The sequence below is a fragment of the Microbulbifer sp. SE14 genome (assembly GCF_059834885.1).
This window is the reverse complement of record NZ_JCBAJA010000002.1, coordinates 1-57,671: the sequence shown is the minus strand read 5'-3', so window position 1 is coordinate 57,671 and position 57,671 is coordinate 1. Positions and strand designations below refer to the sequence as shown.

General features: G+C 54.7%; 43 protein-coding genes, 1 tRNA gene and 1 pseudogene. 33 read left to right on the top strand and 12 right to left on the bottom strand.

The genetic code is table 11. From position 1 onward, the window contains the following. The first annotated feature begins 84 nt into the window (after positions 1-84). The 14 genes from AC6R19_RS01760 to AC6R19_RS01695 all read left to right on the top strand — a co-directional run bounded on the left by AC6R19_RS01760 (position 85) and on the right by AC6R19_RS01695 (position 18,425). Positions 85-160, top strand: a tRNA-Ala gene (locus tag AC6R19_RS01760). 466 nt (positions 161-626) lie between these two features. Then, on the top strand, positions 627-1,418 hold the full coding sequence (locus tag AC6R19_RS01755) for an ABC transporter permease (protein ID WP_500577758.1): 792 nt from the start codon (positions 627-629) through the stop codon (positions 1,416-1,418). After that, a complete protein-coding gene (locus AC6R19_RS01750) occupies positions 1,415-2,125 on the top strand; it encodes an ABC transporter ATP-binding protein (RefSeq protein ID WP_500577757.1) in 711 nt (236 codons plus the stop codon). Before AC6R19_RS01755 ends, AC6R19_RS01750 begins: the two co-directional genes overlap by 4 nt. 9 nt (positions 2,126-2,134) lie before the next feature. Beyond that, the gene (locus tag AC6R19_RS01745; RefSeq protein WP_500577756.1) at positions 2,135-3,373 is read left to right on the top strand and encodes a KpsE/RkpR family capsule polysaccharide export protein; all 1,239 of its coding nucleotides are present in this window, start codon (positions 2,135-2,137) and stop codon (positions 3,371-3,373) included. 52 nt (positions 3,374-3,425) lie between these two features. Next, positions 3,426-5,060: a polysaccharide biosynthesis/export family protein gene (locus tag AC6R19_RS01740; protein WP_500577755.1), complete on the top strand. Its 1,635-nt coding sequence runs from the start codon at positions 3,426-3,428 to the stop codon at positions 5,058-5,060. Between the two features lie 245 nt (positions 5,061-5,305). After that, the gene (gene rfbA, locus AC6R19_RS01735; RefSeq protein WP_500577754.1) at positions 5,306-6,238 is read left to right on the top strand and encodes a glucose-1-phosphate thymidylyltransferase RfbA; all 933 of its coding nucleotides are present in this window, start codon (positions 5,306-5,308) and stop codon (positions 6,236-6,238) included. 119 nt (positions 6,239-6,357) lie between these two features. Continuing rightward, positions 6,358-6,906 carry a dTDP-4-dehydrorhamnose 3,5-epimerase gene (gene rfbC / locus AC6R19_RS01730; RefSeq protein WP_500577753.1) on the top strand — a complete coding sequence of 183 codons (549 nt, stop codon included), beginning with the start codon at positions 6,358-6,360 and terminating at the stop codon, positions 6,904-6,906. 227 nt (positions 6,907-7,133) lie between these two features. Continuing rightward, complete coding sequence (gene rfbD, locus AC6R19_RS01725) at positions 7,134-8,006, top strand: dTDP-4-dehydrorhamnose reductase (protein WP_500577752.1); 873 nt, start codon at positions 7,134-7,136, stop codon at positions 8,004-8,006. Between the two features lie 150 nt (positions 8,007-8,156). Then, the gene (rfbB, locus tag AC6R19_RS01720) at positions 8,157-9,236 is read left to right on the top strand and encodes a dTDP-glucose 4,6-dehydratase (protein WP_500577751.1); all 1,080 of its coding nucleotides are present in this window, start codon (positions 8,157-8,159) and stop codon (positions 9,234-9,236) included. Continuing rightward, positions 9,217-13,035: a glycoside hydrolase family 99-like domain-containing protein gene (locus AC6R19_RS01715; protein ID WP_500577750.1), complete on the top strand. Its 3,819-nt coding sequence runs from the start codon at positions 9,217-9,219 to the stop codon at positions 13,033-13,035. The genes rfbB and AC6R19_RS01715 overlap by 20 nt, the downstream gene beginning before the upstream one ends. Positions 13,036-13,100: 65 nt before the next feature. Continuing rightward, complete coding sequence (locus tag AC6R19_RS01710; protein WP_500577749.1) at positions 13,101-13,958, top strand: sulfotransferase; 858 nt, start codon at positions 13,101-13,103, stop codon at positions 13,956-13,958. A 289-nt stretch (positions 13,959-14,247) separates the two neighbouring features. Then, positions 14,248-15,030 carry an ATP-grasp domain-containing protein gene (locus AC6R19_RS01705; protein WP_500577748.1) on the top strand — a complete coding sequence of 261 codons (783 nt, stop codon included), beginning with the start codon at positions 14,248-14,250 and terminating at the stop codon, positions 15,028-15,030. Between the two features lie 135 nt (positions 15,031-15,165). After that, positions 15,166-16,125: a sulfotransferase family 2 domain-containing protein gene (locus tag AC6R19_RS01700; RefSeq protein WP_500577747.1), complete on the top strand. Its 960-nt coding sequence runs from the start codon at positions 15,166-15,168 to the stop codon at positions 16,123-16,125. A gap of 203 nt (positions 16,126-16,328) precedes the next feature. Beyond that, positions 16,329-18,425, top strand: coding sequence for a glycosyltransferase family 2 protein (locus AC6R19_RS01695; protein WP_500577746.1), 2,097 nt, complete (start codon positions 16,329-16,331; stop codon positions 18,423-18,425). A gap of 151 nt (positions 18,426-18,576) precedes the next feature. Here AC6R19_RS01695 and AC6R19_RS01690 read toward each other — a convergent pair whose 3' ends face one another. The 7 genes from AC6R19_RS01690 to AC6R19_RS01660 form a co-directional block, all read right to left on the bottom strand. Next, the gene (locus AC6R19_RS01690) at positions 18,577-19,734 is read right to left on the bottom strand and encodes a glycosyl hydrolase family 28-related protein (protein WP_500577745.1); all 1,158 of its coding nucleotides are present in this window, start codon (positions 19,732-19,734) and stop codon (positions 18,577-18,579) included. 391 nt (positions 19,735-20,125) lie between these two features. Then, positions 20,126-21,001: a hypothetical protein gene (locus AC6R19_RS01685; RefSeq protein WP_500577744.1), complete on the bottom strand. Its 876-nt coding sequence runs from the start codon at positions 20,999-21,001 to the stop codon at positions 20,126-20,128. Further along, positions 20,982-22,265, bottom strand: coding sequence for a GNAT family N-acetyltransferase (locus AC6R19_RS01680; protein WP_500577743.1), 1,284 nt, complete (start codon positions 22,263-22,265; stop codon positions 20,982-20,984). Before AC6R19_RS01680 ends, AC6R19_RS01685 begins: the two co-directional genes overlap by 20 nt. A 1-nt stretch (position 22,266) precedes the next feature. Beyond that, on the bottom strand, positions 22,267-23,784 hold the full coding sequence (locus AC6R19_RS01675; RefSeq protein ID WP_500577742.1) for a PIG-L family deacetylase: 1,518 nt from the start codon (positions 23,782-23,784) through the stop codon (positions 22,267-22,269). Between the two features lie 376 nt (positions 23,785-24,160). Further along, positions 24,161-25,045 carry a WcbI family polysaccharide biosynthesis putative acetyltransferase gene (locus tag AC6R19_RS01670; RefSeq protein ID WP_500577741.1) on the bottom strand — a complete coding sequence of 295 codons (885 nt, stop codon included), beginning with the start codon at positions 25,043-25,045 and terminating at the stop codon, positions 24,161-24,163. Continuing rightward, on the bottom strand, positions 25,042-25,800 hold the full coding sequence (locus AC6R19_RS01665; RefSeq protein WP_500577740.1) for a hypothetical protein: 759 nt from the start codon (positions 25,798-25,800) through the stop codon (positions 25,042-25,044). The genes AC6R19_RS01670 and AC6R19_RS01665 overlap by 4 nt, the downstream gene beginning before the upstream one ends. A 45-nt stretch (positions 25,801-25,845) precedes the next feature. Beyond that, on the bottom strand, positions 25,846-28,629 hold the full coding sequence (locus AC6R19_RS01660) for a glycosyltransferase (RefSeq protein WP_500577739.1): 2,784 nt from the start codon (positions 28,627-28,629) through the stop codon (positions 25,846-25,848). 1,506 nt (positions 28,630-30,135) lie between these two features. On the opposite strand from AC6R19_RS01660, the gene AC6R19_RS01655 reads away from it, so the two are divergent. The 7 genes from AC6R19_RS01655 to AC6R19_RS01625 all read left to right on the top strand — a co-directional run bounded on the left by AC6R19_RS01655 (position 30,136) and on the right by AC6R19_RS01625 (position 39,647). After that, positions 30,136-31,014, top strand: a complete 879-nt coding sequence (locus tag AC6R19_RS01655) for a hypothetical protein (protein WP_500577738.1) — start codon at positions 30,136-30,138, stop codon at positions 31,012-31,014. 439 nt (positions 31,015-31,453) lie between these two features. Beyond that, positions 31,454-33,187, top strand: coding sequence for an SLC13 family permease (locus AC6R19_RS01650; protein ID WP_500577737.1), 1,734 nt, complete (start codon positions 31,454-31,456; stop codon positions 33,185-33,187). Positions 33,188-33,384: 197 nt separating this feature from the next. Continuing rightward, positions 33,385-33,723: a hypothetical protein gene (locus AC6R19_RS01645; RefSeq protein ID WP_500577736.1), complete on the top strand. Its 339-nt coding sequence runs from the start codon at positions 33,385-33,387 to the stop codon at positions 33,721-33,723. 305 nt (positions 33,724-34,028) lie between these two features. Beyond that, a complete protein-coding gene (locus AC6R19_RS01640) occupies positions 34,029-34,946 on the top strand; it encodes a glycosyltransferase family protein (RefSeq protein WP_500577735.1) in 918 nt (305 codons plus the stop codon). After that, a complete protein-coding gene (locus tag AC6R19_RS01635) occupies positions 34,937-36,970 on the top strand; it encodes a capsule polysaccharide biogenesis protein (protein WP_500577734.1) in 2,034 nt (677 codons plus the stop codon). The genes AC6R19_RS01640 and AC6R19_RS01635 overlap by 10 nt, the downstream gene beginning before the upstream one ends. Positions 36,971-37,112: 142 nt before the next feature. Further along, entirely contained in the window at positions 37,113-38,144 is a 1,032-nt protein-coding gene (locus tag AC6R19_RS01630) for a phytanoyl-CoA dioxygenase family protein (RefSeq protein WP_500577733.1), read from the top strand. Between the two features lie 267 nt (positions 38,145-38,411). Next, on the top strand, positions 38,412-39,647 hold the full coding sequence (locus AC6R19_RS01625) for a capsule polysaccharide biogenesis protein (protein WP_500577732.1): 1,236 nt from the start codon (positions 38,412-38,414) through the stop codon (positions 39,645-39,647). A gap of 136 nt (positions 39,648-39,783) precedes the next feature. Here AC6R19_RS01625 and AC6R19_RS01620 read toward each other — a convergent pair whose 3' ends face one another. The 5 genes from AC6R19_RS01620 to AC6R19_RS01600 form a co-directional block, all read right to left on the bottom strand. Beyond that, positions 39,784-41,172 carry an O-antigen ligase family protein gene (locus tag AC6R19_RS01620; protein ID WP_500577731.1) on the bottom strand — a complete coding sequence of 463 codons (1,389 nt, stop codon included), beginning with the start codon at positions 41,170-41,172 and terminating at the stop codon, positions 39,784-39,786. A gap of 232 nt (positions 41,173-41,404) precedes the next feature. Beyond that, positions 41,405-41,896, bottom strand: coding sequence for a hypothetical protein (locus tag AC6R19_RS01615; protein ID WP_500577730.1), 492 nt, complete (start codon positions 41,894-41,896; stop codon positions 41,405-41,407). 185 nt (positions 41,897-42,081) lie between these two features. Beyond that, positions 42,082-43,245 (bottom strand): LapD/MoxY N-terminal periplasmic domain-containing protein, encoded by a 1,164-nt coding sequence (locus AC6R19_RS01610; RefSeq protein ID WP_500577729.1) that lies wholly within the window; start codon positions 43,243-43,245, stop codon positions 42,082-42,084. Between the two features lie 220 nt (positions 43,246-43,465). Continuing rightward, on the bottom strand, positions 43,466-44,017 hold the full coding sequence (locus AC6R19_RS01605) for a transglutaminase-like cysteine peptidase (RefSeq protein WP_500577728.1): 552 nt from the start codon (positions 44,015-44,017) through the stop codon (positions 43,466-43,468). Positions 44,018-44,789: 772 nt separating this feature from the next. Further along, positions 44,790-45,011 (bottom strand): hypothetical protein, encoded by a 222-nt coding sequence (locus AC6R19_RS01600; protein WP_500577727.1) that lies wholly within the window; start codon positions 45,009-45,011, stop codon positions 44,790-44,792. A 173-nt stretch (positions 45,012-45,184) separates the two neighbouring features. On the opposite strand from AC6R19_RS01600, the gene AC6R19_RS01595 reads away from it, so the two are divergent. The 12 genes and pseudogenes from AC6R19_RS01595 (at position 45,185) to AC6R19_RS01540 (ending at position 57,501) form a co-directional block, all read left to right on the top strand. Continuing rightward, positions 45,185-46,711 carry an MBL fold metallo-hydrolase RNA specificity domain-containing protein gene (locus tag AC6R19_RS01595; protein WP_500577726.1) on the top strand — a complete coding sequence of 509 codons (1,527 nt, stop codon included), beginning with the start codon at positions 45,185-45,187 and terminating at the stop codon, positions 46,709-46,711. 92 nt (positions 46,712-46,803) lie between these two features. Next, positions 46,804-48,324 (top strand): mannose-1-phosphate guanylyltransferase/mannose-6-phosphate isomerase, encoded by a 1,521-nt coding sequence (locus AC6R19_RS01590; RefSeq protein WP_500577725.1) that lies wholly within the window; start codon positions 46,804-46,806, stop codon positions 48,322-48,324. A gap of 27 nt (positions 48,325-48,351) precedes the next feature. Continuing rightward, the gene (gene rfaH / locus AC6R19_RS01585) at positions 48,352-48,885 is read left to right on the top strand and encodes a transcription/translation regulatory transformer protein RfaH (protein ID WP_500577724.1); all 534 of its coding nucleotides are present in this window, start codon (positions 48,352-48,354) and stop codon (positions 48,883-48,885) included. A 274-nt stretch (positions 48,886-49,159) separates the two neighbouring features. Continuing rightward, positions 49,160-49,375, top strand: a pseudogene (locus tag AC6R19_RS01580) (2Fe-2S iron-sulfur cluster-binding protein); the annotation flags it as partial. Positions 49,376-49,402: 27 nt separating this feature from the next. Next, complete coding sequence (locus tag AC6R19_RS01575) at positions 49,403-50,149, top strand: NAD(P)H-flavin reductase (protein ID WP_500578021.1); 747 nt, start codon at positions 49,403-49,405, stop codon at positions 50,147-50,149. Between the two features lie 12 nt (positions 50,150-50,161). Next, entirely contained in the window at positions 50,162-50,935 is a 774-nt protein-coding gene (gene rfbF, locus AC6R19_RS01570; protein WP_500577723.1) for a glucose-1-phosphate cytidylyltransferase, read from the top strand. Positions 50,936-50,937: 2 nt separating this feature from the next. Continuing rightward, the gene (gene rfbG, locus AC6R19_RS01565; RefSeq protein WP_500577722.1) at positions 50,938-52,074 is read left to right on the top strand and encodes a CDP-glucose 4,6-dehydratase; all 1,137 of its coding nucleotides are present in this window, start codon (positions 50,938-50,940) and stop codon (positions 52,072-52,074) included. Between the two features lie 18 nt (positions 52,075-52,092). After that, positions 52,093-53,406, top strand: coding sequence for a lipopolysaccharide biosynthesis protein RfbH (gene rfbH, locus AC6R19_RS01560; protein ID WP_500577721.1), 1,314 nt, complete (start codon positions 52,093-52,095; stop codon positions 53,404-53,406). A 159-nt stretch (positions 53,407-53,565) separates the two neighbouring features. Further along, the gene (locus AC6R19_RS01555) at positions 53,566-54,465 is read left to right on the top strand and encodes an NAD-dependent epimerase/dehydratase family protein (RefSeq protein WP_500577720.1); all 900 of its coding nucleotides are present in this window, start codon (positions 53,566-53,568) and stop codon (positions 54,463-54,465) included. A 125-nt stretch (positions 54,466-54,590) separates the two neighbouring features. Next, positions 54,591-55,910 carry a polysaccharide biosynthesis protein gene (locus tag AC6R19_RS01550; protein ID WP_500577719.1) on the top strand — a complete coding sequence of 440 codons (1,320 nt, stop codon included), beginning with the start codon at positions 54,591-54,593 and terminating at the stop codon, positions 55,908-55,910. Then, on the top strand, positions 55,907-56,881 hold the full coding sequence (locus AC6R19_RS01545) for a glycosyltransferase (RefSeq protein WP_500577718.1): 975 nt from the start codon (positions 55,907-55,909) through the stop codon (positions 56,879-56,881). Before AC6R19_RS01550 ends, AC6R19_RS01545 begins: the two co-directional genes overlap by 4 nt. After that, on the top strand, positions 56,860-57,501 hold the full coding sequence (locus tag AC6R19_RS01540; RefSeq protein WP_500577717.1) for an acyltransferase: 642 nt from the start codon (positions 56,860-56,862) through the stop codon (positions 57,499-57,501). Before AC6R19_RS01545 ends, AC6R19_RS01540 begins: the two co-directional genes overlap by 22 nt. The last annotated feature ends 170 nt before the right edge of the window (positions 57,502-57,671 follow it).

Sequence of the window (57,671 nt, the reverse complement as noted above, 5' to 3'; positions counted from 1 at the left end):
TGATTAAAAAGTTGTTTTTCTTGTTGACAGCCGCCGGCGCGCTGTTAAAATGCGCCCCGCTTTCGACGGAAAGCAACCCAATTCGGGGCCTTAGCTCAGCTGGGAGAGCGCAACACTGGCAGTGTTGAGGTCAGCGGTTCGATCCCGCTAGGCTCCACCAATTTCTTAAGAGGCCGTGCCCATCTGGGCGCGGCCTTTTTTTTGCTTCCGCAAGTCCTCGCCGGCATGGTGCAGCATGCCTGGCGCGGATCTGATTTCGTTTTTTCGGATGGCGCGAATCTGGTTTAGGTTTTGCAGGTTCTGTCGAGTTTCGGGCCTGGTCCTCGTGTCGTGTAATAGTGTGTAATGACGTCGGGCATGATCAGGTTTGGGATTTTAGGTACGATTGCAGGGTTAAGGGCGTCCAATTGGCGGCACTTGAGATCTGTGATCTGTCATCAAATGATCAGGCTAAAACGTTGACGCAGTTCACAAAAATAGGCAAGATCCGCCCGCACTTTGCGCAGTAATTGCTGCGGTTTTGGGGAATTTAGGGGGCGCTTTCAGTCTAACCCAAGCCATCTGTCAATGGGCGCGGCACACCAGGGGAAACCGCGCGCAATCGATAAAGCACAAATAGATTCGACATGGGTCCGACTGTTCAACGCACAGCCTGGCAAATCCAGCGCGACGTGATTCACGCGTTGTTGGTACGCGAGATGAAAACCCGCTTCGGAAAGTGGAAGCTGGGCTATGCCTGGGTGCTGCTGGAGCCGGCCATGCATATCATGCTGCTGGCTGCTGTGTTCAGTTTCATGGGGCGCGAGTTCTACCCCGGCATCCCGACCATGCTGTTCATGCTCGCGGGCATAGCCCCCTTCCTGTTTTTCTCCCACAGCTTTAGCAAATCCCTGGCGGCGGTGGAGTCCAACCGCGGCCTGTTCAACTACCGCCAGTTGCGCCCCTTCGATGCGGTGGTGGCCCGGGTGCTGTTGGAGTTCGCCATCTACCTGTTTAGCATGGTGGTCCTGCTGGGGATCTTGGCCTGGTTCGGCGTATCGGCCGAGTTCAACGACTTCCTGCTGTTGGTGGCGGTGAACCTGCTCTACCTGTGTTTCTGCCTGGGCCTGAGCCTGGCCCTGTGCGTGGCCGGTGTGAAATACCCGGAGGCGGCCAAGTTCGGTCCGATGATCCAGCGCCCGCTGTACTTTATGTCCGGGGTCTTCTTCTCCCTGGAGCAGGTGCCCGAGCAGTACCATCCCTACCTGGCCTGGAACCCCATCCTGCATGTCGTGGAGCTGACCCGGGAGGGGCTCTTCGCCAGCTACCACGGTATGTTTGCCAATTTGCCTTATTTCGCCTTCTGCTCGCTGGCCATGCTGGGCTTCGGCCTGCTCGTCTACCGCAGCCAATGGCGCGACCTGGTGCGGAGCCAATGATCGAGCTGCGCAACCTCACCAAGTCCTTCCGTACACCCCACGGCCGCAAGGTGCTGTTCAGGGATGTGAACGCTGTTTTTCCGGAGGGGAAGAATATCGGCATTCTCGGTCGCAACGGCGCCGGCAAGTCCACCCTGTTGCGCATCATGGGCGGTATCGACTACCCGGATTACGGGCAGGTAATTACCAACGAGCGCATCTCCTGGCCCATGGGGCTGGCCAGCGGATTCCAGGGCAGTATGACGGGGCAAGAAAACTGTGCCTTTATCTGCGGTATTCACGGCATCTGGGGCGAGAGTCGCCGCCGGGTGCTCGACAGGGTGCAGGAATTCGCTGAAATCGGCGACTACTTCGACGCCCCGGTGAAGACCTATTCCTCCGGTATGCGCTCCCGCCTTGCCTTTGGCCTGAGTATTGCAGTGGACTTCGACTGCTACCTGGTGGACGAGGTGATGTCAGTGGGGGACGCGCATTTCAGGCACAAGTGTGAACAGGTTATCGCCGAGAAACGCAAGACGGCCAACTTTATTATTGTTGCCCACGCCATGCCGCAACTGAAAAAGAATTGTGATGTCGGAATTTACCTGGGGCCGGAGGGGCTGCAGATCTTCGATACCGTCGACGAAGCTATAGAGCTGTACCAGCAGGGGCTGCCGAAGCCGCAGGTGCAACAACAGAATCGAGCGGCACAGCCGCTCAACGCATAAGCAGTGGAAATGGAAACGAATAATTTGCTCGCAAAAGAGCAAAAGCCGAAGACTGACAGCGGCGCGCTGAAAAAAGCGTCCGATGCAGTTAAGGGCATGATGGCCAACTTCGCCGCCAACGAACCACACGCGGAGCCGGGTACCGTGAATACCGGCTTGCGTCGTTGGCGCGGCCTGGCGCTGTGCGTCGGCCTGCCGCTGCTGCTGGTGAGCGCCTACTATCTGTTCTGGGTATCGGATCGCTATGTCAGCCAAACCCAACTGATCGTCAAGGACAACAGCTCCAACCAGGGTATGTCGTCCACTATCGGCTTCCTGGTGCCGGGCATGGGCGCGGACAACCAGGACGCCTTCCTGGTGGTCAATTACATCCAGTCCCTGGACATGGCCCTGTACCTGGACGAAACACTGCAGCTCTCCGACTACTACAAGAGCGACCGCTACGATGTCTTCTCGCGCCTTGCGTCCGATGCCACCCAAGAGGACTACCTGGAGTACTACCGCGAGCATATCGGCGTGGCGCATGACGAGACGACCGGCATCATCACCATTGAAATGCAGGCCTTCGAGCCGGAGTTTGCGCGCAAGCTGATCGAAACGGTCACGCAGAAATCCGAGGATTTCGTCAACGCCATCAGCAACCAACTGGCGGACAAGCAGGTGGCCTTCGTGCGCAGCGAACTGGAACTGGCGCAGACCAAGCTGCGCAGTACCAAGCAGGAAATCCTCGACTTCCAGAACCGCAATAAGGTGGTCAGCCCGGAAGAACTTACCAAGGGCATCAGCGGCATCATCCAGGGGCTGGAAGCCAAGCTGGCCGAGCAGCGTGCCAAACTCACCGCCGCCAAGACCTATTTGAACCCTGGCTCGTCCCAGATCATCTCCATGCAGGCGGAAATCGACGCACTGGAAAACCAGATAGCCGCGGAAAAAGAGCGCCTTGTAGGCGTCTCAGACGCAAAGGGTGGACAGCGCCTCAATAGCCTCAGCGCCCACTTCCAGAACCTGGAGCTGGACTTGCAGTTCGCCACAGACGCCTACGCCGCATCGCTCACGGCACTGGAAACCGCGCGTATGGAGGCCTCCGGCAGGCTCAAGCACCTGATGGTAGTCAGTCAACCCTCCCTGGCGGAGGAGGCAGAGTACCCGCGTAAGCTGTATAACCTGGCCAGCCTGGCGGTGATCCTGCTGCTGATCTACGGCATCGGGAAAATGCTGGCATCCAGCATCCGCGACCACAGAATTTGACAGACGCGGCCCGGAACAAAACAAACAATTACGAATTAACAGACCGACACTGATGTCCGCAAAAAAACTAAAAACCTTCGGGGGATGGCTGGCCCTGCTGACAGTGCTTGCAGCACCGGCAACCCAGGCCCTGGAAACCCAGCTGCTGGATAAAGAAGAGCAGACGGAGATCCCGCAATCCGGCGTACCGGTATTCGGCCAGTCCCTGTTCCGGGGCGCTTTCAAGGACCAGCCCTTCAGCGGTTTCAACCCCAGCTACCGCATCACCGTGGGCGACCAGATCAACCTGCAGCTGTGGGGCGCCTACAGCTTCAGCGCCACCCTGCCGGTGGACCCCCAGGGCAATATCTTCGTGCCCGAAGTGGGCCCGGTGCACGTTGCCGGGGTGGAGAACGGGGAACTCAACAACTTCGTGCTGCGCCACGTAAAGCGCGTCTTCAAGAACAACGTCAATGCCTACGCCAACCTGGAGGCCAGCCAGCCGGTCAAGGTGTTTGTCACCGGCTACGTCAACAACCCGGGGCTGTATAACGGTTTTTCATCCGACTCCATCCTTTATTACCTGGACAGTGCCGGCGGTGTTAACCGCGACAGCGGCAGCTTTATCGATGTGAAAGTGCTCCGCGGCGATCAGCTGGTGCAGAAGGTCAACCTCTACAACTTCCTGGTAGAGGGAACCATGCCCGCGCTGCAATTGCGCAACGGCGATGCCATTGTCGTAGGCCCGCGCAACGGCTCCGTCACCGTAGAGGGCGCGGTACAACAGGAAGCCCAGATCGAGTTTATCGGCCCCTACACCCAGCTCGGGGAAATGCTGCTGGTGGCAAAGCCGGACCCCCAGGCCAACTTTGCCCGCATCACCCAGGTCATTGACGACCGGCAGCAGGCCAACTACCTGCCGCTGGAGGATGCCCTGACCACACCGCTGTATCCCGGCGCCCGTGTGGAACTGGTCCGCGACAACGACATCCAGTCCATCTCGGTAAAAGTCACCGGCGAACTGGACGGCCCAGCCACCTATGTCCTGCCCTACGGCGCCACCCTCGAAGACCTGCTGTCGCAACTGAGCTACCGCGACAACGCCGACCGGTCCGCGGTGCAGCTGTACCGCAAGAGCGTGGCGGAAAAGCAGCGCGCCGCCCTGGAGCGCTCCCTGGATGCCCTGCAGATGGAAGTCCTCACCCGCCAGCCGAATACCGAACTGGAAAAGGGCGCCCAGTCTGAAAACGCGGCCATGATCCAGAAATTTATCGCCCAGGCACGCAAGGCCCAGCCCCGCGGCCAGGTGGTGCTGGCCAACAACCCCAATGCCAGCAGCATGCTGCTGGAAGACGGTGACGAACTGGTGGTGCCGCTGAAAACCTCCACCGTCTCCGTGGTGGGCGAAGTCATCTTCCCCACCTCGCTGGTATTCAACGAGCGCCACACGCTCGAGGACTACATAGAAATGGCCGGTGGCTTCGCCAACAACGCCAACCAGGACGAACTGGTCATCCTGCACCTGGACGGCACCATCAGCCGCATAGAAGACAGCAAGTTCGATAACCGCCTGAAGGGTGTACTGCGCCCGGGCGATGAAATCATGGTGATGCCTGAAATCCAGTCCAGCGAACTGCAGGTCACCAAAGACGTAACAGAAATTCTCTACCGTATTGCAGTGGGGACTGCTGCCGTATTGTCTTTCTGAGGTAGGGATTTCCGTAGGATGGGCAAAGCGAAGCGTGCCCATCATGTAGGAGCCTGCTTGCAGGCGAACAGGGGTAAGGGCGACTGAACGGCAGCGGATGCCACTAGCCGCCCAAAAATGGGGAAGCCCGAGCGGTTCCCGCCTTTTCCGGCAAAGGCAACACACCCTGGGGAGGGTGATGCCGGAAAATGCGGAACCGTACAGGGCAGTTTAAATGCATGGAGCGTTACCAGGGGAAAATTGTTATGAAGGGATCTTCAACCAGAAAGGGTATCATTCTCGCCGGCGGCTCCGGCACACGCCTGTACCCGCTCACCAAAGGCGTCAGCAAACAGCTGATGGCGGTGTACGACAAGCCGATGATCTACTACCCGCTCACCACGCTGATGCTGGCGGGTATCCGCGACATACTGATCATCACCACGCCGGAGGAGCAGTGCCTCTACCAGCGCCTGCTGGAGGACGGTTCCCAATGGGGCATCAATATCAGCTACGCGATACAGCCGAGCCCGGATGGCCTGGCGCAGGCGTTCCTTATCGGCCGCGAGCACGTGGGCAACAATGGCAGCGCCCTGGTACTCGGCGACAACATCTTCTACGCCCAGCACTTTAGCCAGGTACTGCAGCAGGCCGACGCCCGCGAAGAGGGTGCTACCGTTTTCGGCTACCGCGTCGCCGACCCGCGCGCCTACGGCGTGGTGGAATTCGACAGGGAAGGCAAGGCAGTAAGCCTGGAGGAGAAACCGGCACAGCCCAAGTCCAATTTTGCGGTCACCGGCCTCTACTTCTACGACAACCAGGTGTGCGACCTGGCTCGGGAAATCAAGCCCAGCCCCCGCGGCGAGCTGGAAATCACCGATATCAACCGGATCTACCTGGAGCGCGGCCGGCTCAACGTGGAACTGATGGGCCGCGGCAGCGCCTGGCTGGACACGGGTACCCACGACAACCTGCTGGAAGCCGCCCACTTCGTGCAGACCATCGAGCGCCGGCAGGGCCTGAAAATCGCCTGTCCGGAAGAAGTGGCCTACCGCAAGGGCTTTATCACCGCCGAACAGCTGGAAAAGCAGGCCCACCCGCTGCTGAAGAGCGGTTACGGCGAATACCTACTGCAACTACTGTTGGAAACCGGTGAAAGCTCACCCTTCAACCAGCAACGCTTCGCCACCGCGCTCTAACCCAAAATCGCCCCTCTCCCGCTTGTGGGAGAGGGAAAAGGGGAAGGACAAACACCGCAATAGAACTGTAGGGGCGAGCCTTGTGTTCGCCCGACAAAACAAATCGAACGCACAGAAGTATGAAAGTAACAGCAACCACCATCCCCGACGTAAAAATCCTGGAACCCAAAGTCTTCGGTGACGACCGCGGTTTCTTCTTCGAGTCCTTCCGCCAGGACCTCTTCAGCAAAGAGTGCGCGGAAAGAGTCTTCGTGCAGGACAACCACAGCAAATCCACCCAGGGCATCCTGCGCGGCCTGCATTACCAGACCCAGCAAACCCAGGGAAAACTGGTACGGATAACAAAGGGCGAAGTCTTCGACGTAGCCGTGGATATCCGCAAAAGCTCCCCCACCTTCGGCCAGTGGGTAGGCGTCCTCCTGTCTGCAGAAAACAAACGCCAGCTCTGGGTCCCCGAAGGCTTCGCCCACGGCTTCTACGTCACCAGTGACGAAGCCGAGTTCGTCTACAAATGCACCGACTACTACGCCCCGGAACACGAACACTCACTGCGCTGGGACGACCCGGAACTCGCCATCGATTGGCCCCTGGTAAACGGCGAAGCTCCCAAACTCTCCGCCAAAGACGCCGAAGGACGGTTCCTGAAAGACGCCGTCACCTTCCCATAGGGTGTGCCGCGCGCACCACATGTAGGAGCCTGCCTGCAGGCGAATCACGGAGCCTCAGCTTCGTAAAAGCGGTGAAGCCGCTTTCCTCCCCTCTCCCGCTTTCGGGAGAGGGACCGGGAAGAGGGTGTAGGAGCGGTCCGGCCGGGAGCGGTCCATGGCCGCGATAGAAGCCGCCGACAACCAAAACGCGCAACCATTAGCACGACCGAATTTGACATAACAAAACCATGAAAATCCTACTAACCGGCAAAAACGGCCAACTGGCCCGGGAACTGCAAAAACGCAAACCGGCCAACATCGAACTGCTAGCCCTGGACCGCCAAGACCTGGACATCACCGACCGCACCCAGGTCATGCAAGCCATCGCCGGACAAAAGCCGGCAGCCGTCATCAACGCCGCCGCCTACACCGCCGTAGACAAAGCCGAATCGGAAAAGGAACAGGCCTACGCGGTAAACGCCACCGGCCCTGAAAACCTGGCTGCCGCCTGCAAGGAGTTCGGCATACGCCTGATCCATGTCTCCACCGACTTCGTATTCGATGGTCAGAGCTCCACCCCCTACAAGCCGCAGGATGCAGTCCGCCCCCTCGGCGTATACGGCGAAAGCAAGGCGGCAGGCGAGGCTGAAGTCCAGTCCCTGTTGCCCGAAGCAGTGATATTGCGCACCGCCTGGGTCTACAGCGCCCACGGCGCCAACTTCACGAACACCATGCTGCGCCTGATGAACGAGCGCGACCAGCTGGGCGTAGTCGCCGACCAGATAGGCACCCCGACCAGCACCCAAACCCTGGCCGAAGCCATCTACGCCCTGGTCAACAAACCCGAAGCAAGCGGCATCTACCACTGCACCGACGCCGGCACCGCCAGCTGGTACGACTTCGCCGTAGCCATCTACGAAGAGGGCAAGGATGCGGGCCTGATCCCTGCTGAGAAAAATGTGCAGATCAAACCAATAGCAACCGCCGACTACCCAACCCCGGCAGCAAGACCAGCCTACAGCGTCCTGGACAAAACCCGCCTGGTAGAAGAATTGGGAATAGAACTACCACACTGGCGCCAGGCACTGCGCCAAGCCCTACAGGAAAAAGCCGCCCTGTAGGGGCGAACCTTGTGTTCGCCCATAGGGTGTAGCAGCGGCCCATGGCCGCGATCAAAACCGGAAAAAACCACCGCAGGCCAAATGCTAACCCTGTGAACCAGAAAGACTTTGAGTCAATCAACAAATCAGAAAGAAACCGCATTAAAGAAAATGAGTAATCTACTGGTAACCGGCGGCGCCGGCTTCATAGGCGCAAACTTCGTCCACTACTGGATGAAAACCTACCCCCAAGACAAGGTCGTCGTCCTGGACGCCCTCACCTACGCCGGCAATAAAGCCAATTTGGAACCCGTAGCGCAGAACCCGAACTTCCACTTCTGCCACGGCAACATCTGCGACACCCAACTGGTGGAAACCCTGCTCAAGGAGCACCGCATAGACACCCTGGTGCACTTCGCCGCCGAGAGCCACGTGGACAGATCCATCAGCGGCCCGGATGCCTTTATAGAAACCAATATCATCGGCACCCACAGCCTGCTCAAAGCCGCCAAGAAGATCTGGCTGGATGAAGGCCTGAACAAGGAAGGTCACCGCTTCCACCACGTCTCTACCGACGAGGTCTACGGCACCCTGGGCCCCAATGATCCCGCCTTCAGCGAGACCACCCCCTACGCCCCCAACAGCCCCTATTCGGCGAGCAAGGCCGCGTCCGACCACCTTGTGCGCGCCTACCACCACACCTACGGGCTGAAGGTCACCACCAGCAACTGCTCCAACAACTACGGCCCCTACCACTTCCCGGAGAAGCTGATCCCGCTGGTGATCACCAACATCCTGCAGGACAAGCCGCTGCCGATCTACGGCGACGGCCAGCAGATCCGCGACTGGCTCTACGTGGAGGACCACGCTCGCGGCATCGACCTGGTGATCAGGAAGGGCCGCCTGGGTGAGTGCTACAACATCGGCGGTATCAACGAGTGGGCCAATATCGATATCGTCAGGCTGATCTGCGAACTGATGAACGGTGAGTTCACGGGTGATTCAACGCTGGCGGAGAGGTTCCCGAATGCCAGAAGGGTGCGGCAGGGCCTCGCCCAGGAGCTTATCACTTTTGTCACCGACCGCGCGGGACACGACCGTCGTTACGCCATTGACCCAACTAAGTCGAACGAGGATTTGGGGTATCAACCGGTAGAGAGTTTTAAAACCGGTATCCGCAAGACGGTGCGCTGGTACCTGGACAATGAGGGCTGGTGGCAATCCGTCCTCGATGGTAGCTACCAGAAGTAGCGCTGATTACTGCCAAACTAAGTTATTAATGATTTTAAATGTGCGGAAAATGAAAGATTTATTTATGCTGGGACGCAAAAGGAAAACTTCTCCGGACTCTGGAAATATCAGACTGATTCACGAGTCTGGGCTTTTCCATGAAGATTGGTATAAAGAGAGCAATCCGGATGTGGCCGCGAGTGGAGAAAATCCACTGATCCACTTCTATTACCACGGCTTCAGAGAGGGCAGGAACCCCTCTTACCTGTTCGACGTAAACTGGTATCTTGAAACTTACGCCGATGTGAAAAACGCGGGATTGAATCCGCTGATCCACTACATTCTCTACGGTGAAAATGAGGGACGTAACCCGTCATCCTATATTGATATCGAGTACCTTCGTCGACAGATCAGTCAGCCATTTGATGGCCTGGCTCTAAACTATTTCTATGCACATGTTGTCGGGGAGAAGCTGGACCCCTTGCCGGAGTTCAGCGCCGAATATTACCTGACTGCCAATCCGGACGTGGCGGAGTCCGGTTTGGATCCCTACCTTCATTTCCTGTTCCAGGGCGTTAATGAGGGGCGGAACCCTTCACGGTTCTTCGATATCGCGAAGTACAAATCGGATAACAATCTGTCGACCGCACCTTTTCAACACTACCTGACAACGGGCAAGGCGCAGGGATTGCCGATAAGCCCGGTACATGACGCCGAAACAGCACAGGGAGAAAGCCGCGATCTGTTGGCTGAAATAGTACGGTTTCGGGAGTCTGGAGAAGGCTATGAAGACTTCCAGTACAAGGGCAAGTCCAATAAGGCAACGAAAGTCAAGGCACTGGCCTATTACCTGCCGCAGTTCCATCCGTTCAAGGAAAACAGTGAATGGTGGGGCGAGGGCTTTACCGAATGGACCAATGTAACCCGGGGGCTACCCAGGTTTAAAGGGCACTACCAGCCACACCTGCCTCGGGACTTGGGATACTACGACCTGCGTTTGAAGGACACCCTCAAGGCGCAGGCCGAACTGGCACAGGCCGCCGGCCTGCACGGCTTCTGCTTTTACCACTACTGGTTCAATGGCAAGCGCCTGATGGATAGTCCCGTCAATATGCTGATGGACAGCCCGGAAATCGACCTGCCATTCTGCATTCTGTGGGCCAATGAAAACTGGACCAGAACCTGGGACGGCCTGGAGAACGACGTCCTCATCGCCCAGGACTACCGGGAGGAGGACGATGTCGCCTTTATCCGGGACCTTGGGCGGCACTTTGCCGATCCCCGTTACATTCGGGTCGACGGTCGGCCGCTGTTCTTTATCTATCGCCCGGGCATAATTCCGGATGCCATGAATAGAATCGAAAAGTGGCGGAAGCTGTGCGAAGAACTGCTCAGTGAAACGCCGCTGTTCTTTATGGCGCAGGCGTTCGGGGACAACGATCCCACAGTGTTCGGCATGGACGGCGCCGTCGAGTTTCCGCCCCACAAACTGGCCGAAGGGCTGGACTCCAAGGCGCAGCAGCAGGGCCTGCTTGACCCCGGATTTACCGGCCATTATCCGCTGTACGATGAACTGGTAGAGCGCAGCCTGCAGGTTGAGAAGCCGGATTATGACCTGATCCGCGCCGTTACTCCCAGCTGGGACAACGAGGCCAGAAAACCGGGCCGCGGTATGGGCTTTATCGACTCGACACCGGCCAAGTACGAACGCTGGCTGGCGAGCATGGTGAACTATGCCGAGGCGAACCCGATTGCCGGTGACGAGTCATTCGTTGTGATCAATGCCTGGAACGAGTGGGCCGAAGGCGCGCACCTGGAGCCGGACGTCTACTGGGGAAGTGCCTACCTGAACGCCACCTACCGGGCGGTACATGGGTTGACCCGCCAGGAGGGCAAGACAAAACTGCTGCTGGTGGGGCACGATGCCTACCGGCACGGCGCGCAACTGCTGACGCTCAGTATATTCAAGACCCTGGTTCAGGATTTTGGCATAGACGTGGAGCTTGTGCTCCTCGATGGCGGCCCCCTGGTCGGGGACTACCAGAGGGTCGGCAAAACCCATGTAGCCCACGGCGATATCGCCATATTCAGCAATATCGTCAAGGAGATAACGGGAAGAAATGCGGTCGCCCACGCAATCTGCAACACCACCGTTACCGGCCAGTGTGCAGAGGTTCTGGCCGACAAAGGACTGAAGGTGATATCCCTGGTCCACGAACTGGAAACCCTGATCAAGGAGTACGCGCTCGAGGACAGGGCAAAAGCGATCGCAGAAAAAGCTGCCTCGGTGGTATTTGCATCGTCATTCGTCAGGGACTCGTTTGAGCGCATCGTCGGCCCCATTGGTGTCAAGGCCGTGGTCAAGCCCCAGGGCATCTACCAGAAGCTGGAGCCCACTGACGACAGCCGCAAGGCCCTGCGCAAGAAGCTGAAAGTCCCGGGCAGTGCAAGGATAGTGGTCAACGCCGGATTTGCCGACCTGCGCAAGGGATTCGATCTCTTTGTCAGCGCCGCGCGTGTCGCCATAGCAAGCAATCCCGACTACCACTTTGTCTGGCTGGGCAATGTGGAGCCCGGCCTGGAAAACTGGATACTCAGGGATGTGGCCGGCAGCAAGCTGGAATCCCATCTCCACATAGTGCCTTTCACCAGCGAGATTTCCCTCTACCTGCAGGGGGCGGATGTATTTGCCATGACCTCCCGGGAAGATCCCTTCCCGTCCGTAGTGCTGGAATCCCTGGCCCTCGGCACACCGGTCGTGGGCTTCCAGGGGGGCGGCGGCTTTGTGGAGCTGCTGGACGACGAGGCCAATGGCGCCCTGGTGCCCATGGGCGATGTAAATACCATGGTCGAGGCGATCGATCGGGAAATCGCGAAGGACAGCGAAGCGCGCCGTTCAGTGCGCAGCGCTTGGGCACTGGGCACTTTCGACTGGAAGGACTATGTCTTCAGCCTTGTGGAGCTGCTGATGCCGGAGCTGCGCCGTGTTTCGGTAGTGGTCCCCAACTACAACTATGAAGACCATATAGGCCCCCGGCTGGAGACGATATTCGCCCAGCACTATCCGGTCTATGAGGTCATAGTCCTGGACGATAAGTCCAGCGACAACAGCGTATCCATGATCGAGGCGACAGCAGAGCTCCACCAGAGGAATATCGAACTGATCGTCAACGAGAATAACTCCGGTTCCGTTTTCCGCCAGTGGGACAAAGGCGCACGGCTTGCCAAAGGGGAATTGCTGTGGATTGCCGAGGCGGACGACCTGGCAGCGCCCGACTTTATCAGCGAGCTGGTGGCGGGAGACGATTTCGACTTGGCCTATTGCGATTCCATCCAGGTCGATCAGGACGGCAAGTTGCTGGCGGAGAGCTACAGTTACTACTTCAAAGAATTCGGTGAAGCAGCCTTTACCAATAGCTTCCGTATGGATGGAAGGGAGTTTCTGGCGGAGTACCTGGCGGTCAAGAATGTCATTTTGAACGTAAGCAGTGTGGTATTCAAAACTGAAAGTCTGTGCGATTCCCTGGACAGAACTGGTAATGCTCTCTATGAATACTCGGTAGCGGGTGATTGGTTCCTGTACACTGATCTGCTGGCAAGAGAAGAGGCTGCGGTTAAATATTGCGCGAAGAGCTTGAATACACATCGCAGGCATCAGGGGAGCGTTACGCATTCCCTTAAGGCAGAAAAACACTATAAAGAAATTCAAAGATTGCAGAAATTTGTTAAAAGCAAAGTCCCTGTTGAAAAAGAGGTTGACTTTCTTGCAAGTAAAAATTTGCAAGCTGTTAAAGAACATTTGGGTCTGTTGCAAAATTAAGTATATTGAAGTTGTGGGATTGCTCTAGAGATAAGCGGAGCGATACCTTAAATTGAGGAAATTTTATGTTGTCTCCAGTACTGGTTAGAGCCTTCGGTCGTACAGGAACTACTCTTCTTATGCAATTATTGAAAACCTCTGAAGAGGTTTTTGTTCCAAATGATTATCCTTTCGAGTCTCGATTTTTAACCTATTTTTCAAGACTTGCTAAACAGCCTTTAAAAGACTACAAAGGCGAGAAGGGTTTTTCATATAATGATAGTGATGTTCTGGATGCTAGCCAAAACATGATGGGTCCATTGCCGTATGAGATTGAGGGTATACTAGACAAAGAGTGTTTCCAGAAGAGAATGCTGAACGCCGTATGGAACCAGTTTAGTCAAGAGGTTCATGAGGCAAGTTCGCATCAGTATAAATTTTACGCTGAGAAAGTCGCCCTAGATATTGCGCCTTTTATCAACAAGAATCTCCCCTCAGTGAATAATATTTTTGTGACGCGTGACCCTCGGGGTGAATTGGCATCAATTATTTCTTTTAATAAGAAAAGGGGCTTCAATGGTTTTGGATGGCTGGAGAGTGACACATTGCATTCCTTTGCGCGACGGATGATTGATAGCAGAAGAAATTATCTAAACGAAGTCAGTAAATATAGGGCCGGTTATAAGAATATAGTTGTAATTAGGTTTGAAGACTTGGTTTCCGATTTGTCGGAAATTGCCACACAGTTAGGTGATTTTCTAGGGGTTCGCTTAAATAGTGAGAAAGTGATCGCAGATAGCGACAAATATAGTTTTCATATGACAAGTAATAACATTCAGGATTCTCAGGATAAATGGAAACGTGAACTCCCGAGTGATATCGTTCGAATGTTTGATGAGGAGATGGCAGATGCGCTTGAGCTGTTTGATTATAAATTGAAATAGAGTGTTTAGTGTATACCGAGACTCGATGTGTTTCAGGAGAGTTTGAGGTTGTTATGATTGCTTTGGTGTGACTTAAAACTTTTGAATTATCTAACTTTTAGTGTATGGATGATATTTTTAAAAAAATTTACTAAATTCTGTAAAAGATCACATTGGCGATGGGTGCAAATTTGGGTTGCATCGGGATGATAAAGAATTGGAAGTCAATTTTCGGAAGAGTCATTTGTGCTACTGTAAGTTAGAGTATTCAATTTAGATTTTTTGATAAATACATGATGAGTACTTAGGGATGAGAGTGCTGTTTTCTAATAGGAGTGATTGGAGGTCTTATATCGATAGCCAGCTAAATGGGACGGAATATTCTCCTGTGTTCTCAGGCTTTAGCCATTCAGCAATGGCCGGCGTTGATTTGTTATTTCCTATCAGTATAGGGGATGTTGTCGCGGCAGGGAGATTTTCAGAGATTTCGAATAAGGGATTGTTTCCACATCCGCATGTGGTTGATTTGGCAGAGAATAAGATCAAGTTCAATCGTTTTCTTTCCGAGAACGGTTTTGGACATTTTTTACCAAAGACTGGCTCTTCCGTCGGTGATTACCCCTATATTTTGAAAGGAAATAGAGGCGAATTTGGAAATTCAACTTATATCATAAGTTCCCGAAGAGAAGAAAAAAATTTCAGAGATAAATTGAATTCTGCTGATTTCTTTAAGCAAGATTATGTTCATGGAAGAGAGGAGTATGCACTTCATTTTATTTTTGATGGAGGTAAATTTGTATTCCTGAAAGAAGTTAAGTATGTATATGACTATGATTTCTTTGTGAAAGGCAAGGGTGAGCCTGCATCAGATCAGGTGTGGAGCTACGATTGCGCCTTCTCTGAAGAACTGAAATCAATTTTGGTAAAATTGAGGTATCGAGGCTTTGGCTGCTTTAACTTCAAGGTTAGCAACGGAGAATTGAGAGTTATCGAGCTGAATGCCCGGGTTGGCGGGTCCATGATGCAAAGTGTTTTCGAGGCCGTAGATTCATTTGCGAAAGCAGTAAATTCTTTATCACCGCTTAAGGGTTAGAACTTTCGTGAGCTGGAGTTTCCACTCTCTGGTGAGTGCAAAGGATTCATGCGGAATGCGGCAAGGGAGGGCTGGGTAATAAGGATCTTCTTCGGATCGATTGGACCTTAAATTTTTTTAGGATTGGATGTTGTAGTGAATCCTTTTATTTTTGTGCATATTCCCAAAACCGCCGGCACCAGCTTCCGAAGCGGGGCAGATTCCTTCTTCGGGCGGAAGTACGTATGTCGGGATTACGGTCCCAAATCTCCTGAAACCAGTGAGATTGTCAAGCAGTGGATATCCGGGGGGGGGGATAAGTGGAAATTCAAAAAAGCATTTGAGAATGAGGGGTACCAATTCCTTACCGGTCACTTCCAAGCGGCAGCCTACGCACCGCTGTTTGGTGTCGGCCGGATGATTAGTTTCGTACGTGAACCACTACAGCGACTTGTCTCCGAGTACAACCATATGGTGAGGCACTACGGATACAGGAAGCCGTTCGAAGAATTCTACCGCGCGCCGCACAATATCAACCGGCAGCAGCGTATGCTGGGCCAGCTGCCCTGGGCTGCAATAGGCTTTATCGGTTTGACGGAGAGGTATGTACAATCCCTGTCCCTGTTGAACCGTAAGTATGCGCTGGATATCCCCAATTACCGGGAAAACCGCGGCCGAAACGATCTTGAGGAGGCCTATGAAATCGAGCATGATCATGCAGACGAGTTGCGCCGCCTGAATGCTGACGATATCGGGCTATATAAAGCCATCAGCACGCAGTTTGATTGGCGGCTAAAGTTGGCCGAAGCACAACAGGACTTTGTCACTGGCACTCTTATGCATGTGGATAAGGGCCGCCTGTATGGCTGGGCGATGGCAGACCAGGCAGATGATCCGGTTGTGATTCGGGCCCGTGTGGGCGGTGAGGTGATCGACGAGACCGTTGCTAAAGATGACCGCCCAGGACTGCGCGCCATGGGTATCGCTCGCGGCGGCTTTGTGGGCTTTTCCCTTGATATATCCAAGTTGAAGGCGGGCGACACGGTCGAGTGCCTGGTCGCTTCCACCGGCCAGCCGCTGGTGGGTTCGCCGTGGAAAATACAGCCCAAAGCCTGAAACCCCGATAATAACAATCATACAAGCTGGATATTGTGGTTAACTTTTTCAAATCTCTGTTTCGCTTAGACCTCGCTTCCCGCCTCAGGCCCGCGGTTGATATCCGCTTGACGGACGAAGAGGAGGGCGGTTTTCGGTGGCGATCGCTGGGTGTAGATCCGCAGTTCTCCGTGGCCAGGCGCCGTTTGCTTCCGGGCTGGTATATGTTGGAAATGCGCCTGGCCCACGATCGCGACAGCGTAAACGCCAGTATTTATGCAAATACCGGTTCCGGTTATAGCGAGGAGGGGAAATTCTCGTTGATCGGATACTCGGACAGAACCGTCAAGCGGTTGCTGTATTTCCCGGGGGTTGTGCGCCGCCTGCGTTTCGATCCGATGGAAGAGCCGGGCCAGTTCAGCGTCGAGCGGCTGGAGCTGATGCCCCTGGCCCCCTGGTTTGCCCATGACCTGTTGGCAAAGCGCCTCGCCGCCAAGCACCCGGAATTCAGGGGCATGAATCGGCGCGAGATCCTGGTGCATTTGAAACGTGATGCCGGTGAATCGCGCGGGGGCTGGCTCCCCTTGGCCCTGGCCCGCTACGCCGAGACTTTCGTACGCAAGTGCCGCGGGAGGAATTACCGGGAGTGGATCGAGCAGGTGGAGGCGCCCCGCCTGCCCGCGCCGGAATCCGCCCGCCGGCTGTTGTCCGCCGGTGACCGTCCTCTCATTTCCATCATCGTGCCCGCATACAACAGCAGCATCGAGTACCTGTGCGCCTGTATCGACTCGGTCATCGCCCAGTCTTACCCCCATTGGCAGCTCTGTATTGCGGACGATGCCTCCACCGATCCGCGGGTAGGTGAATGCCTGCAGGAGTACCAGGCGCGGGACTCGCGTATCGAGGTGGTGTTCCGCAAGGAAAACGGCCATATCTCGGCGGCGAGTAACAGCGCCCTGGCGCTGGCGCGCGGAGACTATGTGGCTTTCCTGGATCACGATGACCTGCTGCCCCGGCACGCCCTGCAGCGGGTGTGCGAGGAGATACGGAAGTCGCCGCAGGCGCTGTTGCTCTACACCGACGAAGACAAGGTCAGCCGCGCGGGGCACCGTTTTGAGCCCTATTTCAAGCCGGGCTGGAATCCGGATCTTCTGCTTTCCAACAATTACGTCTGTCATTTTACGGTGTTGAAAGCGGACTTGGTGCGGAAAGTGGGCGGTTTGCGCCCGGGCGTGGAGGGCAGCCAGGATCACGATCTGCTGGTGCGCTGCCTGCCGTACCTGGATGCGGACAAGGTGGTGCATATCCCGGAAATCCTGTACCACTGGCGGGCGGCAGAGGGGTCAGTGGCGCTGGATGGCAGTGAGAAGAATTACACCACCCAGGCGGGGATCAAAGCCCTGAGGGACTATCTGGCATCCCGGGAACTGGACGCGCAGGTGGAGCAGGGATTCGTGCCCAACACCTATCGGGTGCGTTGGGGCCTGCCGAAAGCCCGCCCCCTGGTCAGTCTGCTGGTACCCACCCGGGACCGGTATGACGTATTGCAGCCCTGTGTAGATAAGATCCTGTCGCTCACGGATTACCCGAATTTCGAGTTGCTGATACTGGACAATCAGACGACCTGTGTGGAAACCCTGCGCTACTTTGAAAAGGTGGGTAGCGATCCCCGGGTCAGGGTGTGCCGATGGGATCACCCATTCAACTATTCGGCAATCAATAACTTCGGTGTTCGCCAGGCGCGGGGCGAAATAATAGGATTGATCAATAACGACATTGAGCCGATCAATAAGGGCTGGCTCACGGAAATGGTCAGCCAGGTATGCCGGCCGGAGATCGGCTGTGTCGGGGCCAAGCTCTACTACGCCAATGACACCGTCCAGCACGGCGGTGTGATCCTGGGAATCGGCGGTGTCGCCGGGCATGCTCACAAGTATTTACCGCGGGACGACGGGGGCTATTTCTCCCGCCTGCAACTGGTACAGAACCTGTCGGCGGTTACCGGGGCATGTCTTTTGGTCCGGAAGTCTGTATTCGAGGAAGTCGGGGGGCTCAACGAGGAGGACCTGCCGGTCGCCTTTAACGATGTGGATTTATGCCTGAAGGTGCGCGAGGCGGGCTATCGCAACCTCTGGACACCCTACGCCGAGCTCTACCATCACGAGTCCATATCCCGTGGAACGGACAATACCTTTGCCAAACGGCGCCGAATGGCTGCAGAGACCGCCTATATGCGCGAACGTTGGGGCGAGCTGCTGGATTCGGACCCGGCCTATAACCCGAATCTGACATTGGCGCATGAGGATTTCTCATTGGCGTGAGCTTCACCGCGCTTTTTCGCAAGACATCCGATACAGATCTGGAGATCGCGCCCTTCATGCTTTGACGATCGTAAAAGCATAAAGGGCGCGGGAAATTTTTCTACCACAAGGATGTCAGGCTTTTGTCTGGCATATTTTCTCCAAAAGCTGGCTAATAGAGCCAGGAAATTGTATTGGTGCCCCCGCCCTGGTTTAAACCCTTTGTAGCACAGTTTTTACAGATATTGTTAAATGCCTGTCCATAGCTTGCAGTAGACATGAACCATACGCCTGCTCCTTTATTATTTAATGAAAAAACATTCCCAGAAATAATACCCTCGTCGGAGCGAACCACAACACCATTGAAATCGTAATTCTGAGAAGTATTTATAAAGGTGTTGTTGGAAATGTTGTAGTAGTCAGAATCTACAAAAAGCTGAACGCCAAATACTGCTGCATCTGCTTTATGATGTCCGTAAAAGAGATTGTCTTTTATACTGACCTGAACAACTTTATCCAGCCAGACACAACCCTTTATACAGTTAAAATGCGAGTTTGATAAATTGAACTGCGGCTCGGCTGAATTGTTGGTAAACTTCACCCCATAATTAATGAATACCAGATTGCTGTCTGATAAAAATAAACCTTCGTGGTTACTTGCCTCAATTGCAACATCAGTATAGTAGATTGCAGCCTCTGTGATGGTTATTTCAACAGGATTTCCTGTTCCTCTCAACAGGATGCCTCTATCACTTAAGGGTGTCGCTGTACTGTTTTTTACCTGACCTGAAAAATAGAATCCATCTATATGGGTGCCGAGAGAGGAATCTATAATTAATCCGCGGTTCCAGCCACTGTTTGCCGCCCCTGTATAGCCAGACATCTCTACATCACGAATAATGACTTTTGGTCTTGTTCTTGGCTGAATATTTCCATTCTTAATGGTGTTGACACCATCATATTGATAGGCATCACCACCATCCGATGACTTTGTATACAGCGTCAATCCCTGTAGCAATGCTGTTTTGTGTCCTCCCGGGGGTGGCTTGACATATATCCCACTAACACCCGAATCCCACACCAACTTGGAGATTCCTATTCCTTCCCCTTGAACGGATACTACAGCGCCGGTTAGATCCAGCCGTGAAGACAAATTGAATTCCCCGGCAGGTACATAGACAACCCCGTCCGCACTTGCGACCGCTTGGTTAAATGCTGCCGTATCGTCCAGTCCATCATTTGCTATGGCGCCGTAATCTAAAACATTGTTTGACGCAAAGGCAAACCTGCAGGTCAACAGCAGCAGCGCAATTACGAATGTCCTTTCCATGGACCTGTCTCCTTCAACTTCTCCTGACTCTACTGTTGCATAAATTTTGACCTTTAGTTTTAGATTAGCGTAAAAATCCACGTCTTAGGGACGTGGTTATGAGTTGTCTGCTGTACCGGTGATGAATGTGGCGGTTCATGCTGCACCCAGGTTCGAGTTGTCCATATAATTCGAACGAAAGGAAATAACACAAGCCATATCTAGAAGTGGGGGCTATCCTTAGAGGCCTTTCAGGGCATACACGAGAATGGCGCCACTCTATCGCGGCTTATTGGTGTATTGATACTGGACTTGGCCGAATTGGCCTGCTGGGTTTTGCTGAAACTGGTTATATATGCTCAGAATGGAAAGAGTGGCATGTTCTTCGGTACAGGTGGGGCTAGGAATAGAGTCACATCAAGTTAAAAATTCCCTCCCAACCAAAGGGATCCTCGCATAGCTCTTCTTCCAGCTTACATATGTAATCAGAAAGTACGTCTTCAACAGAGTATCCAGAGAGAATTCTGGTTTTTAAAATAAAGCCCGCTTCCTGACGCCGTACTTTTACGAATACGAACCGATAGTCATTAGCTAAGGCGCTGCGCACGACTCCGGAAATCAACCGGTGATGGCCAAACCTTCCTTGGATATTTACCACGTTTTTCGAATTCAACTGGGCCGGGAAAATATCAATCGCAGCATAAACGGACTCTCTGGCAGTAAAAACTCTGCGCATATGGCTTCGCAGTACTTCATTGTTCCCCCCGACATAAATCCAGGCACCGCCTTTAAAACTCCTCTCATAGTCGCGATAGGCAGCTTTGGTCATTTGGGCAATAGTCTCGTCCTGAATCAACGAAACATCAGCAGCAAAAGCAGAGATCCTCCCGAAATGACAAGTCAGGAAAGCTGGCGTAGCCAGTTGAAAGAAATCGTGAGACCCAAGAAACAAGACACCGCCACCAAGGGAGAGAATGTCGGCCTTTTCCGCTTCTAAATCTGGATGTCTATCCACCCTTTTTCCAACGAAGTTACCAGAGCTTGCAAGAATCAAATCGCGTGCTGCGTAGTTTCTTTCAATTTCTTCAACCCCACCATCGGGGAAGCAAAATCCATCTAATCCCGCCATAAAATCAGCATAATTTCTGGCCTTTTGGTGCCAGGGAAAAAAGCCAGACTCCAAAACCCTATCTATAGACGCCTCAAGAGTTTCTCCATCTGCGCAACTTTTCAAACTGTTTAAGTAAGAGATCATATTCTTCTCATGCTTAGAGGAAATCTGTGTCACCGCAACTCAACCATAAATTCTCAGGTGCATCCTTGTTATCCCGCATGCGGAAAGCCACAGACGCAGAGTTATCTATAAGGTTGAAATGACAATCCAGATCGAGCAAGATCCGCATATATTCCGAAGACCAGAAAACGACATTGTGAACCGACAATCGAACACACATCGACTCCAATTCGGAAATAGCCTCCGAAAACTCCATAATCTCACCGAGATAATCCATTAATCTCAAGGACTTACCCACAAGGCGACCCACTAAAAGAAATCTACTCTCGGAGTCAGTGAAAAATAAGTATTGATACTCCGGGTGATTTATATACCTCTTCCGAATATACGCTTTATCGCGGTTGAAGTATCCAATGCCGTGCCGGCTGGCAGATTCTTCAAAAACTTCAATATACTGAGCAATAAAATCAAATCCGGCAGAGTGCACGTCAACCTGTTGAAGTGCTGTATTTTTTTCTCTCTCTGTTGTCTTGGATCGCCATTGCAGAAGCTGACTACAGGATCGATAAAGGCCCAGGCGTTTACCAAGCAACATTTTACGTCTATGGGGGAATCCGAACAAAATATCAACCCCCTGGGCATAGGCGTAACTGATAAATCTACTAGCAATATCCTTAAATAGTCCACCTGCATACTGTGTACGATAACTATTATCTATGGCAACGTCGCAAGACTGAACTGCAAGAAAACTCCTGTTCCCGTTAGTGAAGACTCTCTCCATACCCCCATAGTGCCCAACCAGCCTTCCGGACAGAAAAGCGGCTACACTATAGTTTTTTCTGTTACAAGAGTACTTCCAGCGCCAAAAATCCTTGGAAATAGGGTGCCCAAACACCCTTATGAATAGGGAAACCAGCTCGTCCTCATGTCCTTCTGCGGCAGTCAAAAAGGCTTTGCACTCTCTCCTCTCGGGCGGTCGAAGTATCAAAACTGGATCGGATATCAAGCCCTCTAGAAATGAAACCTGAATCCAATCGAGACTCCTCGCCATTTCCTGCCAAGCCTTGGCTTCCTCCATTAGGGAAATTGGGCCTTTACTAGTAGGGAAGCGTAGGGAAAGCATCCCCCTTTCTTCCAAGCACCCCTCCGCAATAGAAAACACTTCTAAAATGGAGGTGTCTTCTGATGGGATCTCCAGATCGATCAGGTCGTATTTATTGACAAAAATCGGGCTAATCCAATCATCCCAGACAACAGAGTCGGAAAAATAAAAATTACTCTGATTGCTGTCTCGAATCACACGAAGAATTTTAGCCAATCTACTTCCCCTGACGGCTCCATTCATTGTGAATGAGGTTAAGCTCTCTGCGGTGTTCGGCTTCAAGCTTTGCTTTTTGGGCTGATATCATCCTGTTCCATTCAACCGAAGACCACTTAGACATCCATTTTTCTCGGACCTTATTCATTAGATTGCCTGGATCAAAAAATTCATGCATATGAGGCGAGGCTGCGGATGATCCTGCCATATGATAGCTTGCAGTAATTCTCGGGTCCCGGTGAAAGTGAGCGAGCCTTGAAAGTTGAATCCAGAAATCCCAATCTTCAAAAAACTCCAAAGATTCATCGAATCGGCACCCCATATCAATGAACTTTCTATGAAAAGTTACCGCATGGATTGGAATATAGTTGGTATGCATTAAAAGGCCGGGGTCATAGGGGGCGTTGTACTCTCTAAGTTCCTTTCCCTCCGTGTCAAGCACGCGAACTCCTCGATAAAATACTTCAATTTCTCGATTGCGTCGCCATCTACTGATGAATGCCTGGATATGGATATCATCCAGCTCATCGTCATCATCAAGAAAGTTGATAAACTGTCCGCGTGCGTGGATTAAAGCGACATTGGCAGCGGAAGGCCTGCCTCGATTTACCGGGATGTCGATGTTCTTCAGGCGCCAGAAATACCCTTTGTACTCATCAGAGACCTCTTCCACAGAATCGCCACCGTCGTTAACAATAACTACATCCAGATTACTCCTGTATTGTTGCTTGAGAAGCGAGTTTAGTGCGCGGCGAAGCAACGGTAAGCGGTCCTTGGTTCTTATCAGGATGGAAACTATTGGAGAGTCTCCAGGTAGGCAATCGTTCAAACACATGAAAACGCGCTCTCGCATAAGGTCCAGTAAGTTGGCCCATCTATTTTGGTAATGAAAAAATGCCTCAGCACGCTGGGTGTTTCCTGGAAGAGTGTAGGTTCTGGCAATATTGATTGATTCCATCACCTCAATATAATTATTCTTTCCTATCTGAGACTCATAGTTCTTAAGAAGTGATATCTTGAGGTCGGCGACACTCGAGATGTCGACCAAAACATTGGCTTCAGACTGACGAGATATCTCGTAGTGATAAAGCTTACCTGCATAGTCTATCTTCTGCTGGGCAGACCAAACCAGGGCGGCAGTAGAGCGATGATCTGGATGGAACTCCTCTGGTGAAGGGAAGAATATCAGATCGGGATGGATCTCTATAATCAAATTGGAAATTGTAGCCAGGGTTTCCGCCGTAACGGAGACTCTGCGGTCTGGATATCCGAGAAAAATACAGCTGGCTGACAGATGCTCGGCTACCCGAGCTGATTCTGCGCGACGGACCTCTGCGTCTCCTCCCGCATCACCATTAGTCATAAAAACCAGAAACAGGTCGGCGCCTTTCTGTTTGGCCAACAGCAAAGCCCCGCCCATACCGATTACTTCATCATCTGGGTGAGGAGCGAAAACAAGCCAGCGTCCTCCAGGAAGATGTGATTGTTGGTAGGGAATAAGGCTACGTTCCTGCAGCATGCTAAGCTCCTTTCCATGGGCCGTTGGGTTATTCTTGTTCCAATCGTGATATTCTGGTTAAGCCAGAAGTTTTTTCTGATTCTTTTTCATATGCAGTATGCAAAAACCTATGCTCTATTATAGGATCCGCGGCCACTTTAATCGCGGGATATAAATAAGAGTGCCTCTAAAAGATCGTTTTTCGTCACCCCCGCGAAGGCGTGGGCCCAATAGCCATGGAGTTTCTGTACTTCCACCTTCTCGGGAATGACGATTTTTAGAGATGCCTTTCATTTGGTTTGGATATTTTCAGACAATGAAGGTTAAGTTTTCCTAACGATATATATTTGAGTCACTCGAATCAACTCTCCCCGGGTTTTGGCTTGTTCAGAGTTTCCTAAATATCCACGGATCCAGAATAATCGTAAAGACTATATTTTTCTTTAAAAGCGTCATATACCTCAAAAAATGAGGTTGATATCTGCAATGAATCGTAACTCTTTGAAGTCTTCAATAAAATGCAATTGTCTTTACCTATGTCGTAATCAACGCCTTTGTGATGCAAGTTATCGTCAGAGAGAAGATCGAAAGCTGGGTTCAGTCGTGGATGGAGCTGGTTCAGCATCTCTGGTAAGGCTAGGTTATCAGAGTTACTTTGGCGCACTTGAATAAAACCCAATATTCTTTTGGCATATTCAATTATCAAAAAAATCGAAGGATGATTGAACGTAAAAAACAGTCGTTTAAACTGACAATTATCTTGAATAAAGTCAGATATTGCTACATCCACGTTGTGCTCCCTTTCCGCCAACTCCTGTAGGGAATTCTTTGTCGACTCGCTGAACTGCCGGTTGTGCTCTTTGTCATTCAGTAGAAAGGCAGCTTTGTCAGGGGGCAGTCCACGCTTCCAGGCCTCGAATATCGTCCTGTTCTGATAATCCCCCATGGGCCCCCTAAGGGGGCCTTTCCCGGGGATTCTCATGTAAAACCAATCTGGTGTGTATCCGGAGAAATACAGGTTGACAATGCCGACAACCTTGCTCCCATAGTTGTCCCTGAGGAAGCTGGTTCTTACAAAATCACACGGATAGTCATTATTAACCAGTTGGGCAACGATGAAATCGGCCGATTCAAAAGCAGGCTTGTAGTCTTCAAACTGTCCGCTCTTCAAAAGGTGGACTATAGCAACATCAATTACTTCTATATCGTCGCTCAGTATCGGTAAAACTGTTGCCAATGGCCTGGCCTGGCAGTTTCCAACTATAACGAGTTTGATGCTCATGAAGTAGTATCTGTCTGCTTTGAGTTTAATGATTCAGTCAGGTGGTCGTATAGGGAGATGTCAAAAGAATTGGCTTCGAGCAATTGTTGATAAAAGTCTTCTCCCAATTCAGACCTTATGTCTTTCAATTTGTTTTCCAGGGATTTTCCGCAGTCGCGTGATACATTTTTCCTGTTTACAGACAGCTTTAAGTCGCCGATTCCAAACTCGGAAACCAGCGTCTCGAGTCGTGCAATACATTTATCGAAATCTTCGACCAAGCCTACAAAAGGCAGGCTTTGGACGGCTCGCTTGGCCCTTTCCAACTCTGAGCCGCAGTCAACAGGGAACATTCCTGCCAGTCTATCGACATGGAAATTTTTGCATTGCCTGTCATTCGGCAACGAAAGGCGAGTTTCAATATATCCTTTTAAATCTGTATTTCTTGCCAATACAGCGCCAAAGCTATCGCTGCCTTGCCTGCGTTCAAATGCATAAGCGGAAGCGATTCTGTCAATAGGGTGTCGAACAAATATCACTGGCAGGACTTCGGTCCCCACAATTTCCGGAGGGGGCAGGAGTGCCGTGTGTGATGAAAAACACATTGCCTGGGGATTGTCGATAATCCACTGTCTTACCTGGTCGTGATTTTGCGAGGGGTTTCCGGGAAACTCCCTGGTGATCCACTCATCATGCTTTAGATTTTGTTTAAAGCCTGCATCCAGTGAGGTTCCGGCATTCTTGAATAAATGATAGTGAAATATAATTTTTCTCATTGAATTTTTATATTTGTATAGTTGATAAGAACACCTGGCTTCCTATTAATGGGTTGAGTAAATTCCAATACTGGAAAAAATGTCTTTGAACCGGCGTTTTCCATGCTCAAAAGAGAACTGCTCGTTAGCCAGGGCCCTACTGGTTTCCGAAAATTTTCTCCACAGTCGGCTATCTTCATAAATTTTTATAATGGCATCGACAAAGGCCTCAGGTGTATTGGCAATAAGGGTGTTGGCCCCATTAGTCAGGCCCGTGCCCTCAGCGGCGACGTCGGTCAGCACCGTGGGCACACCATATGCCATAGCTTCCAGTACCTTACCTTTGATCCCTGCTCCGGAAAGCAGCGGTGCAACAAACACCCGATAGTTGTGAAAGACATCATCCAGGTTGGATGCGAAGCCGACCATCTTTATGTTTTCACATTCGAGTTCCTTGAAAGCGTCAGGCATATTGCTGCCGTATACAGACAGGCAGATGTCAGGTCGCGCCTCAAGCATTAACGGCATCACTTCCCTGGCCAGGTATTCCACCGCTTCCACATTGGGATGGTGATTATAGCCCCCCAGGAATACGATACCCTGGCGCTGTTTGTACTCTGGCCCCAAGGTTTTTTCTTCCAGTACCCAGGGAGTTAGATGCATCTTTTCGCATTCCAGTATATGCGACGTGATTACTACATGTTCCGTGGTGTTGTAACAAAGAACTGCGTCGGCCTGACGGCATACCTCCAGCTCTCTAGTGCGGGTTTCCAGTACTTGATCAAGTTTTTCCTGGTTTTTCCCATCCTTCAGTGCCGAGCGCAACTCCCGCAGAAAATGTAAGTCGGCGTTGTTGAAGAGTATCTTTGCATCAGAATTCTGCTTGATAATGTCCAGATACTTTTCCGCCACTTCATAACGGGTAATGTAAACTGCATCCATTTCCTGCAAGCGTTTCTGCAATACGTCGGGAACCGAAGTGTAAAAAGGTGCATAGAGGACTTCTACCCCAAGGCGTTGCAGATCCGTCGTATACTTCCCAAAGTGCGCCATATTTTCAGGAACGAAAGTAACCTTGAAGCCGAGCGAGAGCATCAGCTTTATTTCCTGCACTGCGGCGTAACTGCCAGCGTCCTTGTTGGGCATCGGGCTGGCGTAATCAATCACCAGGATGCGCTGGTCTATGTTGCGGTCCTTTTCCAGGTCCTCGGCTTCCATGCTTGGAGAAACGCTGTTGTGAAAAGCGCTGAACCATTTTTTACCGAAGGTCTTTTCGTTGACCACCTGGTAGCGCTTCAGCCCCTGGGTAACATCGCGGCCGTGGCTTTGTCCTTCGAAATGCACCACCACGGAATGGGGTACATAAACCGTTTTATAACCCTCCGCCCGTACCTTGAATGCCAGGTCTGTATCTTCGTAGTAGCAGGGCGCCAGCTCCTCACTAAAGCGGCCGACCTCTTCCCAAAGGCTGCGGCGAATGCACATGGCAGCCCCGCTTAGGTAGTCCACCTCACGGGCATAGTTGTACTCGGGAGCGTTCGGGTTCCTGTCGCGCCCGACATTCCACGGTTGGCCATTGCCCCAGACGATGCCGCCGGCTTCCTGCAGGCTCCCATCTAGGTTCAGCAGCTTTGATCCTGTCATGCCAATGCCGCTGTCGCTGTCCATCTTGCCGACCAGTTCATCGATCCAGAAAGAGGTGACTTCGGTATCATTGTTGAGGAAGACGATAAACTCGCCTTTGGCCAACTGGGAAGCGTGATTGCAATTGCGTAGGAAACGAAGGTTTTCCTCATTCCGGGAGATCACCAGGTTGCCAATGATGTCTTCGGCTGTGCTGGTTTCATCGGACGAGCAGTCATCCGCCAGGATTACCTCAAAGCTCACTGAGTTGTATGCCAGTGCTATGGAGGCGATACAGTGGTAGGTGAGTTCAAATTGGTTGTATGCTGGTACGATAATAGATACCCGGGGCTTGTCAAAGCTGGGTAATGAGAATGTTGGGAATGTCTTGCGTCCCTCATGCCCTTCAACGATCACCGAATGTACTGTTAGCAGGTCCTGAACAGAGAGTCTTTCGCTTCCTGAAGCAATGGCTTCCAAGTGGTAATGTAAAGCTTCGTAGCGATGTCCCGCCTCTGGACGCAGGGACAGGAATCCGGGTTCGTGAAAGCTCTCCTTCAGGTACTGCCAGGGGGTCTGTATGGCGTGAACACTGAACCACTGTATCGCCAGGATATTCGGCTGGCCATCAATCGCCATCTTGTATAGCTTGGACCGACCATCCTGCAAACTCATTGGAACAGGGAAGGAGACTTCAATCTTCGATTCAGAAGTTTCTATCTGCTGCTTGCATATCACGCTTTCGCCGTGATACAAAACCAGCGTCTGTTTTCCGATGGGGTGAGTACTGATCACCCTGGCCTCTATATGGCCATTGGCCACGCGCAATAGATCTCCAGTGAATCTATGCGCTTCAATCTTCACTGTAAATTGTGGATGCGCGACCTTCTGCAGGGTTTCTGCCTCCACCAGTTCCAGGTCCACTTCGCCGGGCTCTTGCCTGAATTCTTCCAGCGCGATGGTGAAAGCATGATTTCCATCGTGGATACCTGCTTGCTTCAGGTCCGTACGATACTGATCAGCTGTACCGAAGCCTACCGTACGCCCTGCGGCTATCACTTGTAGCCGCAGGGGCGCGGCGCTATTCCTGTTTGCTGCCCACCCCCAGAGCATCCCACCATCCAAGCGCTCGATATTTCCATGCAGATCTTCGGCTACTGATTTTTCAGCTACAGGTTCTTCGGTTGTTGCTTCTTCGGATACGGGTTTTTCTTCAACGAATTCCATAACCTTCCCTACCTTATTTTTCTAGTTCCTTCGTAACTTGGTGCGCAAGTATCGGATTCGTGCCCAGCCGGAATGCCAGTCTTACTATCCAGTCTTGGATGGAAAGCTACATGCACTCGACTTTACAGTTTTTACGGGTTTCATTTCTCTGATTCAATTGTGAGTTTCGATAATTGGCGTGCTGGGCTCAATTTGATTCTATGGTTTTTCTAGAGTCGGATCTCTACTCCCTTCAGGTTGGAAATTTCCACAGCGATAAATTGATCCATCAGTACAAAGTGGCGACAGAAATAATACATTACTGAAAGTCCTGGCGGAAAATTAGTTCTTCATATTTAGTCGCCATATTTATCATGTTGGGTGGGAAATGGATAGCCGTACCCGAATGGCCAGGTAGTGATTGCAGCAAGTCGATTTTTTTTGACTTTATAATTTTTTGCCATTGGGAAGCGGGGCATCTTATTTTTCAGGGCATCTCCAAAAACTCGTTTTTCGTCGCCCCTGCGAAGCCGGGAGTCCAGTAGCTACGGGGTTTCTGGATTCCCGCCTTCGCGGGAATGACGATTTTTAGAGATGCCACCCAGAATGTAGCGGAGAAATTTTAATTAAGATCGATTGGATTATATGTACTGTTACTGTGATCACAGTCTGTCTGCAATTAGGCATCAAAATCATCTTTTTATGTGCAATTTCAGTACAGGAAGTTTCAGGCTTTGTGGATTCAGAAACACGGCGGGACAACCGTGCTATTTCCCAGTCGGCAGCGTAGTTGGTGATGGACTTTTCCATTTCGGGCAAGGCGTGCTCCCGGGGCATCCAGGACAGGTCCGCCGGGATCGACTGGCAGCCGGACGTTGCAATTTGATCCTGTCGCGCTGCCAGGCCGTCGATTGATTTGCCCTGAAGCGGTGCACGTGCATCAGCACGAGGCTATGGAGCACTTACCCATTTCCCCCTCTCTTAGCGCGTAGTAGAACAGCTGGTTAAATTTTGAACTCCCTTCCTGGCGTTTCGGGGCTTCTTCCCTATCGTGGTCTTGGTGTTTAGGCGACAAGATTTAGTTTGAATCTGGTTATTTATTGACCATATTGTCTAATATGTGATCGACAATATTTGAAATTTACTCTGCCGGCTTCCCCTCGCTTAGCGCCGGATAAAACAACTGATCGAAAAGCGAACTTTTTTCCTAGGGTTTCGGGATCTTCCTCCTATGGCGACGCCGCGGTTGAGCAGCAAAACTCAATCCAGCATCGACTATATATTCACCAATATGACTTGTGTTTAATCAAAGTGGTGATGGTTTGAACAGGGTGATGCTGGTTTAATCAGGGTATCCAGGAGACCGACAATGCAGGTCGACACTATTCACAGCGCAGGCACTGACCAATGTGCAAATGGACTGCACATCGCTGTAACCCGATATGGGGCTACTCCCAGCCCCATAAAAAGTCAGTACAAACCGTACTGATTATTTTCAACGTCCGACGTAAGTTAAAGGAGCAACTCATGAAGACGTTTACCCCCATCGCTGCGGCAGTACTTTTTGCGGCCAGTGGCAGTGTTCTGGCTGCCGACAACACCACCACACAAGTGGCAATTGGCGCAATGAACACCCAGAACTCCACCCAGGCTGGTGCAGATGTCCACAACAATTCGGTCACCCAGATTGCAATCGGCGACCTCAACCTGGAAGCTGCTGTCCAGAACAACGGCACGACCGACAGCAGTATCGTGCAAGTCCAGGTCGGCGACATGAACGACGCTTTCTCCGGGCAGAACGATGCCACGGGCGTCAGTGCGGAAACCACCCAGGTTGGTGAACTGAACGACGCCGATACCTTTCAGTCAAGCGAAGTTGGCAGTCATGCCTCCGTCTTTCAAGACGGTACGGACAACTTTGGCTTTGTCTTGCAGACCCTGGGCACAAACAACAGCGGGAATATCGAGCAAAGCGGGACCTCGAACACGGCCGTTGTCACCCAGTTGTTAAGCTCCGATTCCTTCGCCCTGGTTGACCAGGATGGCAGCGGAAACGACGGTAACACCTGGCAAACCGGTTCCTCCCACACCGCCTTGATGTTCCAGAACGGTACTGACAACTATGGCGAAATCAACCAGTCCAATGAGGGCCACTTCGCACTGATGGTACAGGATGGCACCGGCAACGATGGTGACATCGACCAGTTCGGTGTCTCTAACACCGCACTCATGTTCCAGGACGGCGTGATGAATACTGCAAGCCAACTTCAGATCGGTGCTGGCCACTTTGCCCTTACCGCCCAGGTCGGCACCAACAACTTTCACTCCACTACCCAATTCGGTAATAACGAAACCGCCATTGCGGTCCAGATTGGTGACGGCAACGTCGGTGTGATTGTGCAATAGGCGTAGTCCATTATGCCTGCTGGCAAACTTGATGAAAAACGGGAACGTTTTTCATCAAGTTTCCACTGGCCTCGCTGTCCGGCTGAATTACCGGGAAAGCCCAGAATGATTTTCAGCTTTCTAGCGGCAACGCTCATTCAGGCGGTATCGCCATGAGATAGGATGCCGCCTGTTCTTCCGATATTTTCTCGCCCGCGATATGCCAATTGGATGTCGCGGGCTATTGCTATCCCCATGAAGAGGCCAAAAAGTGGGTCGGCAGCGATGTCCTGCTCCCGGTTGGTGCACTGACCGTACCTGGCGATGTTGGGTATAGCCTCCCTTGCCCGATCAGGGTGGGGCGGCGCAGCCGCATAAGATTTGGCATAATTTGCCCTCGCCCCAGGCGTGCATAAAAAACAAACACCTGCTTCCGTGACCAGAGCGGCGCCCCGACCCTATGACTCTTTCCCAATTATTTGTTGCCGGTATCTTCGCCCTGGTCATCGGGTCCCTGATCCTCACCCGTTTCCGCCCGTCCCTGGTCTTCGCCTCGGCCGCCGGGGCCTGCTTCCTGACCGGGCTGGTGCCGGCGGAGTCGGTGCTGCAGAAGGGGGCCAACCCGGGGCTGGTGACCTTGATCGTCCTGCTGCTGGTGTCGGTGGGACTGGAGAAGGCGCGCTGGCTGCGGGCGATTTCGGAGGGGCTGATCAACGGTTCCCTGAAGGCCAGCCTGCTGCGGCTCACCGCCGCCACGGCGCTGAGTTCGGCCTTCCTGAACAACACCGCGGTAGTTGCCGCCCTGGCGTCCAGCGTCAAGGGGCAGCGGCGCTTTCCGGCCGCCAAGCTGCTGCTGCCGCTGTCCTATGCGGCCATTCTCGGCGGCACCCTGACCCTGATCGGCACTTCCACCAACCTGATCGTGAACAGCTTTGTGCTGGATCGCGGGGTGCCCGGGCTGGAGTTCTTCGCCTTCCTGCCGGTGGGGCTGGCCGCGGCCCTGGTGGGGCTGGTGGTGGTGCTGCTGTGCAACCGGCTGCTGCCGGAGGGGCGGGGGGCGGAGGAGCCGGTGACCGAGTACCTGCTGGAGGCGGAGGTGGTGGCGGATTCGCCCCTGGATGGCAAGACCGTCGAGCAGAACCGCCTGCGCCAGTTGGAGACCCTCTACCTGATCGAGATAGTACGCGGCGGCCAGGTGATCAGCCCGGTGGCGCCGTCGGAGGTGATCCGCTGCGGGGACAAGCTGATTTTCAGCGGCGACGTGCGCGACCTTGGGCGCCTGCAGGATATCGAGGGCCTGCGCCTGTTTGCGTTGGAGGACAAGAAGCTGGAGCTGAACCTCACCGAGGTGGTGATTACCCCCAGCTCCAGCATCCTCGGCCAGTCCCTGAAGAGCTGTAATTTCCGCACCCGCTTCGATGCCGCGGTGGTGGCCATGCGTCGCGGCGGTGAGCGGCTGTCGGGCAAGCTGGGGGAGATAGAACTGCGGGCCGGGGATGCGCTGCTGCTGGCGGTGGGGCCGGACTTCAGGCACCACCTGAATATCGACAAGAATTTCTATGTGATCAGCGGCACCGAGGTGCGGCGCGACCTGTCCCGGCGCGACAACTGGCTGCTGGCACTGGGGTTCGTGGCGGTGGTGGCCGGTGCGGCGCTCGGCTGGTTCCCGCTGCTGAAGGGGCTGGTGGTACTGCTCGGCGGCATGATCGGCCTCGGTATCGTTTCCACCACCGAGCTGCAGCGCCGTTTCCCGTTCCAGATCTGGCTGATTATCGCCAGCGCCCTGGTGCTGGCGGAGGCCTTTGCCGGCAGCGGCCTGGCGGATGCGCTGGCCGGCGGGTTGCGCAATCTGTTGCAGGGCTGGGGGCCCCTGGCCGGGCTGGTGGGCATCTTCCTGCTGACCCTGGCGCTGACCGAGCTGATGACCAACAACGCCGCCGCGGCCCTGGCCTTCCCCCTGGCCTGGAGCCTGGCGGAGAGTTTCGGCGTCAGCTGGGTGCCCTTCGTGATGGCGGTGGCCTACGGGGCCAGCGCCAGCTTCCTGACCCCCTTCGGCTACCAGACCAACCTGATGGTGCAGAACCTGGGGGGCTACCACCTGCGGGATTTTGTGCGCGCGGGGTTGCCGCTGACGGTGGCCTATTCGGTGACGGTGCTGGTGTTGTTGCCGGTGGTGTTTCCTTTTTACGGTTGAGTGTGCGTATGCCGGCTCTCCATAAGGGCGAGGCGCTCGGTTGATTTGCTGGGGGGGAGCCGGCAGCGGGGCTGGTGCCGTTTGATGCGTGCTTATAGTTGGCTATGGGGCAGGATCGCCAAGCTGGACTACCACTGTATCCATATGGCCACAAGTTGTGGCAATATGGGCACAACTTGTGGCCATGGAGTCTCCCCATGAACCCTGCACTAGAAGCCCTGTTCGGCAGCAGATCCGCTGCACAGACTCTGCTATTCCTGCAGAACTATGGCGAGGGCCACGCCCGCCGGATCGCAGACACATTTGGTGTATCCCACATGGCCATCCAGCGGCAACTGAAGCGCCTGGAAGCCGAGGGAATACTGGTAAGCCGAGTGGTAGGTCGGGCGAGGGTGTTCACCTGGAACCCGCGCAGTGCAACAGTGAAGAACTTGCGCAGCTTTCTCGAGGCCGAGTTGGAGCGCATGCCCGACGACGTAACCCAACAATACTTTCGGCAGCGCCAGAGGCCGCGCCGTACCGGTAAGGCCCTATAGCCCATGACGATCAAAGAGAGCACTTCAGCGGTAGAGCTGGCCGCATTGGTCAGCCAGGCCCTTGAGGCAGCAGGTATAAAAGCCACCTTATCTGGTGGCGGCGCCGTCAGTATTTGCACTGGAACGACCGCCAGTCCTGGGACCAGGCCGTTTGGGTGGCCCGTCACCGCGAAGTCGATTGCGACCAACTTCTGGCTTATGCCAAGGAAGAGGGCGCAGACAGCCGCGATATCGGCAAACTTCGCAAACAGGCGGGCCAGTAATTGCAATTGAGTAATAAAGCCCCGGGGGAAGCTGCTTTGGTAGTGAGTGAACGGTGTTTTGTTGTAGAAGAGGGCGAAAACCCTTCCACCGATTACTTCGTGCTTCCTTTTCTGCGGAAACAGGGTGCCGACGCCGTGCGCTGTTCCTTTTCGGATATACCGCCGGCTGAGCAGCTGGTCGGTGCCGTCCTGGTCTTCGTGCGCTATTTGCCGGCTAACTGGAAGGTCCTGGTGGAGCGGTATCGGGACAGGGTCGCCGCCGTTTATCTCTTTATGGACGACGACCTGTTCGACTGGCGCGCCTTCGCGACCATGCCGCCGCGCTACCAGGCGAAGATACTGCGCCTCAGCTGGTCCCATCGCAAATGGCTGAAATCCATCGGCGCGCGGCTGCTGGTTTCCACGCCCTATCTGCAACAGAAATACGCCGACTGGCAGCCGCAACTGCTACCGCCCCGACCGCTGGCTGCGCATGAGCAGTCGTCGGTGCTGACGCTTTTCTACCACGGCTCCGCTTCCCACGGCGCTGATCTGCGCTGGTTGCACCCGGTGATCGCGGAGGTGCTGGAGCGCAACGAACAGCTGGCCTTCGAGGTGATCGGCAATGCTTCTGTAAATCGCCTGTTCAAGGGCCTGCCGCGGGTGCATGTGCTGCAGCCGATGAAATGGCCCACCTACAGGGCGCTGATCCGCCGCCCCGGCCGCACCATCGGCCTGGCGCCGCTAGTGGATAGCCGCTTCAATCGCGCCCGCTCCCACACCAAGTTTTTCGATATCACCGCTGCCGGTGCCGTGGGCGTCTACGCACAGGGCCCCGTTTACGGCGGCATCGTCGAACACGAAGAGAACGGCCTGCTGTTGCCGATGGACCGGCAGGCCTGGGTGGATGGGATTCTGCGTCTGGCCTCGGATGAAGCCCTGCGCGACCGCCTGCTGGAAGGTGCCCGCGCATGCCTGTAACCGGAGATCGGGTGATCGGTTACTGCGCGCCGGGCATCCGCCGTATCCAGCATCTGGACGCGCTACTGGAGGCCCGGTGCCGGTTTTTCTTTCGCGCGCCCGGCAGGGAGATTACCCATATCGCCGGTTGGGGCCTGAAACCCACGGCGGATAGGGCGCGCCGGCTGGCGGCATCGCGGGGCCTGCCTTTTATCGCCATAGAGGACGGCTTCCTGCGCTCCCTCGGCCTGGGCGTGACGGGCTCGCCGCTGCACAGTCTGGCGGTGGACTTCTCGGGAATCTACTATGACGCCACCCGCCCCAGCGACCTGGAGTCCCTGATTGCCGAGGCGCCCTTCGAGGGGACCGAGCTCGCGCGCGCGGACCGCTGTATGGCGCTGCTGCGCAAATACCGCTTATCCAAATACAACCACGCGCCGGACAAGCCGGTCAGTTGGCCGGACTCGCGCCCGCGGGTGCTGGTGGTGGACCAGACCTTTGGCGATGCCTCGGTGCTTTTCGGTTGTGCCGACGAACAGCGCTTTGTCGAGATGCTGGAGTCCGCACTGCGCGAGCACCCGGATGCGGAGGTCTGCGTCAAGGTGCACCCGGATGTGATTGCGGGCAAGAAGCGCGGCTATCTGCTGGAAAAGGCGCGGGAATCGGGCTGCCGTATTCTCGCCGAGGATATTTCCCCCTGGGCGCTGCTGGAGGCGGTGGACGAAGTCTATGTGGTCACCAGCCAGTTGGGCTTCGAGGCGCTGATGGCCGGAAAAAAGGTGCACTGCTTCGGCCTGCCTTTCTATGCAGGATGGGGGCTGACCCGGGACCGGGTGACCTGTGAGCGGAGATCCGCGCGGCGCTCCCTGGAGCAGCTGTTCGCGGCCGCCTATCTGCGCTACTGCCGCTATATCAATCCCTACACTGGCCATCGCTGTGAGCTGGAGGACACCATTTACCTGATCGGCGAGCAGAAGCGCCGACGGGAACAGTTTCGCGGCGACTGGATCGGGGCCGGCTTCTCCCTCTGGAAGCGCCGCTTCGTGCCGGCCTTTCTCGGGCAGTCAGCAGTGGTGCATTTTGTCGCGCGGAAGCCGGAGCGGCTGTGCGGCGTTGCCGCGGGCAGCCGGGTCGCGGTCTGGGCCAGTGGCCTGAAAGCGGATTTCGCCGGGGCCTGCCAGCGCGCCGGGCTGGATTTGTGGCATATGGAGGACGGCTTCCTGCGCTCCGTGGGCCTGGGGATGGACCTGGTGATGCCCCTGTCGCTGGTACTGGACAGGCGGGGTATCTACTACGATGCCAGCTGTCCCAGCGATCTTGAAAAAATCCTCGGCGAAACTCACTTCGATGAGGAACTGCTCGCGCGGGCGCGCCAGCTGCGCGAACGCCTGGTGGCGCTGCGGCTGAGCAAATACAATGTCGGCGCATCGGAAACCCCGCTGCCGTTCGATCCACCCGAGGGCAGGAAGGTGATCCTGGTGCCGGGGCAAGTGGAAACGGATGCGTCCATCGCCACGGGCTCGCCAAGGTTCAAGACCAATCTCGAGCTGTTGCGAGAGGTGCGGCACTCAAAACCCGATGCCTTTATCGTTTACAAGCCGCACCCGGATGTGGTCGGGGGAGGGCGCTTTGGCGCCGTCGGGGAGGGGAGTTCGGCCCGCTGGTGTGATGCAGTAGTGACGGATGTTTCCATCGCCGATTTGTTGGGTAGGGTGGACGAAGTGCACACCCTCTGTTCCCTGTCCGGCTTCGAGGCGCTGCTTCGCGATGTGAAGGTGGTGACTTACGGCCTGCCGTTTTACGCGGGCTGGGGGCTGACGAAAGACCGCCTGACCTGTCGGCGTCGCACGCGGCGGTTGAGCCTGGACCAACTGGTCGCGGGTGCGCTGATTCTGTATCCGCTCTATACGGATCCGCACAGCGGCGACCATGTGAATGTGGAAACGGCGGTGCAGCTGCTGGCCGATGCGCGCGACAGGCGGCGGAGGACCGGGCTGGCGACCAGGCTTTACCGGCTGTTCCGCAACCGCTTTCTGAAAAAGTGATCTCCGTAGGAGCGGCGGGCGGCCGTCCGCCGATGGCCGCGATCAGTGTCCGGGTACTCGGAAATCTCGATCGCGGCCACCGGCCGCTCCTACAGTTCCGGTTGCGCCTGCCGATAAGGTTATCAATTACTGAGTGATGGAAATGGCGAAGCGGTTTATCCGAGTGCTTTGGAAATGGCCCCAGTGGCTGCTGGAACTGTTTTCCTGGGGCAAGAGCTTCAGGAACAACCCGATTATCGGCAACTACTGGCTGAACCTGTGCGGCCTTCACGTTTTTCGAGTGGTACTGGCGCAGCTGCTGTTCCGCTTCCGTCTGCTGCTGCTGGCGCCGCTGGTACCCGCCGCGGACCGGCGCGACTTCCTGAAGAACGGCTTTATTCTGAAGGAAAACTTTCTGCCGGAAGAGCAGTTCGCACGCTTGGCACGCGAACTGGAAAACTATGAAGGCGATGTGCGCGAGTTCGTGGAGGGCACAACGCTGACACAGCGCACCTTTATGACGCATCAAGTTCGCGACCGTTTGCCGGAGCTGCAGTCATTGGCGAATGACCCTCGACTGGATCGCCTGGTGCGTTTCTGTTCCTCCAAGAACCGCCCGCCGCTTTTCTATATCGAAAACCTGTGCAACCACGCCAATGTCACCCCGCGCCCGGACCCCCAGCGGGATATGCACGCGGACACCTTCCACCCCTGTGTGAAGGGCTGGCTCTATATCGATCCGGTGGACGACAACAACGGCCCCTATATCTATGTGCCCGGCTCCCATCGCCTCACCTGGCGGCGCCTGAAATGGGAATACCGGCAGAGCCTGGAGGCCTGCAAGAAAGATGCGGCGCGGGCGCCGGGTCGCTACTGGGATGGCTCCTTTCGGGTCTCCGAGGGGGAACTGGAGGAAATGGGCTTTGCGCCCCGCAAGTTCTGCGTGCCCGCCAATACCCTGTTGATCGGCAATGTCTATGGATTCCACCGCCGCGGCGAGGCGCTGGCCAGGTCCCATCGCATGACAGTGTGGATGCAGGCGCGGGACAACCCGTTCAATCCGCTGTTCACTCTATGGCCGAGGTCGACGGCGCGGGTGTTCGAATGGGTGTGGAGCAGGGTGCTCGAGCGCCTGGATCGGGGAAAGCTGGCCAGCGGCGAGCAGCGCAACTTCGCTGGGCGCTTCAGCCGCTAGTCCGCCCGGGAACGACTTTTGCAACTTTGTGACGCAGCCGCAGGAAATACCATGACAAGCGCGCGACAGGGACGACTGGAATCGGTACACTTTGCCCCTTTCGCCCTGTCACAGTTGGGCGGATTTGGGGAGAGCCAGGGAGATTCAACCGCAGGGACTAGCAGTGAAATGCCACTCTTGCAATAGTTCATATAAAACAAAGCGGTATTGACCGCACTTCTGGGGCGTCGCCGGGCAGCGGCGCGGCCAGGGGGGTGGGGGGATTGAATGTCTTCGGTATTGTTCCTGCAGGGGCCTCTCGGGCCTTTCTTCGCCAGCCTGGCCAGGCGGCTTTCCCGCGCGGGTGCAATAACCCACAAGATCAACTTCAACGGCGGAGACTGTTTCTACGCCTGGGCCGACCACCTGGTCGACTACACCGGGCGGCCGGACGACTGGCCGGTGTTTCTCCGCGCTTATCTCACGCAACACAGTATCGATGCGGTATTCGTGTACGGCGACTGCCGTTTCTATCACCGCCAGGCGCGGCAGGTTTGCGATGACCTGGGTATCGCCTTCGGGGTCTTCGAGGAGGGCTACCTGCGGCCGGACTTCGTGACGCTGGAGTGGGGGGGCGTCAATGCTTTTTCAGGCACCGACTGGTCCCGGGCCGCAATCGACCGTTACCGGCCGCAGGGGCGCGAGCCAAGTCTGCACGTCGGGCGGACTTTCTGGCAGCGCGCCCGCTTTGCCAGCCTCTACTACGTTATGGCCCGCCTGGCCAGGTCCCGTTTTCCCCATTACCGGCATCACCGGCCGCGCGACTGGAAAAGGGAGGGGTTATGCTGGCTGATTAGCTTTTATCGCAAGGGCCTTTATAAAATCACGCAGCGAAAGATCCTGGACCGCCTGGTGAAAGATCACCAGGGAGGCTTTTTCCTGTTCCCGCTGCAGACCGCCGATGACTTCCAGATCCGCGAGCACGCGGACCTGCTCTCGGTAGAGCACTCCATCGACCTGGTGATCAGCTCCTTTGCCGCCAATGCGGCCGCCGGGGAACTGTTGGTGATCAAGCACCACCCGATGGACAGGGGCTTCTGTCACTATGGCGACCTGATCGGGATACTCGCGGCGCAGCGGGGCGTTGCCGGCCGGGTGATCTACTGTCACGACCTGCACCTGCCCACGCTGCTCGATTGTGCCAAAGGGGTGGTCACCATCAACAGCACCGTGGGTATTTCCGCGCTGCTGCACAAGGTACCGACCGCGGTCCTGGGGCGGGCGCTCTACGATATGCCCGGCCTGACCTATCAGGGGGATCTGGCGGACTTCTGGCGTGAGCCGACAGCAGTGGACAGGGAACTGTTTCGCCGTTTCCGCACTTATCTCTACGAGCACACCCAACTGGACGGCTGTTTCTACAAGTGCATCGGGCCAACGGTAGAGGCGAGCTGCCTCAGGTTGGCGCAGACCCTGGACCTGCCCGTACAGGCTGCCGGGGCTGTGGCGTCCCGGACCGCATAGGCCGGAACGCCTACACCCCGCGCTGATTCCACAAGAAGAAACGGCTTAACTTGGGCGTGGGTTGGGGGAGTGTGGCGAACCCCAACGTGGGGCGCCGGCAATCTGCTTGACGCAGCGCGTAGCCCGGACGACTAGACTAGGTCTTCATAAACCTGGCCTGCCAGGCCACCGCCAGGCACAGCATAAAATAGATCGCCGTAGCCGGCGCCTGCAGGTGAAAGTCGGTGGTCAGCATGATCAGCTCGGCGATAATCGCCATCACCGCGGCAAAGGCCATGCCCTGCATCAAGCCGTTGCGGCGGTTGCGCAGGGCGATGAAGGCCTGGGCCAGGCTCCACAGCACCGCCACCCCCAGCATCAGCGTGGCCGGCAGGCCGAACTCGATCGCGAACTGTAAATAGTCGTTGTGGGCCAGGTCGTAGAAAGCCTCGATGCCAGGCCCTTTCACGCTGGGAAAGGACGAGTAGAAACTGCCGCCGCCGGTACCCGTCAACGGGTGCTGCTCTATCAGCGCCATGCCGTACCGGTTCACCTCGTCCCGCGTCTCCTTGGTGAAACTGGTATTCTCCAGCTTGTCTTTGAGTCGGTCTAGACCGAACCAGCTGCCCACGATCATCAAGTCAATCACCAGCAGGCTCACCAGCAGCACCGTCAGGCTGCGACTTTTCTTGCGGATCAGCAGCAGGCCCATCAGGCCGGTAATGGACAGGCTGGCGAAGAAGGCGGTATTGGCCATGCGGGAGTGGGACATCACCAAGCCGATCACCATCATCGCCAGGCAAAGCCGCATCACCGCCTTGCCATTCAGCAGCATTGCCAGCACCTGCTTGAGCTTCTCCTTCAGCGTGCCACCGTTGCTGCCGGAAAGGCTGGCGATCAGCAGTCCGATTCCGAGACACAGGCACAGTACCAGGAAGTTGCCGAAGTGGTTCTTGTAGCGGAAGCCGCCAGTGGCGATGGGACCGTTGGGGAAGCCGAGTACCCAGGTGGTCTCGGAGCCGGACAATGCCAGCAGCACGCCGTAAAACGCCTGGAAGGTACCGGTCAGTACCGCCACCAGTGCCAGCGTCTTTAGTCGCTGGCGGGAGTTCACCAGCGCCAGCACCAGGAACAGCAGGCTCCAGTAGCTCAGGCCTTTCAGCAGCCCGACATGGGTTCGGCTGGGATCCAGGGACAGGGTACCGCTGGATGCCCCTGGATTCGCGCCGAGAAAGTGCGCCGCCGTGTCCGGGGCAATCCCCTGCAGCCAGCCGATCGGCAGCGGCAATTGCTGGACAGCCACCCACACCTGGAAGAGCCCAAACAGCAACAACAGCGGCAGGTAGGGGCGCAGCGTATGCAGTCGCGGTGAGTAAGTGTTGACTACCAGCCAGCCGCCCATCAGGACAAAAGACCAGACTTCGAGCAGCGCCCAGGCCCAGGGGCGGTGGGAGCCGAGGGGAATTGGCAGCCAGAACAGCAGCGCGAGCAGTGCATAGAAGAGTCCGCGCTCAAGGCGCTCGATACGATAGCCGGGTTCGGGCATGGTCGGTAGCTGATTCGTCAGTTGAAATCTTGAATGTTCTTTATCATTGCGCGACACATCTTGCCCATTAAATGACAATTACCCTTTGGGAGCCAGCCCTCAGGGTGCGCCGTGCGAACCAGCAGAGCAGTGCTGCCGCCTCGGAAGGTATCCGCGGCGCACGGTGCACCCTACGCAAGATTCCCGGATACAAAAAAAGGCCCGCAAGGGCCTTTTTTGACGCGCGCACGCCTTAGTTTGGAGAGGGGCCGCACTCTACGGGTACGATATCGCAGAGAAACGGGGGGATAGGGGGAAAGGGGGGCAGTGGGGGCACTGCGCCGGGCAATGCCGAGGATGCCAGTGCGCCGGGCAATGCAGCGGATGCCAGTGCGGAGCCGGCGGCAGTTGGCGGGGAAATGCTGCTGGGGTCGGCGCCGCCGGCAATGGCAGCGGCAACCACCTGTTCGGGGTTGAAGCCTGCGGCAGCCGCGGTGTCAACAATCGCCTGTGCCTTATCCGGTTTCGCGGCAACGGCCGCTGCGATAATCGCGTCGGCTTTTTCCGGCGCCACGGCAAGCGCCTGGACAACGGTTTCCTCAATACTCAGGCCCTCCACCAGGCCGTGGGCAATGACGTGTTCCATGGAGTAACCGGCCCTGATAAAACCTTCCACCGTCGCGTTCGCAATACCGCAGAGCATGCTTGCGCTCAATGCGATTCCCAAAATGGTCGTCTTGTTCATCTCGGCTCCGCCTCCGTACAGTTGCTATTGGTTACTTCCCTGCAGATATATCCGATTGTAGTGGCCCGAGAGTAAATAGGAACACCTCAGGACATTAATGACGACAATTTTTCAAGTAAAAAATTAAAAAAATCCAGTTGATACCGCATCGCAAGCTTGGTGGAACTTAAGTGATTTCCGCGGCTTTATTCACTGGTCTCCAGTTTGGTGGCCGCGCGCGGATAAGGGGATCCGTTGAGCAGGTAGCACCACCGGTTAACCCCGGTGCGCTCCGCCTGGCGCAGGGCAATGTCGCTACTGGCCAAAAGGCCTTGTACAGTCTGAGACGCCTCAATTGGCACTATGCCAATACTCCCGAAGCCGTGCGGATGCAACCCCGTCGTCTGTGCCGAAAATCCATCGCACAGGTCTTGGGCCAGTGCGCACACCGGATCCCTGCCGCCAAAATTGCCTATCAGGGCGAGTTCGCCATCGCCGGCGCGAAATAGACAGCAGCTACTGGTTTCAATTGTGTTGGCCGCGATATCCGCCTCTGGCAAGCGCTCACCCAAACGGCGGAGCAGCAGTGCGATGGCCGATTCGACATAGTCGTCTGCAGCCCAGCGGCCGAGCGAGCTGGTCACATCCGTGAGGCTGGATAGATGGACCAACAGCAGGTGCTTCTCACTGGCAGTGGAAGCGTCATTGACCGCTTCCAGAATTCGCTGTAGCTGTCGTTCAAACGCCCTGCGGTTGCCGAGCCCGGTTCGCACATCCTGCAGCACCTCCCGGCGCAAGGCGCCTATCTCGTTATTGAGCGATTGCAGCTGCGCCGCAAGCAGCTGCTGTGTGCGTCTCGACCAACGCAAGGCCAACGCCGCCGCAAGCGCGGCCCCCGCCAGCCCCAGCCCTAGAATCCCGAGGGTCAGCCGCCAAAGTTGCTGGTAGGCCAGTTCGGGATGCGCTCTGACGGCAACACTGGCTACCTGCTCCCAGCCCCTATTGATGGCGGCAGTGGCCGCAGGAGGATGCAGTGAAAGAAGGGAGACGAATGCATCCGGAACCTGCGATTGCACACTGTCCAGGTGATGCCCGGCCAGCAGGTTGCCACGGGAATCACGCAACTCGATCCCGGAGTAATAGCCCCCCTGTGCCAGGGCCATGATCATGGTGTCCGCCGCCAACAAGTCCCAGTTGGCAATATGCGGCTGCAATGCCATGGCCAGACTGTTGGCACTGTCCTGCGCATAGGCATTCAACTGGTGGTACAAGTAATCCCGTGTGGTATCAACCGCCAGCCAAAGACTGCCGCCCAGCACAAAAAACAACGCCAGCAACACCCTGGTTATCAATCCTCCAAACGATACCAAAACCAATTACCTTTTCTCGAATCCCCTTTCACGCATCGTGCCGATCACTATCTCCAAACAAAAATATTCGTCGTGCCGGAAAACCAAAAACTCGTCATGCCGGCGCAGTCCGGTATCCAGTGCTGGCTTCGAAGAGCCTGGACTCCGGCCTGCTCCGGAACGATGATGAAGTGCGGCACCCTAAGTAAGTGAACCCGCTCTCAGGAGAATAACTCTCGGGTCAATGAAATCCTTCACGCCTGATCCGCTCCACTAAATCATTCCACAACAGGGATCCGCTGTGATTCCGTACCTTCCGATCCGGGTACTCTGGCCGGTTCAACCACAGTCCTACAGCATTAAAACTGTACACTGGCTCAAGATCAGTGCGATTCTGCGCCGGCACAATCTCATCGGTCAGGTTGTCGAGAACCAGCGGCGCGCTGCCTTCTTCCTCTATATAGAGAAGCACCATGTGTGGCTGATCCAACTCCAGTGCTTTCACGTACATCAACCGTAACTTGTTCACGGGAAACCCTATGGCCTGTAAGCTGAACAGTTTCGCGATTGCAAAGTCCTCGCAGTCCCCCCCGTTGGCGGCCAGGAATTCCACAGGCGTCGCCCAGTAGTCCACTTTACCCCATTGCTCGCTATCCTCCGAAAAAGGTACCTCGTTGAGAAAACGATTTACGCGCAACAGCTGGCGCCAATCACTCGCGCCGCGCTCGCTCCGCAGAAGTGTCTGCCACTCCAGCAGGCGTTCCCGCGCCCCTTCACCATAGCGCTCGGTCATTCGTTCCAGTAGGGATGGCGGTAGCAACGGCGAAGCTGCCGGTAGCGCGCGGCTGGACAGCAGAATACCTCCAACAAACAGCAGAAATAAAATAGTTGGTATATGGCCGGCTGCCAATGTCGGGTACCGAAGCAGCCTGCCCCGCCAAAGCCAGTACATAAAAGGCGCCACCAGTTAAAAATGCAACAAGTTGGGCGTCGGCATAGCCGAAGAGAAACGCTTGCCTGATAAAAGTGTGGCTGCTCAACGGAGGAGGTGGATGTAGATAAATGTATTGCATGCCAAATTGTTCAGAATTTACACATTCAAAGCAATGGCCTGCGCCGGTAGGTGATCGATCCGATATATGGCTTGCCGCCAAAAACTACAAAATTGGCTTCTAGATCCAAGTAAGTGGAAAAATGCAATTGGCATGAAAATCTAAATTATCGATAAAAACCAGAAGGCAAGACTCTTTTTATGTTGAAATGCAATGAGGTTTTGCTACAGTTGAGACCGTGCCACATAAGTTCAGTGACTGAAAAATAATTCCAACCGACAGGAATAGCGGCGCCAAAAAAATGAAGGATGAATTACAGGTTAAGGAAGGCCGGATTCAGGGAGTGCTTCTGTTGAAGCACTAAGCAGAAGTGTATTGGATGTCCAACCATGATGTCCGTTTTCTCTGCCGATGGGCAACAGTTCCCGCACAGGCTCCCGCCAATCTCCTTTCTCTTACCCACTGCGTCATTTATAGGCTCAGTCACAATGAGCCAGTTCCTTCACGAGAGTCTCAGAGCAACCTTGTATTGCTGGCAATGTTTGGAATCGAAGGGAGCGGAATCATGACCTGCATTAAAAAAGCGGTAATTCCCTTGGCCGGGCTGGGAACGCGCATGCTGTCCGCCACCAAGGCCATCTTCATCCAGAGTATGGCCTGCACCACGAAAAAATCGGCAGAGATCTCGAGGTTTTTCTGGGCATTCACAAACCAAAAGTAACTGAAGCGGCCCAACCGTTACTCCAGCCTGTCACCCGGCTGCTCATTTCTTTATCCCGGCTCCCTTCGTCATTCCGGCGAAGGCTGGGATCCAGAACAACACTAGGAGCCTCCTCACAGACGGGCAAGCCAGACCGAAAACCAAACTAAATGTGGGAGCCTGCCCTGCAGGCGAAAAAGTCAAAGTCATGACAGAGCAAAGCACCCCTACCAAAGCCCCGAGTTGCCGGCAAGCCCCCTCCGCTAAAGACCTCGTAGGTAAAACTCTGTCCTTCCGGGCGGGAACTCACTTCGGTCAAATCACTCACCACGGTGCAATCGACGGCGTCACCGGCTCCTGCCACCAGCTATTCCTGGATGAAAAAAAATCCATTTTGATCGACTGCGGCCTGTTTCAGGGCGCGGAAACCTCACCCGGGGGCAGCAAACACGATCAACTGGAAATCGAGTTCCCTATCAGCACCGTAAAAGCCCTGGTAGCCACCCATGTCCATATCGACCACGTGGGCCGCATTCCCTACCTGATTTCTGCCGGCTTCCGCGGCCCTATTTATTGCAGTGAACCCACCGCAGAACTTCTGCCGCTTGTACTGGAAGATGCCCTTAAGATCGGTGTCACCCGGGATAAAGCGCTGATCGAAAAATTCCTGGATTACATCAAGGCCCAGATGCGTCCACTGCCGTACAACCAGTGGAAGCTGGTAATCGATGACAATGACAATGCCTTGAATATCCGCCTGCAGCGGGCCGGCCATATCCTCGGATCCGCCTATGTTGAGTGTGACCTGAAAGCCGGTGAGCAGAAACGCCGGACAATATTTTCCGGCGACTTGGGCGCCCCCAACACGCCTCTTTTATATGGTCCCACGCCATCCGAAGGCTGTGACGAACTGGTCATAGAAAGCACCTACGGCGACCGCATCCACGATAACCGCGTTGAGCGCGCAGAAACCCTGCGAAAAGCGATAGAGCGTGCTTTGAAAGATGGCGGCAGCGTGCTGATACCAGCCTTTAGCATTGGCCGCACACAAGAGTTACTCTACGAGCTGGAAAATATCATAACCCGGGAATGCGGAGCTCCAGCTCCGCAAAACAGCCCTTGGCACAACCTTCCGGTAATCGTAGATTCACCCCTTGCCAGCCGCTTTACGGAAGTCTACCGCCGTCTCGAAAAATACTGGGATGAAGAAGCCCAGGCCATAATCCGGCAGGGACGCCACCCATTGAGCTTCGACCAGCTGATCACAGTAGACGACCACGCAACTCATCAGATGATGGTTAACCGCCTGACGCAGACCGGGCAACCGGCCATCGTCATCGCCGCCAGTGGCATGTGCAGCGGTGGTAGGGTGGTGAACTACCTGAAGGCGATGCTTGAAGATCCGCGCCACAACATTGTCTTCGTCGGCTATCAGGCCAGGGGCACCGCCGGCCGCGCGATCCAGAAATACGGCCCCCGCAACGGATACGTGGAACTCGGCGGCCATCGCTACACCATCCGCGCCGGCGTGGACACTATCAGCGGCTATTCTGCCCACGCGGACCAGGAAGACCTGCTCGACTTTGTGCGCCGTATGCGTCGTTACCCAAAAGTGGTGCGCAATGTCCACGGCGACGATCACGCCAAGAAAACACTGAAGAAAAAGCTTTTAGATGAAGGTCTTACACAACATGTAGAAATTCCGAAAAATGTTCGCACCGGACTATTTTATTAAAAATACACCGCAACTAAAGCCTGAAATCTGGAACTGAAAAATGAAGATGGACAACTGACACCTGAAAATAGAGAACCGAAGGAGCAAAAAAAGTGATCCCAGTTATCCTCTCCGGCGGAACCGGCTCGCGCCTCTGGCCCCTGTCCCGCAGCCTCTATCCCAAGCAGTTCCTGCCGCTGGCCAGCGACCTAACCATGCTCCAGGACACCCTGGCCCGCCTGGACGGCATGCCGGACCTGTCCGACCCCATGGTGGTCTGCAACGAGGAGCACCGCTTCATGGTGGCCGAGCAACTGCGCGCCATCGACCGCGCCCCGTCGGACATCCTGCTGGAGCCCGTGGGCCGCAACACTGCCCCGGCCATCGCCCTGGCCGCGTTAAAAGCCCTGGACAACCCCGAACACGACGACCCTGTGCTCCTGGTGCTGCCCGCCGACCACATCATCCGGGACGTCAACGCCTTTCACCAAGCCGTCGCCGCCGGCAGCGTCCACGCGGATCGGGGCAGGCTGGTCACCTTCGGCATCGTGCCCAGCTGCCCCGAAACCGGCTACGGCTACATCAAGGCTGGCGAGGCACTGGACGGGGACCACCCCACTCGCCTGGTGGCCCAGTTCGTGGAAAAGCCCGACCAACAAACCGCCGAGAACTACCTGGATAGCGGTGATTACTACTGGAACAGCGGCATGTTCATGTTCAGGGCCAGCCGCTATGTGATGGAACTGGCGAACCGCAACCCGGCCATACTCAAAGCCTGCCGTACCGCCCTGGAGCTCGCCGAAACCGATCTGGACTTCACCCGCATCCACCGCGAAGCCTTCTCCGCCTGCCCGGCAGACTCCATCGACTATGCGGTGATGGAACCTTTGTGCACTAATGCTGAGGGCTCTTCATGCACTGACGCTGAGGGCTCTTCCGCCGCCGTGGTGGTGCCCATGGCCGCCGGCTGGTCCGATGTAGGCGCATGGTCCGCCCTGTGGGATGTCTCGGCCAAGGACGAACAGGGCAACGTCTTTAACGGCGACGTCATCGCCCATGAATCCAGGAACTGCTTCGTGGAAACCAATGGCAAACTGATAGCCCTGGTGGGGATGGAAGATGCAATAGTCATTCAGACCGACGATGCCGTTATGGTGGCCCACAAGGACCGGGTGCAGGATGTCAAGGCCATCGTCAGCCAATTAAACGAAGAGGGACGCAGTGAAGCCCAGCTGCACCGCAAGGTCTACCGCCCCTGGGGCTACTACGATTCCATCGACAGCGGCGATCGATTCCAGGTCAAGCGCATTGTCGTCAACCCGGGCCAGAAGCTGTCCCTGCAAATGCACCACCACCGCGCCGAGCACTGGATTGTGGTGAAGGGCACGGCCAGGGTCACCAATGGGGACCGGCAAATACTGGTCTCCGAAAATGAGTCCACCTACATTCCGCTGGGCTCCAAGCACCGGCTGGAAAATCCGGGGGCTATTCCGTTGGAGTTGATAGAGGTGCAGTCCGGCGGCTATCTGGGTGAAGATGACATCGTACGCTTCGAAGACACCTACGGCAGGGATAGGGATTGGAGTGGAGCTGCTGCGAGCGATTCCGACCCTATCGCCGATGCAGGCACATAAACCTCTGTAACTGCGGGTTGACAGGTAATGAGTGAAACTGAAGCGAAAGTGGAGTCAAGGGAGGGGGCTGCCTGGTATCTTCTGCAATGCAAGTCCCGTCAGGAAGATCGCGCCAGAGAGAACCTCGATCGACAGGGGTATACCTGCTTTTCTCCCACCATAAAGATGGAGCGCATACGACGTGGTAGGCGAGCAATGTCAACAGAGCCACTGTTCCCGGGTTACGTGTTTGTATCACTGGATTTGGTTAACGATAGCTGCGCCAGCATTCGATCGACGCGGGGAGTTGTTCGGCTTGTCAGTTTTAATGGCGTTCCCGCAACGGTTCCGAATGCTGTCATAGATAACCTGAGGCAGCATGAACGCACTGAGGGCCAACCTGACCAGGTGCTTAGGCCGGGTGACAGTTTACAAGTCATATCGGGTCCGTTCAGGGAGCTGGAAGTCATATTTCAGTCCTATGATGGTGAAGAAAGAGTCTTTGTGTTGCTGGATATGCTTCAGAAGCAGCAGACACTGAGTATCCCACTAAGGGATTTAAAGCCGTGTAGTAACGGGTAACGAGATTTAAACTGTGTAGTAGCGGTTTTGGGGCGTACAAATTCGCAACCGGTCAACCCGTAGCGGATTATCGTCCCGGTACAGAATTGCCAACCGTTTAATAAGGCTTGCAGCCTGCATGGAAAGGATAGGCTGCCGGGTATTGAGGATTGCCCGAACAACCTTCGGGCGGTAGCGTGTCTGAAAGCAGACTACATGCGGGATGTTTGCTGGCGCTGCGTGAAAGGTGCTATCTGTAAGTGATAACAAAGCATATGAGGTATTTCCTCTGTTTATGCCACGAGTAACGCTCTCTAATAAGACGATATTCAATTGCTCGGGTGAGAAGACACTGCTCCAGGCTGCGCGACAGAGTGGGCTGGCCTTGGAACACAGCTGTCGCACCGGGCGCTGTGGAGTATGCAAGGCACGAGTGGCTTCGGGTCATTCAACACCCCTGAGGCCCGAACAGGCCCTGTCAAAGCAAGAAGTGGAGCAGGGCTATATATTGACCTGCTGCCGCACAGCCGAGACCGACTTGTCGCTGGATATCGAAGACCTCGGCAAGCTGGGGGCTCTCGAAACAAAAACGCTGCCGTGTCGCATAGACAACCTTGAGCGGATCGCCACGGATGTGATGCACGTCACTCTGCGTACACCGCCTGCTGCCAAGCTCGAATACCTGCCGGGACAGTATCTGGACTTAATTGGTAAGGATGGAACCCGTCGCAGTTATTCAGTAGCCAACGCCCCCCGGGAAGACGGCAGGCTCACACTGCAGATCCGACGCGTGGCCCGGGGCGTGATGAGCCATTATTGGTTCGAAGAGGCAAAAACCAATGACCTGTTGCGCCTGGAAGGGCCGCTGGGAACCTTCTGCTTGCGGAACAGCCAACCGAGCCAGTTGATATTCCTTGCCACCGGTACAGGTATCGCTCCAATCAAGGCAATACTTGAAGGGATGACTGCCAACTCAGCGCAGCACAGGCATAACCGCATTCACTTGTACTGGGGAGGCAGAATACCCCCTGATATCTACTGGCAGCCGAATTTTCCTTCATTGAATTTGACGTTCACACCGGTGCTCTCCCGCGCGAGCGAAAGCTGGCAGGGCCGTACCGGCTACATTCAGCACGCCGCCCTTGAAGACGGTATCTCCCTTGAGGATTCCGTAGTCTATGCCTGTGGTTCGGAAACCATGATTCAGAGCGCGCATACGGAATTGTCCACTGCAGGACTCCCTGCAAAAAACTTCTATTCCGATGCTTTTGTAAGCTCAAATTGATCAGGAGGAACAATGAAAGCTGTGATACTTGCCGGCGGTTTGGGAACTCGCCTCAGTGAAGAGACCGGTACCCGTCCAAAGCCGATGGTGGAAATCGGAGGTAAGCCGATCCTGTGGCACATCATGAAGATGTATTCCGCTTACGGTATCAATGACTTCATCATCTGTTGTGGCTACAAAGGCTATGTGATTAAAGAGTATTTCGCTAACTATTTCCTGCATATGTCTGATGTCACCTTCAATATGCGTGACAATGACATGGAAGTGCATAACCGGCGGGCTGAGCCATGGAATGTCACGTTGGTGGATACCGGAGAAAATTCCATGACCGGGGGGCGACTACGTCGTGTCGCAGATTATGTGCGCTGTGATGAGTCTTTCTGTTTTACCTACGGCGATGGTGTAGGCGATATCGACATCACCGCAATAGTTCGTTTCCATAACAGCCATGGCAAGGCGGCAACCCTGACGGCGACCTACCCTCCTGGTCGTTTTGGGGCCCTGGATATCCAGGATCGGCAAGTAAGACGTTTTAAGGAAAAGCCCAAAGGTGATGGTGCGCTGATCAACGGTGGCTTTTTTGTCCTGACCCCCAAGGTGCTTGAGTACCTTTCAGACGACAGTAGCGTCTGGGAGCAGGAGCCGCTGATGAACCTGGCCGAGGATGGTGAGTTGATGGCCTACGAGCATCACGGCTTCTGGCAGCCCATGGACACCCTGCGGGACAAGATCCTGCTCGAAGAACTCTGGGACAGCGGCAAAGCCCCCTGGAAGACATGGGAATGACCATGCAAACACAGGTCGCACAGGTCAGCCCGGTGTTCTGGCGGGACAAGCGGGTCTTCCTCACCGGCCACACCGGCTTCAAGGGCAGCTGGCTGTCGCTCTGGTTGCAGTACCTGGGGGCCGAGGTAAAGGGCTTTGCTCTGGAACCGCCCACCACGCCGACGCTGTTTTATGAATCGCGGGTGGGCGAGGAAATGGTATCGGAGATCGGAGATATTCGCGATCGGGAGGCGATAGCGACCAGCCTGATCGACTTCGATCCCGATATCCTGATCCATATGGCCGCCCAGCCGTTGGTGCGGCACTCCTACCGCGAGCCCGTTGAGACCTACGCCACCAACGTGATGGGCACGGTGCATGTACTGGAAGCAGCTCGCCAGTGTTCCAACCTGCGCGCCATCGTCAACGTCACCACCGACAAGTGTTACGAGAACCGGGAGTGGGCGTGGGGCTACCGGGAGAACGAGCCCATGGGCGGGCACGACCCCTACAGTAACAGCAAAGGTTGTGCGGAGTTGGTCACCACCGCCTACCGCAACTCCTTTTTCCACTACCCGGAAAGCGCCGCACTGGCCTCGGCCCGCGCCGGAAACGTGATTGGCGGCGGTGACTGGGCCGATGACCGGCTAATCCCCGACATCCTCCGGGCATTCGAGAAAGGCGAGCCGGTGATCATCCGCAACCCCTTGGCCATCCGCCCCTGGCAGCATGTGCTGGAGCCGCTCAGCGGCTACCTTGTGCTTGCCGAAAAACTCTTTGAGAAGGGGAAAGCCTTTGCCGAGGGCTGGAACTTCGGCCCCCGCGATGAGGACGCCAAACCGGTGGAGTGGATCCTCAATCGAATGGCGAAAACCTGGGGTGGGGAGGCGAGTTGGGAGCTGGACACCAACCCCCAGCCCCACGAGGCCCGCTACCTGAAGCTCGATATATCCAAGGCTCGGTCCCGCCTGCACTGGTCCCCGACCTGGGATCTCGGCACGACGCTGGAGCGTATTATCGCCTGGCATCGGGCGTGGTTGGGGGGCCGGGATACGCGTCAGAGCTGCCTTGATGAAATTGCAAGCTATGTCAGCGGCGATGAAAGATGCGGGTTGAACGCTCCCGAGGATAACGCCGCAATCGCGCTCGAAGAAAGCTAATCAACTGCAGGAAATAGAATGACCCCCGAACAACTTCGTCAAGAAATCAGCCAGCTTGTTGAACGGTACGCCGAAGCCACGTTGGCGTCGAAACCCTTCGTACCGGGCGAGAGCGCGGTGCCCCCCTCGGGGAAGGTAATCGGCGCACAAGAACTACAGTTGATGGTGGAGGCCTCCCTGGACGGCTGGCTGACCGCCGGGCGATTCAATGCCGAGTTCGAGACCAGGCTGGCGGAGTTCATGGGCGTCAAGCACCTGATCACTGTCAATTCAGGTTCCTCGGCCAACCTCGTCGCGTTCAACACCCTGACCTCCCCCAAACTGGGCGACCGGGCGATCCGAAAAGGTGACGAGGTGATTGGCGTGGCGGCGGGCTTTCCCACCACCGTCAATCCCATCGTCCAGTTCGGGGCCGTGCCAGTGTTCGTCGATGTGGACCCGTATACCCACAATGTCGACGCCGAGCTGATAGAGGCGGCCATAACCTCCAAGACCAAGGCAATCATGCTGGCCCACACCCTGGGGAACCCCTTTAACCTCGCCAAGGTCAAGGCTCTGTGTGAAAAACATGGCCTCTGGCTGGTGGAGGACTGCTGCGATGCCCTGGGCGCCGTCTACAGTGGCCGTCTGGTGGGTACTTTCGGGGATATCGGCACCCTGAGCTTCTACCCCGCCCACCATATCACCATGGGCGAGGGTGGGGCTGTTTTCACCGACAACCCCCAGCTTAAGACCATCGCAGAATCCTTCCGCGACTGGGGGCGCGATTGCTACTGCGCGCCGGGCTGCGACAATACTTGCGGCAACCGTTTCGGCCAGCAATTCGGCACTTTGCCACAGGGGTACGACCACAAGTACGTCTACGCCCACCTCGGTTACAACCTGAAGATCTCCGACATGCAGGCGGCTTGCGGCCTGGCCCAGCTCGAGCGCGCCCAGGTGTTTATCGACGTCCGTAAGCACAACTTCCAGCTACTCAAGGAGCGCTTGGCGGGCCTCGAGGAGTTTATCGAGATCGCGCAAGCCACCCCAAACAGCGACCCTTCCTGGTTCGGTTTTCCGGTCACACTGAGGGAGAGCAGCGGCGTGCAGCGGGTGGATCTGCTGAAATTTCTCGACCAGAACAAGATCGGTACCCGGCTTCTGTTTGCCGGCAATCTCACCCGCCAGCCCTATTTCCAGAGTGTCGAGTACCGGGTGGTGGGGGAGCTGACCGAGACCGACCGTACCATGAAGCAGGCCTTCTGGTTGGGGATTTATCCGGCGCTGGGGCAGAGCCACTTTGATTTTGTTGGGGAGAAGTTCGAAGAATTCTTTGGGCTGAACTTCTGATATTTCCTGTTAACGAAGGATAGAACATGAAGTGCATTGAGGCCGAGTTTTAAAATGGTAGAAAATGCGGACCAGTTTTATTCCTGATGATTTCAAGAAGTGGCTGAGGCTAAAAGCACATTTCAAGTTTGGTTCTCAGCTATCAAGCGGATATAAATTATGAATGTGCGGCGCGCGCTTACTACTGGTGCAACAGGATTCATCGGCCAGAACTTGGTGCACCATTTATGCAACAATGGCTGGGAGGTACATGCAATCGTAAGGCCTCCGTCAGATACTTCGGTGCTCGTTGATAAAGAACCGACAATATGTTTGCACGAGCATCAGGGTACTACCGAATCCATGCTAAGAATCCTGTCCGAAGTAAACCCAAATGTGGTTTTTCATTTGGCATCACTTGTGCTCACGGAGCACCAGCCACGCGATATCGAGAGATTGATCCAAAGCAATGTGCTGTTCGCTACACAGCTGATAGAAGCAATGACGAAAACCGGCGTACGGAGCTTGGTTAATACTGGCACATTCTGGCAGCACTATCAAAGCGAAGGCTACAACCCGGTTAACCTCTATGCCGCGACTAAACAGGCATTCGAAGTCCTATTGCAATACTACGTGGCTGCGCGTCATCTAAGAGTTATTACTCTTAAGCTCTATGATACCTACGGCCCTAATGACCCGCGACCGAAGCTTATCAACCTGCTGCGGCGCGTTGCTGAAGAAAACCAGCCTCTGGCCATGAGCCCAGGTGAGCAGATGATGGATCTGGTGCATGTGGATGATGTGGCTCGGGCCTTTATTCTTGCTGCCGATCGCCTGTATGAGGGTGAGGTGAAAGCTTCCGAGAATTATGCTGTTTCATCTGGTAACCCTCTTTCCCTGCGTGAACTGGTAAAAAAAGTCGAGCAGATACTAGGAAAGGTACTGCCAATCGAATGGGGAGTGCGACCCTACCGGGAGCGGGAAGTGATGCAGCCCTGGTGTGGTACGGAACTGCCAGGTTGGGAACCGCGCATCGACATTAAAGAGGGGCTCTGTGGTGTTCTGCTCGGCGATCAGTGAACGAAATGGGAAGGCGTGGAGCGATAGGTGATGGAATTCTATACGGGATATTCAATACACCCTGCTGCTCCCCCATTGGACTTTGGGAGACGAATTAAATGGTGCTTTAAGGTAGAGCAAGTGTAATGACCCACGCGCACGGGAAATCGCTAGCTTATATATTCATCCGAGACCGCCACGACCTGTGGTCTCTGGTCAATCAAAGTACAAGAATAGGGGTGCGGATAACAACCTTCGGCCTGCTGGTCAGGCTGCTGGATCCAACAGAGTTGGCGCTTTGGTATATGTTTGTCGCCCTCTTTGGCGTGTCGAGTTTAATCGAGGGCGGCGGGAAAACAGCAATTACTCGCCAGGTTGCCTCTCATAGTGCCAAGTCGTTACGAGCAACGCGTTACTTCCTCATAGCAGTTTTACGGCTTTATCTTTTGCTCGCAATAGCCATCGGAATCATTGCTATTTCATTAGGATCTTGGTGGCTACAATCCTATCCGGGAGTAGCAGTTGACAACAAAATGGTATGGTTGTGGTGCATGTTCGTCACGGCGAATGTGATTGGCCTATTGGCCGCCGTTCTTGGGGGCGCACTAAGTGGGCTGGAAGGGGTGGCGCGCGCACAACGTAACGAAGCCTGCTCTATGGTTGTCAACCTTGCCGTGTTTGTCGGTCTATGGATGTTCATTCCATACGCTGGGATGTGGATACCCGTTTCCGCTATATGTATATCTTCTTTTGTTGGCTTGGGATTGAACTTGCAACTCCTAAACAAGAGTTTAAAAGGTTATTGGCTAACAAGATTTCGACGTAGTTTTATGTGTAGTGTAGTTGTGCGCTATATGCGGGAAACCGGGCAGGTTTTCGTTGGTGTATTGGCGTTCCATCTGTTGACAAGCTTTTTTATACTATTGCTTGCGGCGTATAAGCCTTCAGGGGTTGTGGCCGCTTATGGTGTGGTGATGCAGATGTTCAATTTGGTCCTCTCCTTCGTCAGTATTTGGGCGTATTCCTCCTTCCCTCGCTGGGCATCTGCGGCTTCTACGCCTGAGGCATGGAAGGAGTTGAAAGCAGTGCTGGCTCGTGCAGTTCCTGTACTTACCATCGGCTTGTTGGCGGCTTCGATCATAGGGCCTGAGATTCTCTTCCTATGGAAAGATTCTCAGGTCATGTTAGATGGCGCAGAGTTGTGGGTGCTTTTAGCTATCTTGTTACATGAGTGTATATTCTCCATAATCGCCCGCTTTCTACTTTCAAGAGGATATGCTGCGAGGGTTGCGTGGACATCAGTTGTCTACGCGGCCACCTTCCTGGCAACGACATGGGCACTTTTTGCAGGATTACAGGCTGGACTGGTACTTATTCTAATAGCTAGATTGCTGTTGGGTATACTGCTGTATGACTTTCCAATTGGGCATGCTGGCTTGAAAATAGTAATGGGGAGGAGGTCATGAGTCAGCATATATTGCTTACAGTTGCGGTTCCTACTTATAACCGCTGCGACAAGCTTGCAGAATTGGGGCAGAGAATTCTCCTGCCAATATCCAAACTGCCCGGTGTTGAAGTTCTTATTTGTGACAACTCTGGAGCCATCGAGGCCGAGCGCAACGCTTCAGTATTTTTTGGTAGTGCCGTGCGTTACCAAAAAAATATTTGCAATATCGGATTTCACGGTAACCTCTTGCAATGCATTAACAGTGCGCGTGGAGATTGGCTGTGGATAATTTCTGATGATGATGAAGTGGATCGTTCAGCTTTTTCAAGGTTTCTCGCTGCTTTATCTAACAACGATTTTGTCAGCTGTAACGGAATCATGTTGCCATTTTATATAAAAAGAGTGGATGAAAAGTTATCTGCAATTAAAAAAAACGAAGGTTGTGTGGCGGAGGAAACCCTTCTGGAATTCGTTAAGCGAACCAAGAGAGTACCTTTTATTCTTTTTTCATCTGTTGTTGTCAAGATTAGAGGGTTGAAAAACAGGGAATCGCTGTGTGATATATGTGATAGATATTCTGCCAACGACTATACACAGGTTTTTCTTTTTTCGAGAGTTATTGGATGGAATGGGCGTATTCGTTTCTGGTTGGAGCCTATACAGATCTATCGGCAAGCATACGAAGGGAGATTTCCAATGAAGAGCTTGATTCGATCAATGGAAGAAGTGCTCGCCTTTATGGAGAGGGAGATTCGCATAGATAGAGAGACTGTCAAGGAAATGCGGCGTAAGTACATGAATGGTTGGGCTATCTGGTATGTTAGGCATAGGTCGGGAGAGGTAAAAATCCAGGAGGCAGAAGAAGCAAGGTTTTTTCTGTTTAAGCGGGCACTTGTATCTGCAAACTTCAGAGCAGTCGCGTTATTGTCTTTAGTTTCTATTCTGCCGAAGGCGATATTTCGCCATGCGTGGGCAAGGCTGTCATCGTGAGGCTGAGGAATACCATATCCGTGGCAGCCTTGGGGATGGTAAAGCTGCTGCGGAGGGCAGTATCCCGTATACAGGGAGAAATCTGTCGTGGACTGATGATACTGTGTGGGGTGGGGGCAGGCAAGGGTGTACGAGTTCGCGGATGGTGTTTTTTCTGGCGTAACCCAAAAGCGGAGATTATCTTTGGGGAAGGCGTCCGACTTTCTGGGGGCGTTAAAGAAAACCCTGTAAGTGGAGGAAGTAAGTTGGTATTGATTGCGGGAAAGCCAGGTGCTCGGCTGGAGATAGGGGATGAGTCTGGAGTATCCGCATCAGTAATTTATGCATGCGAATCGGTAGTGATCGGGAAAAGGGTGTTGATTGGAGGTGGGTGCTCAATTTACGACAATGACTTTCATTGCTTAGATTCTAATCTGAGGAGTAATGGGAACACCGGAATTATAAGCGCCGCGGTGATAATTGAGGACGATGTTTGGTTGGGTGCACAAGTAATGATTCTAAAAGGTGTCCGGATTGGAAAAGGCAGTGTTATTGCAGCAAGATCAGTGGTCACTGGTGATATTCCTGAAGGAGTAATTGCCGCGGGAGTTCCCGCGCGAGTAGTAAGCAAGATCGAATAAGGTCTATATATATAGAATTACTAAAAATATCTTTTGTGTACCACACTGCTCGATTTGCCGAGACTGTAAATTAAATTGTGTAACTGCTCATGCCCCCGTACTCTGCACCGGAGGATACCATGAGCAGAACAATGGACAACAAAGATCTCGAACAGCAACTCCAGGCTCAC

Coding starts and splice junctions, on each gene's coding strand:
- AC6R19_RS01755 (WP_500577758.1), top strand. CDS start 627: ATGGGTCCGACTGTTCAACGCACAGCCTGGCAAATCCAGCGCGACGTG.
- AC6R19_RS01750 (WP_500577757.1), top strand. CDS start 1,415: ATGATCGAGCTGCGCAACCTCACCAAGTCCTTCCGTACACCCCACGGC.
- AC6R19_RS01745 (WP_500577756.1), top strand. CDS start 2,135: ATGGAAACGAATAATTTGCTCGCAAAAGAGCAAAAGCCGAAGACTGAC.
- AC6R19_RS01740 (WP_500577755.1), top strand. CDS start 3,426: ATGTCCGCAAAAAAACTAAAAACCTTCGGGGGATGGCTGGCCCTGCTG.
- rfbA (WP_500577754.1), top strand. CDS start 5,306: ATGAAGGGATCTTCAACCAGAAAGGGTATCATTCTCGCCGGCGGCTCC.
- rfbC (WP_500577753.1), top strand. CDS start 6,358: ATGAAAGTAACAGCAACCACCATCCCCGACGTAAAAATCCTGGAACCC.
- rfbD (WP_500577752.1), top strand. CDS start 7,134: ATGAAAATCCTACTAACCGGCAAAAACGGCCAACTGGCCCGGGAACTG.
- rfbB (WP_500577751.1), top strand. CDS start 8,157: ATGAGTAATCTACTGGTAACCGGCGGCGCCGGCTTCATAGGCGCAAAC.
- AC6R19_RS01715 (WP_500577750.1), top strand. CDS start 9,217: ATGGTAGCTACCAGAAGTAGCGCTGATTACTGCCAAACTAAGTTATTA.
- AC6R19_RS01710 (WP_500577749.1), top strand. CDS start 13,101: ATGTTGTCTCCAGTACTGGTTAGAGCCTTCGGTCGTACAGGAACTACT.
- AC6R19_RS01705 (WP_500577748.1), top strand. CDS start 14,248: ATGAGAGTGCTGTTTTCTAATAGGAGTGATTGGAGGTCTTATATCGAT.
- AC6R19_RS01695 (WP_500577746.1), top strand. CDS start 16,329: ATGTTGGAAATGCGCCTGGCCCACGATCGCGACAGCGTAAACGCCAGT.
- AC6R19_RS01690 (WP_500577745.1), bottom strand. CDS start 19,734: ATGGAAAGGACATTCGTAATTGCGCTGCTGCTGTTGACCTGCAGGTTT.
- AC6R19_RS01675 (WP_500577742.1), bottom strand. CDS start 23,784: ATGCTGCAGGAACGTAGCCTTATTCCCTACCAACAATCACATCTTCCT.
- AC6R19_RS01670 (WP_500577741.1), bottom strand. CDS start 25,045: ATGAGCATCAAACTCGTTATAGTTGGAAACTGCCAGGCCAGGCCATTG.
- AC6R19_RS01665 (WP_500577740.1), bottom strand. CDS start 25,800: ATGAGAAAAATTATATTTCACTATCATTTATTCAAGAATGCCGGAACC.
- AC6R19_RS01660 (WP_500577739.1), bottom strand. CDS start 28,629: ATGGAATTCGTTGAAGAAAAACCCGTATCCGAAGAAGCAACAACCGAA.
- AC6R19_RS01655 (WP_500577738.1), top strand. CDS start 30,136: ATGAAGACGTTTACCCCCATCGCTGCGGCAGTACTTTTTGCGGCCAGT.
- AC6R19_RS01650 (WP_500577737.1), top strand. CDS start 31,454: ATGACTCTTTCCCAATTATTTGTTGCCGGTATCTTCGCCCTGGTCATC.
- AC6R19_RS01645 (WP_500577736.1), top strand. CDS start 33,385: ATGAACCCTGCACTAGAAGCCCTGTTCGGCAGCAGATCCGCTGCACAG.
- AC6R19_RS01635 (WP_500577734.1), top strand. CDS start 34,937: ATGCCTGTAACCGGAGATCGGGTGATCGGTTACTGCGCGCCGGGCATC.
- AC6R19_RS01630 (WP_500577733.1), top strand. CDS start 37,113: ATGGCGAAGCGGTTTATCCGAGTGCTTTGGAAATGGCCCCAGTGGCTG.
- AC6R19_RS01625 (WP_500577732.1), top strand. CDS start 38,412: ATGTCTTCGGTATTGTTCCTGCAGGGGCCTCTCGGGCCTTTCTTCGCC.
- AC6R19_RS01620 (WP_500577731.1), bottom strand. CDS start 41,172: ATGCCCGAACCCGGCTATCGTATCGAGCGCCTTGAGCGCGGACTCTTC.
- AC6R19_RS01615 (WP_500577730.1), bottom strand. CDS start 41,896: ATGAACAAGACGACCATTTTGGGAATCGCATTGAGCGCAAGCATGCTC.
- AC6R19_RS01605 (WP_500577728.1), bottom strand. CDS start 44,017: ATGACCGAGCGCTATGGTGAAGGGGCGCGGGAACGCCTGCTGGAGTGG.
- AC6R19_RS01595 (WP_500577726.1), top strand. CDS start 45,185: ATGACAGAGCAAAGCACCCCTACCAAAGCCCCGAGTTGCCGGCAAGCC.
- rfaH (WP_500577724.1), top strand. CDS start 48,352: ATGAGTGAAACTGAAGCGAAAGTGGAGTCAAGGGAGGGGGCTGCCTGG.
- rfbF (WP_500577723.1), top strand. CDS start 50,162: ATGAAAGCTGTGATACTTGCCGGCGGTTTGGGAACTCGCCTCAGTGAA.
- rfbG (WP_500577722.1), top strand. CDS start 50,938: ATGCAAACACAGGTCGCACAGGTCAGCCCGGTGTTCTGGCGGGACAAG.
- rfbH (WP_500577721.1), top strand. CDS start 52,093: ATGACCCCCGAACAACTTCGTCAAGAAATCAGCCAGCTTGTTGAACGG.
- AC6R19_RS01555 (WP_500577720.1), top strand. CDS start 53,566: ATGAATGTGCGGCGCGCGCTTACTACTGGTGCAACAGGATTCATCGGC.
- AC6R19_RS01550 (WP_500577719.1), top strand. CDS start 54,591: ATGACCCACGCGCACGGGAAATCGCTAGCTTATATATTCATCCGAGAC.
- AC6R19_RS01545 (WP_500577718.1), top strand. CDS start 55,907: ATGAGTCAGCATATATTGCTTACAGTTGCGGTTCCTACTTATAACCGC.